This window comes from Streptomyces sp. NEAU-174 (assembly GCF_052665095.1).
This window is the reverse complement of sequence record NZ_JBQTCE010000029.1, coordinates 1-57671: the sequence shown is the minus strand read 5'-3', so window position 1 is coordinate 57671 and position 57671 is coordinate 1. Positions and strand designations below refer to the sequence as shown.

42 protein-coding genes and 3 pseudogenes (1 of these 45 running past the window's edge) are annotated in these 57671 nt (G+C 72.8%); 30 read left to right on the top strand and 15 right to left on the bottom strand.

Going from position 1 to position 57671, the window contains the following annotated elements; translation table 11 throughout:
* On the bottom strand, positions 1-843 hold the 5' portion of the coding sequence (locus ACT2CW_RS46950; RefSeq protein ID WP_445521026.1) for an aldehyde dehydrogenase family protein. The gene continues 627 nt to the left of window position 1, outside the view; the window shows 843 of its 1470 coding nt (coding positions 1-843); its start codon is at positions 841-843; its stop codon lies off the left edge, out of view.
* Positions 844-1151: 308 nt separating this feature from the next.
* On the opposite strand from ACT2CW_RS46950, the gene ACT2CW_RS46945 reads away from it, so the two are divergent.
* On the top strand, positions 1152-5078 hold the full coding sequence (locus ACT2CW_RS46945) for a hypothetical protein (protein ID WP_445521025.1): 3927 nt from the start codon (positions 1152-1154) through the stop codon (positions 5076-5078).
* A gap of 57 nt (positions 5079-5135) precedes the next feature.
* On the opposite strand, the gene ACT2CW_RS46940 is transcribed toward ACT2CW_RS46945, so the two are convergent.
* Positions 5136-7247, bottom strand: a complete 2112-nt coding sequence (locus tag ACT2CW_RS46940; RefSeq protein WP_445521024.1) for a helix-turn-helix domain-containing protein — start codon at positions 7245-7247, stop codon at positions 5136-5138.
* Positions 7248-7492: 245 nt separating this feature from the next.
* Here ACT2CW_RS46940 and ACT2CW_RS46935 point away from each other — a divergent pair, with 245 nt between their 5' ends.
* Together ACT2CW_RS46935 and ACT2CW_RS46930 are read left to right on the top strand one after the other, a co-directional pair.
* On the top strand, positions 7493-8170 hold the full coding sequence (locus ACT2CW_RS46935; protein WP_445521023.1) for a hypothetical protein: 678 nt from the start codon (positions 7493-7495) through the stop codon (positions 8168-8170).
* A 495-nt stretch (positions 8171-8665) separates the two neighbouring features.
* The gene (locus ACT2CW_RS46930; protein ID WP_164435229.1) at positions 8666-9346 is read left to right on the top strand and encodes a GOLPH3/VPS74 family protein; all 681 of its coding nucleotides are present in this window, start codon (positions 8666-8668) and stop codon (positions 9344-9346) included.
* Positions 9347-9484: 138 nt separating this feature from the next.
* Here the strand turns inward: ACT2CW_RS46930 and ACT2CW_RS46925 are convergent, their stop codons facing one another.
* Entirely contained in the window at positions 9485-9898 is a 414-nt protein-coding gene (locus ACT2CW_RS46925) for an SsgA family sporulation/cell division regulator (RefSeq protein ID WP_164435231.1), read from the bottom strand.
* 228 nt (positions 9899-10126) lie between these two features.
* Here ACT2CW_RS46925 and ACT2CW_RS46920 point away from each other — a divergent pair, with 228 nt between their 5' ends.
* Entirely contained in the window at positions 10127-11578 is a 1452-nt protein-coding gene (locus ACT2CW_RS46920) for a hypothetical protein (protein WP_445521022.1), read from the top strand.
* A gap of 1031 nt (positions 11579-12609) precedes the next feature.
* On the top strand, positions 12610-13695 hold the full coding sequence (locus ACT2CW_RS46915) for a WD40/YVTN/BNR-like repeat-containing protein (protein WP_445521021.1): 1086 nt from the start codon (positions 12610-12612) through the stop codon (positions 13693-13695).
* A gap of 105 nt (positions 13696-13800) precedes the next feature.
* On the opposite strand, the gene ACT2CW_RS46910 is transcribed toward ACT2CW_RS46915, so the two are convergent.
* On the bottom strand, positions 13801-14097 hold the full coding sequence (locus ACT2CW_RS46910) for a YciI family protein (protein WP_164435234.1): 297 nt from the start codon (positions 14095-14097) through the stop codon (positions 13801-13803).
* Positions 14098-14127: 30 nt separating this feature from the next.
* On the opposite strand from ACT2CW_RS46910, the gene ACT2CW_RS46905 reads away from it, so the two are divergent.
* Positions 14128-14850: an endonuclease V gene (locus ACT2CW_RS46905; RefSeq protein WP_445521043.1), complete on the top strand. Its 723-nt coding sequence runs from the start codon at positions 14128-14130 to the stop codon at positions 14848-14850.
* A 117-nt stretch (positions 14851-14967) separates the two neighbouring features.
* On the opposite strand, the gene ACT2CW_RS46900 is transcribed toward ACT2CW_RS46905, so the two are convergent.
* Positions 14968-15471 carry a DUF1203 domain-containing protein gene (locus ACT2CW_RS46900; RefSeq protein WP_445521020.1) on the bottom strand — a complete coding sequence of 168 codons (504 nt, stop codon included), beginning with the start codon at positions 15469-15471 and terminating at the stop codon, positions 14968-14970.
* A gap of 163 nt (positions 15472-15634) precedes the next feature.
* On the opposite strand from ACT2CW_RS46900, the gene ACT2CW_RS46895 reads away from it, so the two are divergent.
* From ACT2CW_RS46895 to ACT2CW_RS46875, 5 genes are all read left to right on the top strand, one after another.
* A complete protein-coding gene (locus tag ACT2CW_RS46895; protein ID WP_445521019.1) occupies positions 15635-16573 on the top strand; it encodes a dihydrodipicolinate synthase family protein in 939 nt (312 codons plus the stop codon).
* Entirely contained in the window at positions 16570-18027 is a 1458-nt protein-coding gene (locus ACT2CW_RS46890; RefSeq protein WP_164435238.1) for a sialate:H+ symport family MFS transporter, read from the top strand. The genes ACT2CW_RS46895 and ACT2CW_RS46890 overlap by 4 nt, the downstream gene beginning before the upstream one ends.
* A gap of 175 nt (positions 18028-18202) precedes the next feature.
* The gene (locus tag ACT2CW_RS46885; protein ID WP_445521018.1) at positions 18203-19348 is read left to right on the top strand and encodes a CaiB/BaiF CoA transferase family protein; all 1146 of its coding nucleotides are present in this window, start codon (positions 18203-18205) and stop codon (positions 19346-19348) included.
* A 74-nt stretch (positions 19349-19422) separates the two neighbouring features.
* Positions 19423-20637: an acetyl-CoA C-acetyltransferase gene (locus ACT2CW_RS46880; protein WP_164435242.1), complete on the top strand. Its 1215-nt coding sequence runs from the start codon at positions 19423-19425 to the stop codon at positions 20635-20637.
* A 299-nt stretch (positions 20638-20936) separates the two neighbouring features.
* Positions 20937-23144, top strand: a complete 2208-nt coding sequence (locus ACT2CW_RS46875) for a 3-hydroxyacyl-CoA dehydrogenase NAD-binding domain-containing protein (RefSeq protein ID WP_445521017.1) — start codon at positions 20937-20939, stop codon at positions 23142-23144.
* 305 nt (positions 23145-23449) lie between these two features.
* Here the strand turns inward: ACT2CW_RS46875 and ACT2CW_RS46870 are convergent, their stop codons facing one another.
* Positions 23450-24388, bottom strand: coding sequence for a LysR family transcriptional regulator (locus ACT2CW_RS46870; RefSeq protein ID WP_164435246.1), 939 nt, complete (start codon positions 24386-24388; stop codon positions 23450-23452).
* A gap of 99 nt (positions 24389-24487) precedes the next feature.
* Between ACT2CW_RS46870 and ACT2CW_RS46865 the strand changes: the two genes are divergently transcribed.
* A complete protein-coding gene (locus ACT2CW_RS46865) occupies positions 24488-25381 on the top strand; it encodes an alpha/beta hydrolase (RefSeq protein ID WP_445521016.1) in 894 nt (297 codons plus the stop codon).
* 77 nt (positions 25382-25458) lie between these two features.
* Here the strand turns inward: ACT2CW_RS46865 and ACT2CW_RS46860 are convergent, their stop codons facing one another.
* Complete coding sequence (locus ACT2CW_RS46860; protein ID WP_182468798.1) at positions 25459-26202, bottom strand: MerR family transcriptional regulator; 744 nt, start codon at positions 26200-26202, stop codon at positions 25459-25461.
* Positions 26203-26482: 280 nt separating this feature from the next.
* On the opposite strand from ACT2CW_RS46860, the gene ACT2CW_RS46855 reads away from it, so the two are divergent.
* From ACT2CW_RS46855 to ACT2CW_RS46830, 6 genes and pseudogenes are all read left to right on the top strand, one after another.
* On the top strand, positions 26483-30223 hold the full coding sequence (locus ACT2CW_RS46855) for a glycoside hydrolase family 2 TIM barrel-domain containing protein (protein WP_445521015.1): 3741 nt from the start codon (positions 26483-26485) through the stop codon (positions 30221-30223).
* Positions 30224-30242: 19 nt separating this feature from the next.
* Entirely contained in the window at positions 30243-31106 is an 864-nt protein-coding gene (locus ACT2CW_RS46850) for an oxygenase MpaB family protein (RefSeq protein WP_445521014.1), read from the top strand.
* Between the two features lie 204 nt (positions 31107-31310).
* On the top strand, positions 31311-31487 hold the full coding sequence (locus tag ACT2CW_RS46845) for a hypothetical protein (RefSeq protein WP_445521045.1): 177 nt from the start codon (positions 31311-31313) through the stop codon (positions 31485-31487).
* A 14-nt stretch (positions 31488-31501) separates the two neighbouring features.
* A pseudogene (locus ACT2CW_RS46840) lies at positions 31502-32285 on the top strand (DUF4097 family beta strand repeat-containing protein).
* Positions 32286-32413: 128 nt separating this feature from the next.
* Positions 32414-32911: pseudogene (locus ACT2CW_RS46835) on the top strand (ATP-binding cassette domain-containing protein); the annotation flags it as partial.
* Between the two features lie 76 nt (positions 32912-32987).
* Entirely contained in the window at positions 32988-33458 is a 471-nt protein-coding gene (locus tag ACT2CW_RS46830) for a hypothetical protein (RefSeq protein WP_445521013.1), read from the top strand.
* 79 nt (positions 33459-33537) lie between these two features.
* Here ACT2CW_RS46830 and ACT2CW_RS46825 read toward each other — a convergent pair whose 3' ends face one another.
* Positions 33538-35028: a M1 family metallopeptidase gene (locus ACT2CW_RS46825; protein WP_445521012.1), complete on the bottom strand. Its 1491-nt coding sequence runs from the start codon at positions 35026-35028 to the stop codon at positions 33538-33540.
* Positions 35029-35213: 185 nt separating this feature from the next.
* Between ACT2CW_RS46825 and ACT2CW_RS46820 the strand changes: the two genes are divergently transcribed.
* From ACT2CW_RS46820 to ACT2CW_RS46805, 4 genes are all read left to right on the top strand, one after another.
* Positions 35214-37232, top strand: a complete 2019-nt coding sequence (locus ACT2CW_RS46820) for a Xaa-Pro dipeptidyl-peptidase (RefSeq protein ID WP_445521011.1) — start codon at positions 35214-35216, stop codon at positions 37230-37232.
* A 109-nt stretch (positions 37233-37341) separates the two neighbouring features.
* Positions 37342-38664, top strand: coding sequence for a M14 family metallopeptidase (locus ACT2CW_RS46815; protein WP_445521010.1), 1323 nt, complete (start codon positions 37342-37344; stop codon positions 38662-38664).
* Positions 38665-38828: 164 nt separating this feature from the next.
* Complete coding sequence (locus ACT2CW_RS46810; RefSeq protein WP_445521009.1) at positions 38829-40637, top strand: BCCT family transporter; 1809 nt, start codon at positions 38829-38831, stop codon at positions 40635-40637.
* A gap of 204 nt (positions 40638-40841) precedes the next feature.
* Positions 40842-41885 (top strand): oxidoreductase, encoded by a 1044-nt coding sequence (locus tag ACT2CW_RS46805; protein WP_445521008.1) that lies wholly within the window; start codon positions 40842-40844, stop codon positions 41883-41885.
* Between the two features lie 292 nt (positions 41886-42177).
* Here ACT2CW_RS46805 and ACT2CW_RS46800 read toward each other — a convergent pair whose 3' ends face one another.
* The 4 genes from ACT2CW_RS46800 to ACT2CW_RS46785 all read right to left on the bottom strand — a co-directional run bounded on the left by ACT2CW_RS46800 (position 42178) and on the right by ACT2CW_RS46785 (position 47393).
* Positions 42178-44568 (bottom strand): Tex family protein, encoded by a 2391-nt coding sequence (locus ACT2CW_RS46800; protein WP_164435272.1) that lies wholly within the window; start codon positions 44566-44568, stop codon positions 42178-42180.
* Between the two features lie 141 nt (positions 44569-44709).
* Entirely contained in the window at positions 44710-44850 is a 141-nt protein-coding gene (locus ACT2CW_RS46795) for an LPFR motif small protein (protein WP_182468809.1), read from the bottom strand.
* A 717-nt stretch (positions 44851-45567) separates the two neighbouring features.
* Positions 45568-46431: an SCO6745 family protein gene (locus tag ACT2CW_RS46790; protein WP_445521007.1), complete on the bottom strand. Its 864-nt coding sequence runs from the start codon at positions 46429-46431 to the stop codon at positions 45568-45570.
* A 203-nt stretch (positions 46432-46634) separates the two neighbouring features.
* Positions 46635-47393, bottom strand: coding sequence for an enoyl-CoA hydratase/isomerase family protein (locus ACT2CW_RS46785; protein WP_445521006.1), 759 nt, complete (start codon positions 47391-47393; stop codon positions 46635-46637).
* Between the two features lie 257 nt (positions 47394-47650).
* Between ACT2CW_RS46785 and ACT2CW_RS46780 the strand changes: the two genes are divergently transcribed.
* Entirely contained in the window at positions 47651-48157 is a 507-nt protein-coding gene (locus ACT2CW_RS46780; protein WP_432049153.1) for an ATP-binding protein, read from the top strand.
* Here the strand turns inward: ACT2CW_RS46780 and idi are convergent.
* From idi to galE, 3 genes and pseudogenes are all read right to left on the bottom strand, one after another.
* The gene (gene idi / locus ACT2CW_RS46775) at positions 48132-48743 is read right to left on the bottom strand and encodes an isopentenyl-diphosphate Delta-isomerase (protein WP_037962240.1); all 612 of its coding nucleotides are present in this window, start codon (positions 48741-48743) and stop codon (positions 48132-48134) included. The genes ACT2CW_RS46780 and idi overlap by 26 nt on opposite strands.
* A 64-nt stretch (positions 48744-48807) precedes the next feature.
* Positions 48808-48912 (bottom strand): annotated as a pseudogene (locus ACT2CW_RS46770) (cation diffusion facilitator family transporter); the annotation flags it as partial.
* Between the two features lie 20 nt (positions 48913-48932).
* Positions 48933-49919 carry a UDP-glucose 4-epimerase GalE gene (galE, locus tag ACT2CW_RS46765; protein ID WP_445521005.1) on the bottom strand — a complete coding sequence of 329 codons (987 nt, stop codon included), beginning with the start codon at positions 49917-49919 and terminating at the stop codon, positions 48933-48935.
* Positions 49920-50267: 348 nt separating this feature from the next.
* Between galE and ACT2CW_RS46760 the strand changes: the two genes are divergently transcribed.
* From ACT2CW_RS46760 to ACT2CW_RS46730, 7 genes are all read left to right on the top strand, one after another.
* The gene (locus ACT2CW_RS46760) at positions 50268-52439 is read left to right on the top strand and encodes a DUF5941 domain-containing protein (protein WP_445521004.1); all 2172 of its coding nucleotides are present in this window, start codon (positions 50268-50270) and stop codon (positions 52437-52439) included.
* Positions 52436-53188, top strand: coding sequence for a phosphocholine cytidylyltransferase family protein (locus ACT2CW_RS46755; RefSeq protein WP_445521003.1), 753 nt, complete (start codon positions 52436-52438; stop codon positions 53186-53188). The genes ACT2CW_RS46760 and ACT2CW_RS46755 overlap by 4 nt, the downstream gene beginning before the upstream one ends.
* Entirely contained in the window at positions 53176-54249 is a 1074-nt protein-coding gene (locus tag ACT2CW_RS46750) for an iron-containing alcohol dehydrogenase family protein (protein ID WP_020867256.1), read from the top strand. The genes ACT2CW_RS46755 and ACT2CW_RS46750 overlap by 13 nt, the downstream gene beginning before the upstream one ends.
* Positions 54215-55006 carry a CDP-alcohol phosphatidyltransferase family protein gene (locus ACT2CW_RS46745; protein ID WP_078559614.1) on the top strand — a complete coding sequence of 264 codons (792 nt, stop codon included), beginning with the start codon at positions 54215-54217 and terminating at the stop codon, positions 55004-55006. The genes ACT2CW_RS46750 and ACT2CW_RS46745 overlap by 35 nt, the downstream gene beginning before the upstream one ends.
* Before the next feature lie 14 nt (positions 55007-55020).
* Entirely contained in the window at positions 55021-55893 is an 873-nt protein-coding gene (locus tag ACT2CW_RS46740; protein WP_164437356.1) for a glycosyltransferase family 2 protein, read from the top strand.
* A gap of 79 nt (positions 55894-55972) precedes the next feature.
* A complete protein-coding gene (locus ACT2CW_RS46735) occupies positions 55973-56908 on the top strand; it encodes an ABC transporter permease (protein ID WP_182468815.1) in 936 nt (311 codons plus the stop codon).
* Positions 56901-57671: ABC transporter ATP-binding protein (locus ACT2CW_RS46730; protein ID WP_445521002.1), on the top strand; the 771-nt coding region annotated here is incomplete at its 3' end. The genes ACT2CW_RS46735 and ACT2CW_RS46730, both read left to right, overlap by 8 nt.

Genomic DNA, 57671 nt, shown 5'->3' with positions numbered 1-57671 from the left:
CTGCCCGGAGTGCAGGAACACCGCCGTGAGCGCGTAGTCCACCGCGGTGTCGAAGTCGCAGTCGGTGAAGACGATGTTGGGGTTCTTGCCGCCCAGCTCCAGGGCCAGCTTCTTCGCCGTGGGCGCGGCGGCCGACATGATCCAGCGTCCGGTGACCACCCCGCCGGTGAAGGACACCATGTCCACGCGTTCGTCCGTGACCAGCGGCGCGCCCGCGGTGGCCCCCGAGCCGAGGATCAGATTGGCGGCGCCGCCCGGCAGCCCGGCCTCGGTCAGCAGCCGCATCAGATGGATCGCGGTGTGCGGGGTGAGCTCGCTGGGCTTGAGGACGAAGGTGTTCCCGGCCGCCAGCGCGGGCGCCACCTTCCAGGCCGTCTGGAGCAGCGGGTAGTTCCACGGCGTGATCAGCACACACACCCCGACCGGTTCGCGCACCACCCTGCTGTCGATCTCCGGGCTGCCCACCTCCACCACGCGGCCACCGCTCCCGGAGGAGGCGAGGGTGCCGAAGTAGCGGAAGCAGTTCGCGATGTCGTCGAGGTCGTACTCGCTCTCGACCAGCCGCTTCCCGGTGTCCAGGGACTCGGCGCGGGCGAGCGTCGGCTTCTCGCGCTCCAGCAGTTCGGCCACCCGCAGCAGCAGCCCGCCCCGGTCGCCGGCCGGGGTGCCGGGCCACGATCCGCGGTCGAACGCGTCCCGGGCGGCCGCCACCGCCGCGGCGGCGTCCTTCGGCCCCGCCTCGTCGACCACGGCGACCAGCGAGCCGTCCGCCGGGCAGTGGATCTCGCGGCTGTGTCCGTCGAGGGCGGTCGTCCAGTGGCCGCCGATGAACAGCTCCGGCATGGGTTCCTCCGGGCTCGGACGACAGGGCCGGTCCCGAGTGGATCCATCGACGCACCCGTCCGGCCCACACACCGAGCGTAAGCGGCGCCGGTCCGCCTCGCACGGTGGCGTGGCGAGGGCGCGGGGGCGGAGGCGGAGGCCGCGGGCGCGGGAGCGGTGGGGTGTGGGCGGGGCCCGAGGGCCCTGTCGGCCCCGGCGGCCCCGGCGGCCCCGGCAAGATCGGCGAGATCGGCCGGGCTACGGGTGTTCCGGGAAACCGTCTGCCGGCGGTACGTGTGACCGGACGTGTGGGCGGCACAATCCCTGGCATGGTCAACGCGTCCGAAGCCCCCCGCGGCCCCGAGCCTCCCCGCGCTCCCCAAGCCCACGGCGCCACCGGTGCCGATGGCGGCTCCCAAGCCCACGGCGCTCCCGGAGTCGAGGGCGGTTCCGAAGCCCTCGGCGTCCCCGGAGCTGACGGCGGCTCCCGCGCCCTCGGCGTCCCCGATTCCCGGCGCGCCCTCGCCGACGAGTTGCTCGCCGCCCTCGATCCGCTGCCCTTTCCGCGCCGGATGCGGGAGCTGGCCGGGCGGGCGCGGGCGGCGAGTGCCGAGGGGCGGCTGGGGGCGCTGATCGAGGAGTTGGAGCGGCGGGGGACGTACGAGCGGCGGCTGGCGGCCGTGGCCGCGGCGGCCGGCGGACGCACCGGCCATCTCGCGGCGCGGCTCGCCGACCCGGACCCCGTGGTGCGGCACCGCGCCCTCGACACCGCCCGCCGCGGCGGCCCGGGCGCGGTCCCGGACGCCGCGCTGGAGGCGGCCTTCGAGGACGCGCCCGCCACCGTACGGCGCGAACTGGCCCGCACCGTCGTGGCCGGGCGGCGCACCGCGCTCGCGGACCGGCTGATCGAGCCGTTCCGGGAGCGCTGGGGCGACGGCGAGGCCGCCCGGCTGCTCCCCGGATGCGACGCCGAGACCGTGGCGCGGCTGCTGCCCGGGCTGTTCCACGCCGTCCGTGGCTGGCGGCCGCTCGTCTCCCGGCACCCGGTGGCCGTCCTGGACGAGGCGGCACGTCAGCTCGCCGCGCTGCCCGCGCCGCTGCGCGCCGACTGGTGGACCCGCTACGCGCCCTGTGTCGCGCTCGCCGCGCCCGTCGAGCCGGAGCGGGTGCTGGAACTGCTGGAGGACTACGGCCAGGGCCCGCTGCCGCCCCCCGTACGGGCCCGGCTGTCCGCGCTGGTGGCTGCCGATCCGAGCGGTACGCTGCGGCTGCTGCTCGCGCCGGAGCACAGCGGCACCCGGCGGCGGCTGGACCGGGCCGTGCTGCGCCGGATCGTCCGCGCCGACCCGCCGGAGCTCGCCGAGCTCGGCCGGGCACTGCGGCACGACGCGGACCCCGAAGCCCTCGCCCGGCTGCTGGCCGCCCTGCCGCCCGCCCGCCGCTCCGCGTTCTACGACCGGGCCATGGACCGGGCCACGGACTGGGCCACCGACTGGGCCACCGGCCGGACTGCCTATGACCAGGCCACCTACGGTCAGGGTGCAGACCGGGTCACCGGCGAGGGGGCCATCGACGGCCGGGCCCTCTACGGCCAGGCCATCGACGGCCGGGCCACCTATGACCGGGCCACCGACGACCGGGCCGCCCACGACCCGGCCGTCCACGGCCGGGCCACCTTCGGCCAGCCCACCGACGACCGGGCTGCCTACGGCCGGGCCATCGACGGCCGGGCCACCGGCCACAGCCAGGCCGCCGTCGGCCAGGCAACCCATGGACGCGACTCCGACCACGCCGTGGTCGAGCCTGCCGTGGTGGACCACTCCGTGGTCGAGCCCGCCGTGCTCGAAGTCCTGCCGCGCCCCCGCCGCCAGGCCGAGGCCCGCCGGATGGCCGTCCAGGCGCGCGAGCGTGGCGCGCCCTGGACCACCGTGCTGGAGTCGGTGGCCCATCTGCCGGTCGAGGAGGCGCGCCAGGAGTTGGAGGGCGCCGTGCGCCGCTCCTCGGCCGAGGACCGCGCCCTGGCCCATCCGCTGCTGATCCGGTGCGTCGCACGCTCCGGCGACCCGGACGCCCTCACCGAGCTGCTGCGGCGGCTGGAGCGGCTGCGCAACGAGCAGGACCCGGTGCGCTCCGCGGCGCTCGGCGCACTCGCCCGCACCCACCCCGCGCTGTTCACCGACGACGCCGCCGAGCAGCTGGACCGGATCGCCGCCGACGCGATCTCCGCCCGCGACTCGTCCTCCGCCACCCGCCAGGCGCTGCGCCACCTGGCCGTGGCGCTGCTGCGCGAACACGCCGTCACCGGGCGGCGGCAGCTGCTGGGCTGGGCGCTGCGCACCCTCACCCGGCTCGCGGGCAGCGTCGGCGCCGCCGACCTGGGCCGCCTCGACCACCAGCTGCGGCGAGGCCAGGAGCAAGCGGTGTTCGAGGCGTTGCGGCCCTGGCTGGAAGCGGGCGCCGAACGGGTCGATCACGAGCTGACCTTCGCCCTCGCCCGCGCCCTCGGACGACGCGCCCACGCCCTCCCCGAGCTCCAGGAACTCCTGTGGCAGGCCATCTCGTTCGGCAGCGACGCGACGGCCCGCACCGCCATCGGGCTGTGGCTGGAACCACCGGCCGAGCGGGACGCCCGCGTGGCCGAGCTGCTCGCGCACGAGCCCTCGGCGGCCGTGCTGCCGCCCGTGCTGGCCGTACTGACCCGCCGTCGCACCGATCTGCTCGACCTCGTCCTCGGCGACACCCCGCCGTACGGGCGCTTTCTGACCCCCGGCACCCACTGGACCCCGCCCACCGGGCGGGACACCGGCCGCTGGCTGCCCCGTCAGCAGGCCGCCGCCGCCCGCGTCCTGGACCGGGCCGCCGCCGACACCTCCCTGCGGCCGGGGCAGCGGGCGGCCGCCGTCGCTGGCGCAGCGCCGATCCCCGGCCACGGCGCGGCCACCGTCCGGACCTGGACGGACACCGACGATGTGGTCCTGGCCGAGACCGCGCTCGCCGCCCTCGCCCGCACCGACCGCCCCGGCGAGGCCCTGCCCGTCCTGTTCGCCCACGCGGGCGGCGACCGGGCCCGGGTGGCGATGTACGCGGCCACGCGGGCGTCCCGGTACGTCGAGCCGTCACGGCTGGGGCGGCTGGTGCGCGGGGTGCTCGCACCGGACGGGGTCGCCACCGCCGTACCGCCCGTCCCGGCGAAGGTCACCAGCCGTAAGGAGGCCGTCCGGCTCGCCGCCACCCTGCTCCCGGTGGCCGACGCCGCCGCGCTGCTCGCCGACGCCTTCGAACTGCCCGGCCAGCACCCCGATGTGCAGGCCGCCTGTGTCGCCTTCGGCACCGGGCTGCTCGACACCCAACGCGCCTGGGAGCTGCTGACCGCCGCCGCGAGCGGCCGGCGCGAGCTGCGCCACGCCGTGCTGCGCACCCGCCCGCTGGACCTCCCCGAGGCCCACCGCGGCCGCTACGCCCAGCTCATACGCGCCGTCTGCGACACCGACGACCCCGAGGTGGCGGCGGCCGGGTACGGGGCGCTGGCCCGCTGGTCGCCGTGGGCGCCGGACGCGGCGGCCGTGCTGGTGGAGGCCGTCACCGACCTGGGCAACCGGGCGAGCTGGCGGCCCGCCGCCGACGCCCTGCTGGACCTGATGGCCGCGGCGCCCGACGGTTCGCCCGGTGACAACCCGCTGGCCTGGGCGCTCGCCGCGCTCGCCATCGCCGACGCCCGGCCCGGCGGCCCCGACGCCGAACCGGACCGGGACCGCCCCGCGCACCGCCGCATCCGGCACCTGGCCGACCGGCTCGCCACCCTGGCCCGGATGCGGCCCCGGGTGACCCGGCGCACCGCGCGGGCCGCCGGTGAACTCCTCGCCGGGTACGAGACGTTCGTCCAGGAGGCCGCCCATGTGCTGGTGAACGCCATCGACCTGGACTCCCGCCCCGGCCCGCTGGCCGCCGCCCTCGCCCGCCTCGCCCGGCTGCACACCACCCGCCCCGCGCTCGCCGTCCGTACCGCCGACGCCCTGCGCCGACGGCTGAACACCGCCACCCGGCCGGGCTCCGACGCGGCCCTGCTGCGCGCCGCGCGGGAGCTCGACGAGGACGGCGGCCACGCCTCCGGGCTGTTCGCCGCGACCCTTACGGAGGTGGGCGGGGCCCGTACGGACTGGGCGGAGCCCTGGCGGGAGCGGCTGCGCACGCTGCGCGGCCATCCGCACGCGGATGTGCGGGACGCGGCGCTGCGGCTTACGACGGCGGTGGAGTGAGGTGGCGGTGTGGTCGGGGCCCGGGGCCCCGGGGCGGGGCTTCGGGACCCCCGGGGGTCAGTCGCTCTTGTGCCAGGCGCCGTCGGCGTAGTCGTAGGCGTAGGCGGGGCGCCCCTTGACGCTGCTGGTGCGGAACGGCGAGCCGTGGTCGTCGATCCGCACCGTCCCCGAGCGGCCGCCGCTCGACCAGTCCAGCTCCAGGTACCAGCTACAGTCGCAGCCCGCCGTCCGGGCGTTGACCAATAACACCTCGGGGTCGGAGGCCGAGACGCGGTAGGGGAAGTGGACGGCGGGGATCGGCTTGCCCGCGTCATTGCCGTCCGTGGGCCGGGCCAGCGGACGGGCGGCGTCCAGATTCACCGAGAAGGCGCGCGGGGTGAGGGAGCCTCCGCAGCCGTTGTCCATGGCGAACGACGACCACGCGAGCGGGGTGCGGCGGCCCACCACCCGTACGTGCAGGGCCTGAAGGACGACGGCCGACGAGGCCCGGCCCTGCACCGTGACCTCCACATTGGTGGTCCCGCCGTGCACCGCGTCATGGGCGGCGGCCCACGTCGGGGCGTCCTGCTCGGTGGGCGGCGGGGCGACCTGGGTGGGGGGCCGGTCGATGAGATAGCGGTGGCCGCAGCCGTTCTCCCAGACGTGGGAGCGGGTGGCGAGGGTGAGCGGGAGTTGGGTGGACCCGCCGTGGTCCGTCCCCTTGGACGCGCCGGGCGCGGGGGAGCCGGAGGCGCCCCCCTTGGCCCTCCGCTCCTTGCCGTGTTCGCCCTTCCCCTCATCGCCGCGGTGCGGCGAGCCGGACTCCTTGTCGCCGTCCGTCTTCTGACGGTCCAGATGGCCCCGGGCGGTCGGCCCGGCGGGTGGGGTGGAGGTGGGCGCGGCGGAGGGAGGCACGGCCGCGGTGTCCTTACGGCCGTCCTCCCCGGGCGGCCGCACCTCGACCGCGGTGACGGCGAGCACGACAACGGCGGCGGCCCCGGCGAGCAGCGCCCATGGCCGACGCACGCGTGAGGTGGTGGCGGCGTCGGTGCTGCCCGCCGCCACGGCCCGCAAACGGGCTCGCTTGGCGGGAGTGGGGCCGGTCTCGCCTGTGGGCGTGGGTCCGGTCTCGTCGGCGGCCGTGGGTGCGGGCCCGGTCTCGGCTGTGGGCGCGCCGGGCGGTTGGGGCCGTGGGTCGTTGGTCCGGGTGCCGTCGGCCTGGTCGGTGTCCGGGGGCCACGGGCGGGGTGGTTGGACCTGCCCGGTGGCCGGGGGTTCGGCCTCGGCTGTGGGCGCGCCGGGTGGTTGGGTGCGGGTGCAGTCGGCCAAGGTGCCGTCGGCTCGGGCGGTGCCGTCGGCGCGGTCGGTGGCGTCGGCGTGCTGGTGCGGGTCGCCGTTCGGGTGTGCGGTCGCGCCGCGGTGCGCGGTGCCGTGGGCCTGTGCCGACCGGTCCGGGCCGTTGTCGTCTCCGGGGCGGCCCGGCGCGGGGTCGGCCGCGGCGGACGCGCGGCGCGCGGCCGGGTGGGCGTCGGACATCGGAGTGGCCCTCGACGCGTCGGCCGGGGCGGCGGCGTCGTGTCGCTCATCGGCTGCGGCGCCCGGCTGAGCGTCGCGCGGGCGCGCCCCGGCCTCCGGCCCGCCGCTGCTGTCTCCGGCCGGGCCAGTGACCGTGGCCGCATCCGGGTGAGGGCCGGTCACCGGGCCCGGGCCGGGCGTCGCGACGTGCCCCTGATGACGGTCGGCGGCCGGAGGCGCGGCGGGCGTCACGGTGGTCCCGGCCGCGTCCGAGGCGGCGTCGGCGCCTCGTACGTCGGCCGACTGCCGAGCCTCACCGCCGCCGGACCGGACGTCCTTCCCCCGCGCGCTGCCATCCGCGGCCGGGCCGCCGGCCGCGTCCCCGCCCCCGCGCGGAGCCGACACCGCACTCTCCCGCGCGCGGCGCTTCGCGGCGTCCGCGAGGATCCAGCGGCGGTGGAGCGCGACCAGCTCCTCCGGGGTGGCGCCGCACAGCCGCGCGAAGCGCTCGACGGGGGCGTAGTCCGCCGGGACCGCGTCGCCGTTGCAGTAGCGGTGCAGCGTGGACGTGCTGACGTGCAGTCGTGTGGCCAGCGAGCCGTAACTGCGGCCCGAGCGCTCCTTCAGCGCCCGCAGTCTCTCGGCGAAGTCCTCTACCTCTTTGGCGTTCCCCACGCCCTCCACCCCCCAATATCGTCCCCGGCGCCGCGCATCGTCCCGTGGGCGTCCCACGAGCGCGTTCCAGGGTGTTGTCATACCCCCAAGTCAGCGTACGTGCAGGCGTTCCAGCGTCCCGAATGCCCCGCCGGTCGTAGCCGCCACGGCCAGGTGGCGCACACGCTTGTCCTGCCGCCGCGACCTCCCGGTGCGACGGCGACATGCTGAAGTCCTGAGATCGGGAAGAGACGGGGAAACACCTCATGCGCAAGCCCACGCACTCATTCCGCGGCGCCGCGCTCGGCGTCGTGGCAGCGGCCGTCGTGGCCGTGGCCGGGACCGGGCCGGCCCTGGCCCATGCACCGTCGGCCCAGGCCCAGGCCCAGGCCCGGGGGGAGGTGCAGGCGGCCGTGCCCCTGCGCACCCCCGGCCACCTCGTACCGAGGGAGCTCCCGCCGCATCCGAGCTCCGACTGGTACGCGAGTGATGTCACCAAGGGCCTGCCCGAGACCCCTCCGTTCTGCGTGGAGAAGACCTTCCCGTCGGCCGGGGCGACCCACCGCACCTTCTGGACCGAGTACGACACCGGCGCCACCCAGATCGTGGTCAGGACCGGCACGGTGGACGCGGCCCGCAAGCTCGCCGCCGCGGCCGAGAAGAAGATCCGGAACTGCGCCGCCGACTGGGAGCGCCAGTACCCGGAGGGCACCGCCTCATGGCGGGACTACGGCGCCCTGACGGCCGAGGACGGCGCCCATGTCTACGGCGTCCACACCTCGTATCCGGACTCGGAGCCCGGCATCCACCTCTTCGGCGTGGGCCGCGACGGCCGGACCGTCACCGTCGTGACGTGGGGCGAGATGGGCGGCTACGACCAGGCGCCGCTGGCCGACTTCAAGCGCACCGCCACGACTGCCGTGGTCAAGCTGTACCACTCGTGAGCGGGGCCTGACGGGGGTCATACGGGGGACGGGGGACGTGCCCCGACGGGGGACGCGGGCCCGAGTGAGTCCACGGGGGTGACTGGCTCGGGCCCGACGGGGGACGGGTGGACGGGGGAGAGGCCCCGAGCGGGCCGACGGGGACGGGGGATGCGGCCCGAGGGGGCCGACGGGGGCGGGGACCGGTGGCGGCCACGCGTACACACGGGGGTACGCGTCGCCGCCACCTCCGCATGTCGCCACTTCCGCGTGTCGCCACCTCCGCGTGTTCCGGGGCCGCCGCCCCGGGGGCCACGGTGCCCGGGGAGAGGCCATGTCCCCCGGGGGATGCCAAGCCCCGGGGAGGTGACGTGTTCCGGGCAACCCGGCCTCGGCCAGGTGACGTGTTCCCAGGAGCCGCGGAGACCCCGTGGCGGAGGGTCGATCATGAGGGCGCGCGGCCGATATGGTCGAAGTACGCCGCCCCACCGGACGCCCGACCGTCGGAGGTTTCCCGTGCCGAACGGATCGCTCTCCCTAGCCGCCTCGCTCTACCTGCTCTCCTACGACCCCGAGACCGGCCAACCCGCCGGTGCTCACACCGCCCTCCTCGTCCGCGCCGCCGCCCTCACCGAACTCGTTCAGCGGGGCATGCTCACCGACGCCGACGGCAGCCCCTGCCCCGTACCCGACGCCGCCACCGGCGACCAAGCGCTCGACGGGCTGCTGGAGCTGATCGGCGAATCCCGGCCGCGCAGCTGGCAGATCTGGGTGGGCCATCAGCCGCGCCTGACCGAGCACGCGGTCCGCGACCAGATGGTGACGGCCGGATATGTCCGGGCGAAGGGGAAACGGATGCTGGGGCTGTTCCCCGCCAAGGAGTACCTGCTGGAACGGCCCGACCAGGTGACCGGGATGCGGGACGACGCGGTGCGCGTGCTGCACGGTGAGCAGCCGGCGGCCGAAGTGTCCGAACGGGACGCGGCGTTGGTCACCCTGGCGGCGGCGGGTGAGCTGAGGTCCGTGGTGACGGCCACGGACGCCAAGGTCCGCAAGCGCCGGATCCTGGAGCTGGGGGAGCGCTGCGGGGGCATGGGCCCGGTGCTCGAGAAGGTCATCGCGCAGGTGCGGACGGCGCTCGCCGCCGCGGTCGTCACGACCATGCTGGCGTCGACCACGGCCGTGACCGCCACCTGACCCCTCACCGGAAGGAGCGGGCTCATATCCCGTACGGCTCAGACGCCCGTACGGGGCAAAACGCCCGTACGGCCCAGGAGCCCGTACGGGCCCGAGCCTCCGTACCGGCCCGGCCCGGCTCGGGCTTCCGTATGGACCTCAGGCGTCTCTCAGCAGCGATGCCAGCCCCTCGTCCAGGTCGAGCTCCCCGGCCTCGCTGCCCTCGGGGACGACCGCGTACGACCGGCCGAGGAATCTGCGGAGGTCGGCGGTGTCGAACTGGACCATGGCCATGCCCTCGGGGGCATGGAACTCCAGGACCGTCCCCCGCGGTCCGCTCGGCCACATCTGCACATCCCCGCTGCCCGCGGGGCCACGCAGGCCGGCCGCGAGCAACTCGCGCCCGAACGTCCACTCCACCGCGGAGCCGTCCAGGGACGCGGAGGGCGGGAAGGAGATGCGGACGGCGAACGGGTCGTCCCGCTCGTAGCGCAGGCACGCCGGAATCGCGCGCGACTCGGGGGTCGACGCGATCAGCTGTGCCTGGACGGCTTGGTCGATGACAGTGGTCACGTCGGCTCCCTTGCGATAGGTGCGGGGCGCGTCGCCCTTACGACCGTTAAGACGTTTGGGCGATCAGGCCAGTGCACCCACTTTCGACGTGACGTGCGTCACGACTGATTTTTCGAGGGGACATAGGGCATTTAGGCTTGCCAATCCATGCAAGGTCTCGGGCGCCGTGCGGAGCTGTTACAGAAACGTCGGCCATGACGAGGCACCCACCCCAGGGGTTGTTCCACCATGACCGAAGGTCACGCGGCGCTCGACACGGCCGCCTACAGCCGAATCTACGAAGCCGAATATGCGCGTCTGTGCGGATATGCCCGAACTCTCACCGGCAACCCCTGGGTTGCGGGAGACCTGGTGGCCGAGGCGCACTACAGCGTGTGGCGTCGGATCCGCGCCGGGCATCCCCTCGGTGCCGATGCCGTCCCGGCCGAGCTGACGAGCGCCGTAAGGGCGCTGTCGGGCGGGGTGGGGAACGGGGGTCCTTCGCAGCAGGCGTCGTACCTCGAACCGCTCGTCCAGGTCCTCGACGAGCTGCCGCAGCGCTGGGTCAAGGTGCTGTGGCTCGCCGAGGTGGACGGGCTCCCGCCGGAGGAGGTGGCGTGGCGGGCCGGGGCGAGCCCGGATGACGCGGCGGCCCTGGTGGAGCGCGTACGGGAGAGCGTGCGCCAGGAGTTCCTGCGCGCCCAGCCCGGCTATCCGGCGAGCGCCGCGTGCGGTGGGCACTGGGAGGGGCTGCCCGATCATGTGCGGGGCACGGACTCCCCGCACCAGGCCGAGCGGATCGCCGTGCACATCGACGGCTGCCGGGACTGCCGGGGCCGGATGGAGCAGCTGGTCGCGGCCGACGACCGGTTGTCCGCGCTGACCGGGCCTGCGCTGCTCGCGCTGTACGACCGGGACATGGCGCGCTACCTGGCGCCGCTGGCCGCCGCCGGTGCGGTGGGGGCCGCCGGAGCGGGTGCCCTGGCGACCGGGGGCGGTGCGCATGCGGCGCCCTCGAACGGGCCGCTGGTCTCCTCCCGCCGTTCCATGCACCATCTCGTCCGCGGGCAGGTGCGCCAGGCGGGGCCGGTGGCGGTCGCGGCGGCCGCGGGCGGTGTGCTGCTGGTCGCGGGGGCGGCGGTCATGACGGGGCTGGCGCTGACGGACGGCGGCTCGGCGGCGGCGCAGCAGCCGGCGGCGACGTCGGAGCCGTCCATATCGGATACGTCCGACTCCGCTGATTCTTCCGGCTCTTCCGCTTCTTCCGGGTCGTCCACCGCGCCCGGGGCCTCGCGGCACTCGGAGGGCTCGCGGGCGGGCGTTCCGGGGGAGGCGTCCCGGGACCGGCCGTCCACCGCGAGCGTGCCCACCGGGCACTCCCCGACGGATGTGCCGTCCAGCGCCGTGTCCCCCTCGCGCAAGGCGCCGACGTCCGGTTCCTCCGAATCGCCCTCGTCGCGGCCGTCGTCGCCCTCCTCGTCCTCGTCGTCGAACGGCCCGTCGCACCGGCCGACCGACGAACCGACCGAGAAGCCGACGGACGGCGGCACGTCGGACCCGGAGGACACCCCGAGCGGGCAGCCGACGGACGAGCCCACGCAGCGGCCCACGTCCAAGCCGACCGACCCCGGCTCCGACTCCGGCTCCGGCGACTCCCGGGACTGCGTCTCGCTCGTGGTCCGGCTCTGCGTCTCCCACTAGACCGGTACCCAGCGGATCGTGACGCCTGCGGCGGGCTGTTCCCCTCCCCGCCCCTTCCCCAAACTGGGACTCCGCCCCAGCCCCCGGCCTGGGGCATCCGCCCCGGGGCTCTGCCCCAGTCCCGGGCCCGGGGTTCCGTCCCAGTCCCGGGCCCGGGGCTCGGCCCCAGACCCCGCCCCGGGGCTCTGTCCGAGACGCTGGGCCGGGGCTCTGTCCGAGACCCTGGGCGGGGGCTCGGCCCCAGTCCCGGGCCCGGGGCTCCGCCTCAGACGCTGGGCCGGGGTTCCGTCCAAGACGCTGGGCCGGGGCTCTGCCCCAGTCCCTGGGCAGGGGTTCCGCCCAAGACGCTGGACTGGGGTTCCGTCCCAGATCCGGGCGGGGGCTCGGCCCCAGTCCCGGGCCCGGGGCTCCGCCTCAGGCCTTGAGCCGGGGCTCTGCCCCAGACGCTGGGCCGGGGTTCCGTCCCAGACCCCGCCCCGGGGTTCCGTCCCAGACCCCGCCCCGGGGTTCCGTCCCAGGTCCGGGCCCGGGGCTCCGCCCCTTCCCGCAGCACCGATATGCGGCTCCGCCGCGCGGGGGAGCTTCGCCCCAGACCTCAGGGTCCAGGGGCGGAGCCCCTGTCACGCGGCGGAGCCGCAAATGCATGTTGCGGGAAGGGGCGGGAGGGAAGTCACCACCGGTCGCGGGCCAGGTGGTGTCCGACGGATCGTGGCGCCTGCGGCGGGTTGCTGCCCCCTGCCCTGTCCCGCGGCATCGATAGGCGGCTCCGCCGCGTGGCGGGGCTCCGTCCGGGGCCCCGGGGGCTGGGGCAGAGCCCCAGTTTCGGGAAGGGGCGGGGAGGGGAAAGAACCGCCGGACACCCCCCAGGGCCCGGCCTCCGCGGGAAGGCGCGCCCCGCCCCGCCGCACGCCCCGCCGCACGCCCCTCGACGCGGCGCCGTCCGCCGTCTCCCGTGGCGGCCGCATCCCCCATCCATGGACGCCGATCCCGCCCATGGGCTAGCTTCCAGCCCCATGAGGGGCATGGGGATCATGGGCATGATGAGACGTATGGTGGCGGCCGGGCTCTGCGGGGCGGCGCTCGCCGCCGTGGCGGCCGTGCCCGCCGACGCCCAACCGGCAGGCCAAGAAGACCAGTTGGGGCTGGGCTGGCGGCTCAAGGAGAGCGGCACCGACGCCCGGTTCCGCGGCCTGGCCGCGATCAGCCGCACGACGGCGTGGGTCGCGGGCACAAAGGGCACGGTGCTGCGGACGCGCGACGCCGGACGCAGTTGGGCGAATGTCTCGCCGCCCGCTGCGGAGGGGCTGGAGTTCCGCGACGTGGAGGCGTTCGACGCGCGCCACGCGGTGGTGCTGGCCATCGGCGAGGGCGAGGCGTCACGCGTCTTCCGTACGGACGACGGCGGCGCCACCTGGAGCGAAAGCTTCCGGAACACCGATCCACGCGCCTTCTACGACTGCATGACGTTCTTCGACGCCCACCATGGCATCGCGCTCAGCGACCCGGTGGACGGCCGGTACCGCATCCTGTCCACCGGCGACGGCGGCCGCACCTGGCGCGTCCTGCCGTCGGACGGGATGCCTACGGCGCAGCAGGGCGAGGCCGCGTTCGCGGCGAGCGGGCAGTGTCTGGTGGCCGCCGGGGGCCGCGATGCGTGGTTCGCCACCGGTGGCGCGGCCACCGCCCGGGTGTTCCACTCCACCGACCGCGGCCGCACCTGGACCGTGACCGATACGCCGATCCCGGCGGGCGACCCCGCGCGCGGGGTCTTCGGACTGGCCTTCCGTGACGCCCGTAAGGGCATCGCCGTCGGCGGCGACTACCGCCCCGACGAGCCGTCGCTCCGGGCGGCGGCCGTCACCGGGGACGGCGGCGCCCACTGGACCCCGTCCGCCCAGCCGCCGCCCGCGTACCGCTCGGGTGTCACCTGGCTCCCGTACAGCTCCCGCGCGGCCCTCGCGGTCGGCCCGACGGGCACCGACCTCACCCTCGACGCGGGCCGCACCTGGCACCCGGTCGACCAGGGCTCCTACGACACGGTCGACTGCACCCCGGACCTCGCCTGCTGGGCGGCGGGTGAGAAGGGCCGTATCGCACGGCTGGAGCCGACCCCGTAGGAGCCCGCGGCCCGGCGGCGCCGTCCTTACGGCCGCCGTGCGGGCCTTACGGCCAACGCGTGCGCCTTACGGTTCCACGTGCGCCTTACGGTTGCCGCGTGCGCCTTACGGCCGCCGCTGGCGATGTTCGGCCAGCGCCGGGGCCGTACGCGTGGCAAGGAACTCGGTGATGGTGTACTCGCCGACGCCCGCGACCACGAAGGGGTCGCTCGCCAGCATCTCCTCGATCTTCGCCCGGTCGTCGCCGAGCGCCAGGATGACCCCGCCGTCGCGGGGGTTCTTGGGCCCGGAGGCGAGGAAGGCGCCGTTCGCGAAGTGATCGTCCACCCAGACGAGGTGCTCGGGGAGGGCGGCCTCGACGCGGTCCGCCGAGGCGGTGTACGTGATCTCCAGTACGAACATGACGGGCAGGCTAGTAACGTGAACCGCACGATGACCAGCGCTGTCGATCCACGATATGAACTGCCCCGCGGCTGGCCCACGACCGAGGCCGAGGCCATCGCCGTCCAGGAGCGGACGCGGGCGTCCGTGGTCGTCGGGGGCGAGGTGCCCGAGCCGGGCACCGGCACCGGCGCGGTCGTCGGGGTGGACGTGGCGTACGACGACGAGCACGACCTGGTCGCGGCCGCCGCCGTCGCCCTGGACGCCCGTAGCCTCGACGTCGTCGCGGAGGCGACCGCGGTGGGCCGCGTCTCCTTCCCGTACGTCCCCGGGCTGTTGGCGTTCCGTGAGATCCCGGCCGTCCTCGACGCGCTCGGCGACCTCGACCGTCGGCTCGGCCGCCGCCCCGACCTGGTGGTGTGCGACGGCTACGGCCTTGCCCACCCCCGGCGGTTCGGGCTGGCCAGCCATCTCGGGGTGCTCACCGGGCTGCCCACCATCGGCGTCGCCAAGAACCCCTTCGGCTTCCGCCACGCCGACCCGGGGCCGCGCCGTGGCGACTGGTCGCCCCTGCTCGACGGGGACGAGGAGGTCGGCCGCGCGCTGCGCACCCGCGACGCGGTGAAGCCGCTCTTCGTCTCCGTCGGCCATCGGGTGACCATCGCGGACGCCTGCGCGTACACCCTGCACCTCGCCCGCGGCTTCCGGCAGCCCGAGACGACACGGCGCGCGGACGCGCTGTGCCGCCGGGCTCTGAAAGCCGCCACGCTCTGAACGCGGTGTGGTGAGCCCGACGTCCGAACGTGGCGGCTGTGCACGCCGTACTCCGAGCGCGGCGCCGGGCGAACCCCTGTACCCCCCGGCGTCGCCTGCCCCCGGGTGCCGGATGCCTCAGACCCGCCGCGTCTCGGCCAGGAAGCAGCCGAACTCGACGGCCCGCACATGCACCGCCGCCACCCGCGGGTCCCCGTACAGCTCGGCCAGCCCCTCCTCGATCGTCGGCTCGCCGTCGTTCAGCAGGTCATTCAGCAGCCGCCCGCCGAGGATGTTGCCCTCGGCCGTGTACGCCCGCAGCACCCGCCGCTGCCCCCGGATGCCGTCCGCGATGCCGGGGCCGGTCCAGCCGTCGCACTCCTCGGGGTGGATGAAGACCGGGCCGACCTCGCTGTACGGGCCGGGCGTGGCACCCGTCTCCCGCGCCCAGCGGCGCAGCGGGGCGTAGGAGACGAGCGCGATGGTCTCGTGCGGCCGGCTCCGGCCCAGGCAGCAGCGCAGCGGGTTGCCGCCCTCCTCGTCCTCCACCACCAGCCGCGGCGCGTTGCCCGCGTCATCGGTGATCCGCAGTTGCTTCAGCACCTCGGGCGCGATGGCCCGCATTTCATAGGTTTCGTCCATGCGGTCAAGCCTGGCCGGTGGGGTCGCGGCGCGCTGGCGGGATTCGGACGAGGCGCTGCGGCGGGAAGGTACTTGACAGGGCGATGGCGCTCCGTCAGATTCGGCCCCGAACATAGGACGTCCCACGTCCATATTGTCCCGCTATCCAGAAGGCTGGGTGTCGATGAGTCTTCCGGCTCCCCTTACCGGTGTCGTTCCGCCCCTGTGCACCCCGCTCACGCCCACGGGCGAGGTCGACACGCGTTCCCTCGCCGCGCTTGCCGAGCGGCTGATCGACGCGGGGGTGAGCGCGCTGTTCGCGCTCGGCTCCAGCGGAGAGGCCGCCTATCTGAGCGACCGTAGCCGCCGTACGGCCCTTACGGCGGTCATCGAGGCCGCGGACGGCCGGGTTCCCGTGCTCGCGGGGGCGATCGACATGACGACCGCGCGGGTGCTCGATCACGCCCGTACGGCGGCGGAGCTGGGCGCGGACGGCATCGTGGCCACCGCGCCCTTCTACACCCGCACCCACCCCCTGGAGATCGCCGACCACTTCCGGCGGCTGCGCGACGGCGTGGACAGGCCGCTGTTCGCGTATGACATCCCGGTCTCCGTCCACTCCAAGCTGACGACCTCGATCCTGCTGCCGCTGGCCGCCGACGCCACGCTGGCCGGGGTCAAGGACAGCAGCGGGGACGACGGGGCGCTCCGGCGGCTGCTGGTCGAGGTTCGCCGGCGCGGTCTCGCCGACACCTTCACCGTGCTCACCGGCTCCGAACTGGCGGTGGACGGCGCCCTGCTGGCGGGCGTCCATGGCGTCGTCCCGGGGCTGGCCAACGTCGACCCGGCCGGGTTCGTCCGGCTGTACGAGCACGCGCGCGCGGGGCGCTGGGAGCAGGCGGCCGCCGAACAGGACCGGCTGGCCGCGCTCTTCGCCATCACCGACGCCGGGGATCCGGCCCTCATGGGCGGCAGTTCCTCGGGCCTGGGCGGCTTCAAGGCCGCGCTGCGGCTGCTGGGCGTGATCGACTGCGCGGACACCGCCGCGCCCCAGGTGCCGCTGGGCGAGGCCGCCGTCAAGACCGTTCGTCAACTCCTGGAGGAGGGAGGGCTGTTGTCGTGACCGAAGCCGCCAGGGTGCCCTGGTACCGCGAGGTCTCACCCGGTCAGTGGAAGTCCCTGTTCGCCGCCTGGATCGGCTATCTGCTCGACGGTTTCGACTTTGTGCTGATCACGCTCGTCCTGACCGAGATAGCCGACGAGTTCGACCTGAGCACGGCGTCGGCGGCGAGCCTGGTCTCGGGCGCCTTCATCACCCGCTGGCTCGGCGGCGCGGTGCTGGGCGCGCTGGGCGACCGCTACGGGCGCAAGGCCGCCATGATCGTCAGCATTCTGCTCTACTCGCTGGGCACCTTCGCCTGCGGGTTCGCCTGGAACTACACCAGCCTGTTCACGGCCCGCCTGATGATTGGCATGGGCATGGCTGGCGAGTACAGCGCAAGCGCCACCTACGTCCTGGAGAGCTGGCCCGCGCGGCTGCGCAACCGCGCCTCCGGCTTCCTCATCTCGGGCTACTCGGGCGGCACCATCATCGCCTCCGAGCTCTACAAGTGGGTGGTGCCCCACTGGGGCTGGCGCTGGATGTTCTGGATCGGTGTGCTGCCGGTGCTGGTCGCCCTGTGGGTGCGGCGCGCGCTCCCGGAGGCCGGGGACTGGCACGAGGAGGTGGCGGCGGCGCGGAGGCGGCCGAACCCCTTCCGGCCGCTGTTCGCCGGACGTATCCGCGCGAGCGTCAACACGGCGCTGACCGTGGCCGCGAGCGTCGCGCTGTTCCTGGTCTTCACCCCGGCGGGCGCGGGCTGGCGCTGGCCGCTGTCGGTCCTGGCGGCGGGGTGCCTGTTCGCCTTCGCGGCCCAGCTCGGCGGACGGCGCCGCTGGCCGCTGTACGTGTCCCTGATGTGCACGGTCTTCTGCGCGTTCCTCTACAGCTGGCCGATCCAGGCGCTGCTGCCCACCTATCTGAAGGAGCAGCTCGAGTACTCCCCTTCCGAGGTCACCGATGTGATGTTCTACGCCGGGTTCGGGACCATGGCCGGCTGCTGGCTGGCGGGCTTCGTGGGCGACTGGCTCGGCACCCGGCGCGCCTACGCCGTGACCCTGCTCGCCTCGCTGGCCTTCGTCTTCCCGGTGTTCGCGGTGCAGGACTCGCTGGTCGGGCTGGGTGTGCTGCTGTTCTTCCTGCTCGCGCTGAGCCAGGGGATCTCGGGCATCCTGCCGAAGTACATCGCGGGCCACTTCCCGACCGGGAGCCGGGCGGCCTCGCTCGGCTTCGTCTACAACACCGGGGCGCTCGGCGGCGCCGTGGCGCCGGTGCTCGGCGCCCATCTGGCCGAGGGCATGTCGCTCGGACGGGCGCTGGCGGTGCTCACCTTCGGGCTGACGCTGGTGGTGATCGTGCTGGTCGGCGCCGATGTGCCGCGCCGGCTGGGCCGGCTGACCGATCCGGAGGGCGACGAGGACCATCTGGTACCCGGACAGCCGCTGTCGATGGCGGGGCCCGACCTGAAGAAGACCTGATCCGAGAGGCCCGGTCGGCGCCACACCCGGCCCGCCGCGCGCCCGCACGGCCGAACCCCCTTTCCGGTCACGGGGCTTGGTTGTCCACAGACCCAGGGGAGGGCTTGTGGAATGCGGGACGCGTTCTTAGCATCGGCGGTGTTACAGCGGTGGTGTCACACGATTGGGGGACGGCATGACGGTCGCGGAGGAAGGGGCGGCGAGCGGCCCGCTGGCCGGGGTGCGGGTGGTGGAGCTGGCCGGGATCGGGCCGGGTCCGTTCGCCGCCATGGTCCTCGCCGACCTCGGAGCCGACGTCGTGCGCGTCGACCGCCCAGGAGGCGCCGGGGGCCTGCGGATCGACCCGGACTACGACCTCGCCAACCGCAACAAGCGCTCGGTGCTGATCGACCTGAAGTCCGACGGGGGCACGGCCGTCGTGCTCGACCTCGTCGAGCGCGCCGACATCCTCGTCGAGGGCTACCGCCCGGGGGTCGCCGAGAAGCTGGGCCTCGGCCCGGACGACTGCCTGGCCCGCAATCCCAAGCTGGTCTACGGCCGGATGACCGGCTGGGGCCAGGAGGGCCCGCTCGCCCGCACCGCCGGCCATGACGTCGGCTATATCGCCGTCACCGGCGCCCTGAGCATGATCGGCGCCGCCGACGGCCCGCCCGTCGCCCCCGTCAACCTTCTGGGGGACTACGCGGGAGGCTCGCTCTACCTCGTCATCGGCCTCCTCGCCGCCCTGCACCACGCCCGTGCGGGCGGCCCCGGCCAGGTCGTGGACGCCGCGATCGTCGACGGCACCGCCCATCTGACCGCCGTCATCCACGGCATGATGGCCGCCGGCGGCTGGCGGGACCAGCGCGGCAGCAACCTCCTCGACGGCGGCTGCCCCTTCTACGGCACCTATGAGACCGCCGATGGCGGCTATATGGCGGTCGGGGCGCTTGAGCGCAAGTTCTACGCGGAGTTCATCGAGCTGCTGGGGATCGCCGACCGGGCCCCGGCCCGCGATGACTTCGACAGCTGGGCCGCGCTGCGCGCCGCCATCGCCGACCGCTTCAAGGAACGCACCCGCGAGGAGTGGACCGCCGTCTTCGGCGCCTCGGACGCCTGCGTCGCCCCCGTGCTGTCGCTGCGGGAGGCCCCGGCCCATCCGCAGCTCGCCGCCCGCTCCACCTTCGTCGACCACGGCGGGATCACCCAGCCCGCGCCCGCCCCGCGCTTCTCCGCCACCCCGGGCGCGGTGCGCCGCGCGCCCGCCCGGCCCGGGGCGGACACCGACGAGGTGGCCCGCGACTGGGGAGTCACCTCGCTCATCGAGGGAAACCCGTCTTGAGCCCCATGTCCTCCGCTTCCCGTCGGACCACCGAGCCGTCCTCGCCTCACCCCTCCCCTTGAAAGGCCGCTGACGTGAGCACCGAAGCGTATGTGTACGACGCCATCCGCACCCCGCGCGGGCGCGGGAAGGCCGACGGTGCCCTGCACGGCACCAAGCCCGTCGATCTGGTGGTGGGCCTCATCCACGAGCTGCGGCGGCGGTTCCCCGAGCTCGATCCGGCGGCGATCGACGACGTGGTCCTCGGCGTCGTCAGCCCGCTCGGCGACCAGGGCTCCGACATCGCCAAGATCGCGGCCATCGCGGCCGGGCTCCCGGACACCGTCGCGGGCGTCCAGGAGAACCGCTTCTGTGCCTCGGGCCTGGAGGCCGTCAACCTGGCGGCGGCCAAGGTCCGTTCCGGCTGGGAGGACCTCGTGCTCGCGGGCGGCGTCGAGTCGATGTCGCGCGTGAAGATGGGCTCCGACGGAGGAGCCTGGTTCGCGGACCCGATGACCAACTACGAGACCGGTTTCGTACCGCAGGGTATCGGGGCCGACCTCATCGCCACCATCGGCGGCTACAGCCGCCATGACGTGGACAGCTACGCCGCGCTCTCCCAGGAGCGGGCCGCCCGCGCCTGGAAGGAGGGGCACTTCGACCGCTCGGTGGTCCCGGTCCGCGACCGCAGCGGGCTGACCGTCCTCGACAGGGACGAGCACATCCGCCCCGGCACCACCGCCGAGACCCTGGCGGGGCTGAAGCCGTCGTTCGCCGCCATCGGCGAGGCGGGCGGCTTCGACGCGGTGGCGCTACAGAGGTACCACTGGGTCGAGGCGATCGACCACGTGCACCACGCGGGCAACTCCTCGGGGATGGTGGACGGTGCCGCCCTGGTGGCCATCGGCAGCCGCGAGGTCGGTGAGCGCTTCGGGCTGACACCGCGCGCCCGGATCGTCTCCGCCGCCGTCTCCGGCGCCGACCCCACCATCATGCTCACCGGCCCGGCTCCCGCCACCCGTAAGGCGCTCGGCAAGGCCGGGCTCACCATCGACGACATCGATCTGGTTGAGATCAACGAGGCGTTCGCGGCGGTGGTGCTGCGCTTCGTGGACGACATGGGGCTGAGCCTGGACAAGGTCAACGTCAACGGTGGCGCGATCGCCATGGGCCATCCGCTGGGCGCCACCGGAGCGATGATCCTCGGCACGGTGATCGACGAGCTGGAGCGGCGCGGCGGGCGGTTCGGGCTGGTGACGCTGTGCGTGGGAGGCGGGATGGGCATCGCGACGGTGGTCGAGCGGCTCTAGGGGGTGTCCGACGGATCCTGACGTGACGCCTGCGGCGGGCTGCCTTCCCCTCCCCGCCCCTTCCCTCGACCGGGGCTCTGCCCCGGGCCCCGGGTCCAGGGGCGGAGCCCAGCCATACGGCTCCGCCGCATGGTCCGCCGGACGCCGCGTAGATCCGCCGGACGCTGCGTAGATCCGCTGGACACCGCGTAGAACGGCCGGACACCGCGTAGAGCCGGGCCGCTCTCGAGACACCGCCGTTGCCCCTTCCTTCCCGCCCCTCCCCACGCCCCCACGCCCCTTCGCCCTGGAGACCTCAGATGACCCACCCCACCACCGCCTCGACCATCCGCTGGGAGCAGGACGACGAAGGCGTCGTCACCCTGGTGCTCGACGACCCCGATCAGTCCGCCAACACCATGAACGCCGCGTTCATCGACTCCCTCGACGCGATCGCCGACCGCGTCGAGGCCGAGCGGGACGCCATTCGCGGCATCATCGTCACCTCCGCCAAGAAGACCTTCTTCGCCGGTGGCGACCTCAATGACCTCATCCAGGTCGGGCCCGGCCAGGCCCAGGAGCTCTACGAGAAGAACCTCCGCGTCAAGCGCGCGCTGCGCCGGATCGAGACCCTCGGCAAGCCCGTGGTGGCCGCGATCAACGGCGCGGCGCTCGGCGGCGGGCTGGAGATCGCCCTCGCCTGCCACCACCGCATCGCCCTCGACGCCCCGGGGGCCCGCATCGGCTTCCCCGAGGTCACCCTGGGCCTGCTCCCCGGCAGCGGGGGCGTCGCCCGTACCGTACGGCTGCTCGGCATCACCGACGCGCTGCTCAAGTGGCTGCTCCAGGGCACGCGATACAGCCCCCTGCGCGCCCAGGAGGCGGGGCTGGTGCATGACGTGGTGACCACCCGCGAGGAGCTGCTGACCCGGGCGCGCGCCTTCATCGCCGCCCACCCCGAGTCGGCGCAGCCGTGGGACGACAAGGACTACCGGATTCCGGGCGGTACCCCGGCGCATCCGAAGTTCGCCGTCAATCTGCCTGCCTTCCCCGCCAATCTGCGGAAGCAGCTGAACGGCGCCCCCTACCCGGCGCAGCGCAACATCCTGGCCGCCGCCGTCGAGGGGTCCCAGGTGGACTTCGAGACCGCGCAGACCATCGAGGCCCGGTACTTCACCGAGCTGGCCGTCGGCCAGACCGCCAAGAACATGATTCAGGCGTTCTTCTTCGAACTACAGGCGGTCAACTCCGGTGCCAACCGGCCGCAGGGGATCGAGCCCAGCCAGGTCCGCAAGGTCGCGGTGCTGGGCGCCGGGATGATGGGCGCGGGCATCGCGTTCGCGTGCGCCAAGGCGGGCATCGAGGTCGTCCTCAAGGACGTGTCCGTGGAGGCCGCCGCCAAGGGCAAGGCGTACTCCGAGGGACTGCTGGCCAAGGCGCTCGCCAAGGGCCGCACCACCGAGGCCGAGCGGGACCAGCTGCTGGCCCGGATCACCCCGACCGCCGATCCGCGCGACCTCGAGGGCTGTGACGCGGTCATCGAGGCGGTCTTCGAGGACCCGGCGCTCAAGCACAAGGTGTTCCAGGAGATCGAGGGCGTGGTCGCCCCGGACGCCCTGCTCTGCTCGAACACCTCCACCCTCCCGATCACCCTGCTCGCGGAAGGCGTGCAGCGCGCCGACGACTTCATCGGGCTGCACTTCTTCTCGCCCGTCGACAAGATGCCGCTGGTCGAGATCATCAAGGGCGAGCGCACCGGCGACAAGGCGCTGGCCCGCGCCTTCGATCTGGTGCGGCAGATCAGCAAGACCCCGATCGTGGTCAATGACTCCCGGGGCTTCTTCACCTCCCGCGTCATCGGCCACTTCCTCAACGAGGGCGTGGCGATGGTGGGGGAGGGCATCGACCCGGCCTCCGTGGAGCAGGCCGCCGCCCAGGCCGGATACCCGGCCAAGGTGCTCTCCCTGATGGACGAGCTGACCCTCACCCTGCCGCGCAAGATCCGCGAGGAGACGCGCCGGGCTACCGAGGAGGCGGGCGGCGAGTGGCGCCCGCATCCGGCCGACGCGGTCATCGACCGCATGGTGGAGGAGTTCGGGCGCCCCGGCCGCAGCGGCGGCGCGGGCTTCTACGACTACGACGCGACGACCGGCAAGCGCACCGGGCTGTGGCCGGGTCTGCGCGAGCACTTCGCACCGGGCGGGCCCGGAGACGCCGTGCGCGAGGGCACCCGCATCCCCTTCGAGGACATGAAGGAGCGGATGCTCTTCTGCGAGGCCATCGACACGGTGCGGCTGCTGGAGGAGGGCGTGCTGACCTCCGTCGCCGACGCCAACATCGGCTCCATCCTCGGCATCGGCTTCCCCGGCTGGACGGGCGGGGTGCTCCAGTACATCAACGGATACGAGGGCGGCGTGGCCGGTTTCGTGGCCCGTGCCCGGCAGCTGGAAGCGGCGTACGGCGAGCGGTTCGCCCCGCCCGCGCTGCTGCTGGAGAAGGCGGAGCGCGGGGAGCGCTTCACGGACTAGGGGCGTTCGGCGGGGACACGCGGCTCCGCCGGGTGGCAGCGGATCGGCCCCTGGACCCCGCTTTCCAGCCCCTCCAGGGGGCACCTCCCAGCGGTAGCTGGGGGAGCTTGAGGAGCCGGGTCCGGGGCGGAGCCCAGCCTTCCAGCCCCTCCAGGGGGGACCTCCCAGCGGTAGCTGGGGGAGCTTGAGGAGCCGGGTCCGGGGCGGAGCCCCGGCGGGGGTGCGAGGGGGCGCAGCCCCATCGTTTCGGGAAGGGGCGGGGAGGGGAGCAGCCCGCCGCAGGCGCCAGCCGGTCCGGCCGCCCGTCAGCGCGCACCCAGACGTCGTTCCAGCCGCTCAGCCACCCCCGGACACCGCTCCCTCGTGATGTCCAGGAACGCCGCCAGCACGGGCGAACGGTCCTGCGCGCGAAACGACATCACCAGCTCCGGCAGCTCCACCCGCGGACTCACCTCGCACACCCGGACGCCCGGCCGCGCCGCCACCCGCAGACACGCCGGGCCCAGCCCCACCCCCACCCCGCACGAGGCCAACCCGACGATGGTGTGCGCGTCCCATGCCTCGGTGACCCCACCGGCCCGCGCCGGCACGTCGGGGCCCTCGCCCAGCAGCCCGGCCAGCCAGGCGGCGACCGTCGGCTCCTCCTCCGCGGGGGCGACGATCAGATGCTGCCCCTTGAGCTGTTCGAGGCTCACCTTGGCCTGCCCGGCGAAGGGGTGGGCGGCCCCGACGACCGCCACCAGATGGTCCCGGCCGACCGTGACCGACACCAGATCCTCGGCACCGGCGCCCCGGGGCGCCCCGCGCCCGATGGCGAGGTCCAGCTCGCCCGCGAGCAGCGCCGCCGTGGACCGGCGGGTGGACATCTCCTGAAGCCCCAGCCGCACCTCGGGGCGGTCGCGGATGAACGTGCCCAGCACGGACGGCAGAAGCTCCAGCAGCGCCGAGCCGATGAAGCCGAGCCGCAGCCGCCCCGTCTCGCCCCGGGCGGCCCGGCCCGTATCCGACACGGCGGCCGACATCTCGGCCAGCGCCCGGCGCGCCCTGGCCAGGAACGCCTCGCCCGCGGCGGTCGGGAACACCCCGCGCGCCGTACGGTCGAAGAGCCGCGCGCCCAGCTCCCGCTCCAGCGCCGCGATCTGCTGGGACAGCGGGGGCTGGGCGATGCCGAGGGCGGCCGCCGCCCGTCCGAAGTGCTGATGCTCGGCCACCGCCAGGGCGTAGCGCAGATGACGTGACTCCATCGGACCGAGGATAGCCGAGGCGATATTCAGGAGATATCGGCGACGGGGTTGTCAGCTATGAGGGTGGATAACGCCTGGCCGGGCCGGTGGACTGTGCTCATGAGTGCCACGAGCCCCAGAACCCCTCGCACCGATTCCCACCCCGGCCCGGTTCCGTCCGGCACCGTGTTCGTGCTGGTCCACGGCGCCTGGCACGCCTCCTGGCAGTGGGCGTCCACCCAGCGCGCCCTGGCCCGGCTCGGCGCGGCGAGCCTCGCCGTCGATCTGCCGGGACACGGCTTCGAGGCCCCGCTGCCCTCGGGCCTCCTCCTCCCCGGCCAGCCGGGTCTGGCGACCGAGAAGTCGGCGCTGGCCGGGGTGACCCTGGAGGAGTGCGCGGAGGCCGTCGTCACCGCGCTGCGATCGGTCCGCCGGTATCCGAAGGTCGCCCTGGTCTCGCACAGCGCCGGTGGCGCCCCCGCGTCCCTGGCCGCGGAGCGGGCGCCCGAGCTGGTCGACGAGCTGATCCATCTGTCGTCCTTCGTACCCGCCGGGCGCCCGCGCTTCGCCGACTATCTGACGTCCCCCGAGCAGACCGCGACCGCGCGGGGGCAGGGGCTGATGCTGGGCGACCCGGAGGCCATCGGCGCGTTCCGGATCAATCCGCGCTCCGCCGATCCGGCGTATGTGGAGGAGCTGCGGCTGGCCTTCTACGACGACGTCCCCGCCGAGTCCTTCGCCCGCTGGTACCAGGCCCTGAGCCCGGATCTGCCCTTCGCGGTGCCGACCACCCCGATCACCCTGACCCGGGAGCGGTGGGGCCGGATCCCGCGCACCTTCATCCGGTGCGCCGAGGACTGGGCGTGCACCCCCGCGATGCAGGACCTGATGATCGCGGAGGCCGACGCGGCCATGCCGGACCGGCCCTTCACCGTGCGGCCGCTGCCGGGCAGCCACTCGCCGTTCGCCGCCCGCCCCGAGGAGCTCGCCACCGCGCTCACCGGCGCCCGCTGACCGGCCGGTTCCCCCATCGGCACCCGCTGACCGGCGGGTTCCCCCGGGGCCGGCCGCCGCGCCGCCCCCGGGCCCGCTCAGTCCGCGTCCTGCCCGTACCAGGCGCGTAGCTCCTGCTTCATCGACCGCTGGAACGCGATCACCAGCGCCTCCACCACCAGCGGCTGCATATGGGCCGACAGCGACTTCTTCGCCTGCATCCGCTCCGGTCCGCTCCCGGACTCATGATCGCGCTCGGGCCCCCACACCTCGTCCCGGAACAGCCGGCTGAGCTCGCGCGCAGCGGAGCGGGTGTGCTCCAGGACGACAGCGTGGGCCGTGCGTATCGTCTCCAGCTCGATCGGCACCTCCAGCAGCCGCAGCCCCAGATGGAGCGCCTTGGGGTCGATCCGGAACCGCTCCGGGTCGTCGGTGCGCTCCAGCGCGTCCAGTGCGGCCAGCCGGTCGATGTCCTCCTCGGTGAGCTCCCGCCCGGCCCGCCGGTCCAGCTGCTCGCGGGTCGCCTCCTCGGGGGCGTCCGGGCCCCAGGTGGCGACCAGGGCGCGGTGGATCGCCAGATCGTTCTCGCTCAGATCCGGTGGCAATTGGCTCAGATAGCGCTCGATGGCGGACAGGGTCATGCCGTGGCGCTGCAACTGTTCGATCAGTGCGAGCCGGGAGAGATGCTCGGCACCGTAGTGGCCGACCCGGCGCGGGCCGATCGCGGGCGGCGGAAGCAGCCCGCGGGTGCTGTAGAAGCGCACGGTGCGCACGGTCACCCCGGCGCGGGCCGCCAGCTCGTCGACGGTGAGGGTGGGTTCCTCGGTGCCGGGGGTGGTCATCGGTCGTGCCTCGCTTCCGCGTCGTCCTGCGTCCTGCTCCGCTGTGCTGCTGCCCGATCGGGTTCATCAGTATTGCTGTCGCATCATCGCTGTGAAACCTCCCACCGCCACACGGTGAACACCGGGATCGGTAGGACCTGTTGACGCTCTCTTTACCGATGAATAGCGTGCGACGCCGTTCAGCTGTGTTGGTTTTCTTCCGAATCTGTGAGGTGGGGTCGGATTGAGCTCGGACCGCGGCAGGTATCGAATACGGCGATTGATCGGGGCGGTGCTGGCCATGACCACCGCCGTCGGGCTCGGTCTCACGGCCGCGGACACGGCCGTCGGGAGGTCGCCGGACGCGGGCAAGTTCCCCGCCGATGTGCACACCTACCTCGAGGACCCGGAGCGCACCGGTGAGGGCCAGGAGCCCCCGCACACCCGGCTGCGGCCGGACGGGCCCGACCGCGCGCGGTGGGAGCGCAGCCTGGACGGATCCTGGCGGTTCGCCCTGGCCGACCGGCCGGAGGACGCGCCGGGCGGCTTCTGGAAGGACGGCTACGACGCCTCGGCGTGGCAGCGGGTCCAGGTCCCGCACACCTGGCAGACCGACGACCTCGACCATCCGGTGTTCCGGAACGTACAGAGCGAGATGTCGCCCGACGACCCGCCCAAGGTGCCCCGTGACACCAACCCGACCGGGGCGTACATCAGGGACATCACGGTGCCCCGGGACTGGGACGGGCGGCGGCAGGTGATCCGCTTCGACGGGGTCACCTCCGGCTGGTTCCTGTGGATCAACGGCCACTACGTCGGCTACGACCAGGGCGGCTATGTGCCCGCCGAGTTCGATGTGACCGACTATCTGCGGCCCGGTGCCACCAACCGGATCGCCGTCCAGGCGCACCGCTGGAGCGCGGGGTCGTATCTGGAGGACTACGACCAGTGGCGCTACGCGGGCATCTTCCGCTCGGTGTCGCTGTACTCCACGCCGACGACCCGGATGGAGGACGCGTACGTCACCACCGACCTCGACGCCTCCTACCGGGATGCCACCCTGCGTACCGAAGTGGACATCGCGCGCACCGGAAGCGACAAGAGCGGCCCCCATCAGGTCACCGGTGTGCTCTACGACCCCGAGGGACGTGAGGTGCGGCGGCTGACCGCCGAGGAGAAGGCCGGGAAGGCGGAGCTGACGGGGCAGATCACCAACCCCGCCAAGTGGTCCGACGAGACGCCGAACCTCTATGCGCTGGTGCTCACCCTGCGCGATCCGGAGGGCAAGGCGATCCAGACCGTGCGCCAGAGCGTCGGATTCCGTGAGGTCGAGGTCAAGAACAAGCAGCTCACCCTCAACGGCAAGCGGATCCTGATCCGCGGCGTCAACCGCGCCGAGACCGACCCGGCCACCGGACGCCATGCCACCCGTGCCCGGATGGAGCAGGACATCCGGCTGATGAAGCGGCTGAACGTCAACGCGATCCGCACCTCGCACTACCCCTCGGACCCGTACCTCTATGAGCTCGCCGACCGCGAGGGCATCCTGATCGACGACGAGATGGAGGTCGAGACCCACAGCCACGAGAACTGCCCGGACGACTGCCTAGCCGAGCGCCCCGAATGGCAGAAGGCGTTCCTCGAGCGCCACCAGGGCATGGTGGAGCGCGACAAGAACCACCCCAGCGTGATCATGTGGGACACCGGGAACGAGGCCGGGCTGGGCAAGGCGCACTACGCGATGGCGGAGTGGACCCGGGCGAACGAGCCCACCCGCCCGCTCTACCACCAGTCCAACAGCCCCGACGGCGACGCCCCCTACGCGGACATCGCCGGACCCCGCTATCCCACCCCGGCCTCCCTCGAAGCCAAGGCCAAGACCTTCACCAAGCCCATCGTGATGGGCGAGTACGCCCACGCCATGGGCAACAGCCTGGGCAACTTCCGGGAGTTCTGGGAGGTGATGCGCGCCTACCCCAGCGCCCAGGGCGGGTTCATCTGGGACTGGGCCGAGCAGAACATCCGCCGTCCGCTGATCACCACCCCCGACTCCTCCGGCCATGACATCGCCGCCTCCCTGTCCGGCAAGCCCAAGGTGGTCGACGGCTACGGAGGCAAGGGCAAGGCGCTGTATCTGTCCGGTCTTGACGACTTCGTCGAGACCTACCGCGATCCGAAGCTCGACCTCACCGGCACCGCCGTCACCCTCGACGCCCGCGTCAAACCGGCCGAGCCCTGGACCGGGGACTTCACCATCGTCAGCAAGGGCGATCAGTACGTCCTGCGGATGAAGGACGAGGACACCCTCGAATTCACCATCACCAGCGGCGGCAAGCCCCGCACCGTCACGGCCCCCGTCCCCGACGGCTGGACCGGCGCCTGGCACCGGGTCACCGGCACCTACGACGGCGGCGCGCTGCGCCTCTATGCCGACGGTAAGGAGCTCGCCAGGACCGAGTGGAGCGGGCAAATCGACTACACCGGCTTCGACCTCGGCGTCGGCCGGAACAACGACGCCATGGAGGACGGCTGGACCGGCCGGACCGCCAAGGGCACCATCGACCAGGTACGGGTCTATGACACGGCACTCGGCGCGGAGCGGCTCGCCGCCGGCCAGGACCCCGAGCGCGACGCCCTGATCGCGCTGAACTTCGACGACTTCACCCGTAAGGGCAGCTATCTCTCCTATGGGCTCTATGAATCCGGTGTGGACGGCCTGATCACCGCCGACCGCGACCCGGAGCCGGAGACCGCCCAGCTGGCCTGGGCGCAGGCCCCGATCCGCATCACCGACCCGGGCGGCGAGGGTGCCCGCGCCGGCAAGGTGAAGGTCACCAATGAGCGCGCCTTCACCGGCACCGACGACCTCCGGCTGCGCTGGACGGTGACCGAGGGCGCGCGGACCGTCGCGAGCGGCACCCGCGCCCTGGACATCGGACCCGGTGAGAGCGCCGTGGTCCAGCTCCCGGCCCCGCCCGCCAACCCCGGTGGCCATGAGCGCCATCTGACCGTACGGGCCGTCACCGCGCACTCCACCGACTGGGCGAAGGCCGGGCATGTGGTCTCCTTCGGCCAGTTCGCGGTCGGCGGCGACAAGGTGCCCGAGCCGGCCCCCGCCCCGGCCGCGGAAGGCCCCGCCAAGGCCGCCGAGAGCGCGGAGGCCGTACAGGTCGGCGGCGAGGGCTTCCGCTACACCTTCGGCAAGAAGGAGGGCACCCTCACCTCGATGCGCGTGGCGGGCCGCGAACTGCTCCGCTCCGGCCCCGAACTGGACGCCTGGCGCGCCCCGATCAGCAACGAGCGCTCCGACTGGGGCACCGCCGAGGGCAAGCGCTGGCGCTCCCTGGGTCTTGACCGGCTGCGCACCACCGTCGACGGGGTCGAGGTGACCCCCGGCGACGACGGCACGGTCACCGTCACCGTCCGCTCCACGGCCGCCGCGCCCGATGTGACCGGCGCGTCCTTCGGACAGACCGTGGCCTACCGGGTGGACGGCGCGGGCCAGGTCCGGATCCGGCACCAGGTCGAGGCGCGCGGCGACTTCCGCACCCTGTCCTATCTGCCCAGGATCGGCCTCAAGCTGAAGGTGCCCGAGCGGTACGGAACGTTCCGCTGGTACGGGCGCGGACCGGTGGAGAACCTCAACGACCGTAAGGACGGCACCCCCATGGGCGTCTGGTCCTCCTCGGTCGAGGACCAGTACGTGGAGTATCTGAAGCCCCAGGACCACGGCAACCACGACGATGTGCGCTGGGCGTCCCTCACCGACCGCGGCGGCGCCGGACTGCTGGTCTCCGGCGATCTGGAGGCGGGTGCCAGCGCGTACGACGAACTCGACCGCGCCGCCTACCCGCACTTCCTCAAGCGCAACGACGGCTGGAACACCCTGCACGCCGACCACGCGGTCACCGGCGTGGGCGACACCCCCAACCCGGTGCGCGACCAGTACCGGGTGAAGGCCGACGGCGCTTACGACTACACGCTCACCCTGCGCCCGCTCGACGGCGGCGCGAGCGCGCACACTGGGACAGGAGGGAAGTAGCCGCACCACCGATGGACCCATGAGCACGCAGAGCCCCCGCCACACCGCCGAAGGCCACGATCCGCCCCCTGTGGGCGGCATCCTGTGGGCCGTGGCGGGGGAGCTGCGCAGTGTGCTCGCCCTGCCGGCCGCGATGACCATGCAGGTGGCGCATCCGGCCGTCGGGGCGGGCGTGGACCAGCACTCCGTCTTCCGCACCGACCCCTGGGGGCGCGGGGAGCGTTCGCTGCGGTCGGTGCAGCTGTGGGTGTACGGCGGCGCGCGGGCCGAGGCGGAGGGCCACCGGCTGCGCAGGCTCCACGCGTCCATACAGGGCGTGGACGCGCACGGCCGCCCCTACCGGGCGCTGGACCCGCCCGTCTACGCGTGGGTGCACGCCACCGGCTATCCGGTCTATCTGCGCGCCCAGCGCTATCTGGGCACCCGCCCCTTCACCGCGGCCGAGGAGCGGCAGCTGTACGGGGAATGGCTGCGGATCGGGCGGGTGCTGGGCATCGACGAGCGCGAGATGCCGGGATCCGTCGAGGAGTTCTGGCCCTACTACCGCGCGATGGTGCGGGAACGGCTGGAGCCGACCGTCGTCGCGCGTGAACTGGCCGAGCCCGACGCGGCCGTGCCTCCGCCGGACGCGCCGCCGCTCCGTCTGCTGTGGCCGCTGCTGCGCCCGCTGTTCACCCGCTTCCGCGCGTTCCTCACCGTCGGGCTGATGCCGCCGGACGCGCGGGAGGCGATCGGGCTCGAGTGGACGCGCGGTCAGGAGCGGCGGCTGCGGTGGTTCGGGAGGGCCGCGCGGGTGGTGGTTCCGCTGCTGCCCGAGCGGCTGCGCTATCTGCCCATCGCGCGCGAGGCCCGGCGCCGCGCCCGCGCCGCCGGACGGCCGTGAGCGATGGCTTTCCGTGGCGTGGCACGTGGTGTGGCGCATGGCGTGCCGCTCGGTGTGGCGCAGGTGTGGCACATGGCTTGGTGCCGCGCGATAGGGACATGACCAGGGGTGATGTCAGGCACCGGAGCCATGATGGCGCCATCGCTGGCACGCGTGGTGCCATAAAGTCTCGATGTGGCGCCAGAAATGTGCCATGATGATGCCATGGACGAGGTGACCCGTGAGCTCGCGCCCGGCTCGGTCGATGTGCGGCTGCGCGGGCTCGACCCCGAGTTCGTGGTGACACCTCCGCCGCTCGCGGTGGCGTACGAGGAAGCCGAGGAGCCGGAGGAACTGCCGGGTGGTGCCGCCCTGGCGTCGCCCATACCGCCGTCTCCGTGACCCTGGAATTCGACATGGGCGCCGCCCGGCTCACCGCCGGAAAGCGCCTGAACACGGTCGTCGAGGTCCGGCCGCACGACCCCGCCGATGAGGCCGACATCCGGGCCGCAGAACAGACCAAGGTCAGCTGCTCGGGCGGCACCCTGCTGGTCAAGGGGCCCAAGAAGCGCGGCCTGTTCGGCAAGCCCGGCTCGATCGAGGTGACCATCGAGCTCCCGGCGCTCGGACCTCCAGGCCACCTCCCCGCTGGCGGACTTCCTCTGCGAGGGCCGTCTGGGGGACTGCCGGGTCAAGACCTCGCTCGGCGACATCCAGGTCGACGAGGCGGCGACCGCCCACATCAGGACCTCGCACGGCGATGTCCGCCTGGCCCGCGCCACGGGAGAGGCCGATGTCGTCGGCTCCGGCCGGGTCGAGATAGGCACGGTCGCGGGCGTGGCCACGGTCAAGAACGGCAACGGGGACACCGTCGTCGGCGAGGTCGTCGGCGAACTGCGGGCCACCTCCTCCAACGGGCTCATCTCCGTCGGCGTCGCCCATGCGGGAGTGGACGCCAAGTCGGCCAACGGCAGCATCCGGATCGACGAGGCGGTGCGCGGGCAGATCGGGCTCCAGGCCGCCACGGGCGATGTCGAAGTCGGCGTCCGCGAGTCCACCGCCGCCTGGCTCGACGTCCACACCCGGTTCGGCACCGTGCACACCTCCCTCGGGCCGGCCGAAGGCCCCGAAGCTTCCGAGGAGACGGTCGAGATCCGCGCCCGCACCGCGTTCGGCGACATCGTGATCCGCCGCGCCTGACGACCCTTCCGCACCCCGATCACGCACAGCCCGAGACAGCCCATGCATGACAGCCCCCCATGACAGCCCATGACAGCCCATGGAAGAGACAGGACCGCCATGACCGCGTCTTCCACCTCCACCCTTTGGCCGTGGACAATCTGCTGACCGCCGAGGAGAACCTGCTCCTCATGGCGGATCTGCACCATCTGGACCGCCGGGAGGGGCGGCGGCGCGCCGCCGAACTGCTGCGCCGCTTCGATCTCACCGAGGCCGCCCGCAAGCCCGTCGTCACCTTCTCGGGCGGTATGCGCCGCAAGCTCGACCTGGCGATGACCCTGGTCGGCGATCCGCGCATCATCTTCCTCGACGAGCCCACCACCGGACTCGACGCGGCCACCGACCTCTTCGGCGTCGCCGCACCCGACCGCGAGGCGCTCGCCCTCCAGGTCCCCAGCGACGGCGGCGTCCCCACTCTGCGGGCCGTCCTCGCCGTCCTGGACGACGCGGCGATAGAACCCGAGGGGCTGACCGTGCACATCCCCGATCTCGACGACGTCTTCCTCACCCTCACCGGCCACTCCGGCTCCGGCCACTCAGGCTCCGGCGAGCGCGCCGGCACCGCCGCGAAGGAGAGCATCCGATGACCGCCCTGTCCTACGAGCCCGCGACTCGCTGACGATGCTGCGCCGCAATCTGAAGCACGCACAGCGCTATCCCTCCATGACCGCCTCCGTCGTGGCGATGCCCGTGCTGATACTGCTGCTGTTCAACTACGCCTTCGGCGGGGCCCTCGGCGCCAGAATCGGCGGGATGTCCGGCGGCATCACCGGCGGTGGGGGAAGTGGTGATCGATATATCGACTATGTCGCGCCCGGCATCATCCTGATGGCCGCGACCTCCGGGTCCCTGGTCACCGCGGTGGGCATCTGCGTCGATATGACCGAGGGCATCGTCCGGCCGGATGCCACCCCCGTGGAATGGCTCGCGGTCGTCGGTCTGCTCGCCCTGGTCACGCTGGCGCTCACCTGGGTCTCGGCGGCGATCGGCCTGATGGCCAAGACCCCCGAGTCCGCGAGCAACATACCCCTGCCCCTACAGTTCCTCCCCTTCATGGGCAGCGCCATCGTTCCCACGACGGCCGGTGGCTACCTCTGGGCGCGGACGGCCTATCAGCGCTCCGCAAGGCGGTAGGCCGTACAGGACGGCGCCGCCGCGTCGCGGAGGCGCCAGGCCCCGGCCGGGGTGGGGGACCGGCCGGGGCCCGGGTGGCTCAGCGTCCGTGGGCGCTGTGGGTGTCCTGGATCCGCTGCCACGACTTCGGCCGCACCGGCGCCTTGGCCGGGCTCACCTCCGCCGCCCGTGCCTGCGCCGCGGCCGGCTTCGACGGGGTGAACAGCCAGGTGTCGAAGAGCGAGGCCAGCGGCTTGCCCGACACCTTCTCCGCATAGGCCACGAAGTCCTTGACGGAGGCGTTCCCGTACCGGTGCTCCGCCGTCCAGCCCTTCAGGATCGCGAAGAAGTCCTTGTCGCCGATGTGGTTCCGCAGCGCCTGGAGGGCCAGCGCGCCCCGGTCGTACACCGCGTCATGGAACTGGTTCTCCGCCCCGGGGTTGCCCGGCTCGACCTTCCAGAAGGGGTCGTCGGCCGGGTAGGAGGCGTAGGTGTAGTCCGCCAGCTCCTGCGCGGTGCCCTCGCCCTCCTTCTCCGACCACAGCCACTGTGCGTAGCTGGCGAAGCCCTCGTTGATCCAGATGTCACGCCAGTCCTTCAGCGAGACGCTGTCGCCGAACCACTGATGGGCCAGCTCATGCACGATCAACGAGGGGTTGGCGCCCTTGGCGAACCCCTTCGGGCTGTAGAACGGCCGGGTCTGGGTCTCCAGCGCGTAGCCCGTGGGCACATTGGGCACATAGCCGCCCAGCGCGTCGAAGGGGTACGGGCCGAAGACCGTGGACTCCCAGTCGACGATCTCCGCCGACCGCTCCACGCTCGCCCGCGCCGCCCCCGCGTTGTCCCCGAGGTCCTTGCTGTAGGCGTTGATCACCGGCAGACCGTTGGCGGTGGTGTCCGTCGTGATGTCGAACTTGCCGACCGCCAGCGTGGCCAGATACGTGGCCTGCGGCTTGTTGGAGCGCCAGTTGTAGCGGGTCCAGCCCAGCTGGGAGCTGCTGGACTGGAGGGTGCCGTTGCTGATCGCCTGCGTTCCGTCCGGCACTGCCACCGACACGTCGTAGGTGGCCTTGTCCAGCGGGTGGTCATTGCTCGGGAACCACCACCACGCCGACTCCGGCTCATTGGCCGCGATCCCGCCGTCCGGGGTGCGCAGCCAGGAGGTGAAACCGTTCGCCACGACCTTCGAGGGCGTACCGCTGTAGCGCACGACCACGGTGAAGGGGCGGCCGGAGGTCAGCGGCGCGGCCGGGGTGATCTCCAGCTCATGGTCTCCGGTCGCCTTGAAGGCGGCCTTCTTCCCGCCCACCAGCACCTCGCTCACATCGAGCGCGAAGTCCAGGTTGAACCGGGACAGATCCTGCCGGGCGTCGGCCACGATCGTCGCCGTGCCCTCCAGCCGGTCCGTCTTCGGCTGGTACTTCAGCCGCAGGTCGTAATGGGAGACGTCATACCCGCCGTTGCCGTACGAGGGGTAGTAGGAGTCCCCGATGCCGGGGGCGCCCGGCGTGGCATCGGCCGCCGACGCCGGGATCGCCAGCAGCAGGCAGGCCGCGGCCGCGCCCGGGACGAGGAGTCTGTGGTGACGCACGAGTCCTCCAACTCGTAGGGGAGAACGATCACTCGTGACCCTATGTACTCCTCACACGCACCTCACGTCCATCACGCCGTCCGACATCCAATCGACATCCGGACGCAATGCGCATCGACTCGGACACGCTCACGACACGTATCGCCCTCTTCTGTACAGGAGTTGACTCGCGCTACCGTCCGCCCGTGCTGCTACAGACGCGGAGATCCCGCATCCCCTGGACCACACTCGTGCTGTCGGCGGTCACCGCGCTGGTCGCCGCCGTCGTATCGCTGCTGCCACCGCTCGGCGCCCCGGCCGCCCACGCCGCCTCCGCCGCGCAGAGCAGATCGGACGGCAAAGCAAAAAACCCATCAGAAAGCAGACCTTTCTACTCCTACGAGAACGCCATCCGCGAATCCGTATGGGTGGACACCACGATCGACGGCGACGCGGACGGACGGACCGACCGGGTCGCCGTCGACATCGTGCGGCCGCGCGAACCCGCCGCTCAGGGCCGCCGCGTCCCCGTCATCATGGACGCCAGTCCGTACTACTCCTGCTGCGGGCGCGGCAACGAGAGCCAGACCAAGACCTATGACGCGGCCGGGAATCCGGTCCGGTTCCCGCTCTTCTACGACAACTACTTCGTACCGCGCGGTTACGCCACCGTCCTGGTCGACCTCGCCGGAACCAACCGCTCCGACGGCTGTGTGGACATCGGCGGCCGCTCCGACATCCTCTCCGCCAAGGCCGTGGTCGACTGGCTGAACGGCCGCGGGACCGCGTACCGCACCCGCACCGGCGGGGAGCGGACCACGGCGAGCTGGACCAACGGCGCCACCGGCATGATCGGCAAGAGCTACGACGGCACCATCGCCAACGGGGTCGCCGCCACCGGCGTCAAGGGGCTCAAGACCATCGTGCCCATCGGCGCCATCTCCTCCTGGTACGACTACTACTTCGCCAAGGGCGCCGCGCTCTTCGACTCCGGCCCCGACGGGCTCTCGGACGCCGTCGAGAGCGATGACGCCCACGCCCGCTGCGCCGCCGTACAGAAACGTCTCGTCGAGGGCGCCCCGCGCAACGGCGACTGGACCGGGCTGTGGACCGACCGCGATTACGTACCGGACGCGGACAAGGTGCGGGCCAGCGTCTTCGCCGTCCACGGGGCGCAGGACCTCAACGTCCGCACCAAGCACCTCGGCCAGTGGTGGAACGCCCTCGCCGACGCGGGCGTCGAGCGCAAGATCTGGCTCTCGCAGACCGGACATGTCGACCCGTTCGACTTCCGGCGCGGGGAGTGGGTGCGCACCCTGCACCGCTGGTTCGACCACTACCTCCTCGGTATCGACAACGGCATCGAGCGCGAGCCGATGGCCGATGTCGAGCGCGCCCCCGACCAGTGGTCCACCGACCGGGTCTGGCCCCCCTCAGGCACCCGGCAGACCACCCTGCGCCCGCGCGGCGGCGCCACGGCGGGAGTGGGCGTGCTCGGCACGGAGCAGGCCGGGCCCGGCGCCACGGAGACCTTCACCGACGACCCCGCGCTGAGCGAGGCCGACTGGTCCGCGGCGATCGACACCTCGACGCCCGGCAAGGCGGGCTTCACCACCGGTCCGCTCGAGAAGGACCTGCGGCTGTCCGGCTCCGGCACGGTCACCGTCACGGCCACGCCCTCCACCACCAGCGCCCATCTCTCCGCGGTTCTGGTCGACCTCGGCCCGGCCACCATCCGCGACTACACGGCGGCGGGCGAGGGGATCACCACCCTGGACCGGCGCACCTGCTGGGGGAGCAGCACGCAGGGCGACAGCGCCTGCTTCAAGGAGACCGCCGCCGACAAGGAGGACGTGGACTACACGGTCTTCAGCCGGGGCTGGGCCGACCTCGGTCACTTCGCGGACGACGGCAAGGGCCGCCCGCTGACCCCGGGCAAGGCGTACACCATCACCCTCGACCTCGCGGCGACCGACCATGTGGTCCCGGCGGGTCACCGCCTCGGCCTGATCGTCGCCGGTACGGACGCGGGCCTCGTCGAACCGCCGTCCACCACCCCGCGGCTGACCGTGGACCTGCCCCGCACCTCGGCCCGTCTGCCGCTGGTCGGCGGTGCCCCGAAGGCCGCGGCAGCCCCCTCGCGCACGGCTGCCGCACCGCCGCTGAAGGGCGTACGGGCCCCGCACCACCGGACCCCGCTCCCGTCCATGTCCACCCACGGCTGAACCCGTGCCGGTGGGTCCCCGCCGCCGCGCGGGGGCCCACCGGCGGCGGGCCCGGCAGGACGCCGTCACCGATATCGCCCCCGTATCCCCTCACCCCAGGAGGTCCTTCGTGTTCTCGCGGTCACCCCTCATCCGCAGCGCCGCTTGCGGTGCGATCGGTGCGCTGCTGACCGGGTCGTTCCTCAGCGCGCCCGCGCGGGCCGAACAGCGCCCGCCGCGTACGGGGTTCGAGATCAGCCATGGCGCACGGTGGACCAGCCAGGCCGAGGAGACGGACTTCCTGACGGCCGTCGACAAGGCCGCCCCGCGCGTCGCCGTCGACCGGATCGGCGCCACCGCGCAGGGGCGCCCGCTCCGGCTGGTGCGGATCGGCGCACCGGCCGCGCCCGCCGATCCGGCCCGGGCGGCGCGCGGCAACATCCTGCTGCTGATCTGCTCCCAGCACGGCGACGAGCCCTCCGGCCGCGAGGCGTGTCTGTCCACCATCCGCGACCTCGCCTACGCCAAGGACAACCGGACGCGGCGCTTCCTGGAGCGCACCCAGGTGCTCGTGGTCCCGACCGCCAACCCCGACGGCCGTGCCGCCGACACCCGCGGCAACTCCGACGGTGTGGACATCAACCGCGACCACATCGCGCTCTCCACCGCCGAGTCCCGCGCGATGGCGGGCGTCATCCGCGACTGGCGCCCGGACACCGTCTACGACCTGCACGAGTACGGGGCGACCGCCCCGTACTACGTGAAGGACCTGCTGGCGCTGTGGCCGCGCAACCTCAACACCGAAGGCCCGGTGCACCGCGAGGCACGGACCCTGTCGGACGCCTATGTGCGCCCGAGCGTCGAGGCCGCGGGCCACACCACGGGCGTCTACGGCATCTGGACCGACCCCGAGACCGGCGAGCCGGTCAAGCAGGTGGCGGGCGACGGCCAGGAGCGGATCCTGCGCAACACCGCGGGCGTCAAGCACTCCATCGGGCTGCTGGCCGAGACCCGGGTCGACCCGCTCACCGACGCCGAGAAGGCCGACCCCGCCCTCAACAACCGCCGCCGGGTGGGCTCCCATCTGGCGGCCCTGAACGGCACCTTCGACTTCATCGCCCAGCGGCGCGCCAGGATCGAGGCGGCCACGACGGCGGCGCGGCTGGCCGGCTACGCGGACCGGGGCCCGGTCTACCTCGGCGGCGCCGACAACGAACCGCCGGAGAAGGACAGGGTCCTCGAGGATCCGCCGTGCGGCTACCGGCTGGACGCCGAGAGCTACGGCGCGGTGCGGGACGAGCTGGCCCTGCACGGGGTGACGGCGCGGCCCGTCAAGCGCGATGGAAGCGCCTTCGTACCGCTGCGCCAGTCGGCCCGCGCGCTGGTGCCGCTGCTGCTGGACGGCCGCGCCGCGTACCACCTCACCGAGGGGCAGCCGGTGGACGCGTGCTGACCCGACGTGCGGGGGCGCCGACCTGACGCCCTGACGCCCTGACGGCGCCGACCTGACGCCCTGACGGCGCACGAAAACACCGGCCCCGCGGCCGGTGGCATGCATCCTGGAGTCCTGGGTAGCCGGAAATCCGTCAGACAAACCCTCAGTGAAAGGTCTCTTGCGTGCCGCAGACAGGTACAACCACGGGGGACGTCAGCGGCGATCCTCCGGTGACCGTGGATCTCCCCGGCTCCGACCACGCCGGGCCCCATCGGCCTCCCCGGACGGACCGCGTGGTCTTCGGCGTCTCCGCCGCGCTCACGCTGGCCTTCGTCGTCTGGGGGTCCGTGGCCACCGACACCCTGGAGAGCGTCTCGAACAGCATGCTCTCCGGGCTGATCCACAACGGTGGATGGGCCTTCGTCCTGGCCGCGTCGGGATTCGTGATATTCGCCCTCTGGCTGGCCATGAGCCGCTACGGCAAGATCACCCTCGGAGAGGAGGGCGAGGAACCCGAATTCCGCACCGTCTCATGGGTCGCGATGATGTTCAGCGCGGGCATGGGCATCGGTTTGATGTTCTACGGCGTGAGCGAGCCGCTGTCGCACTTCATGACCCCACCGCCCGGGACCGACCCCGGCACCGCGGCCGAGAAGATGCAGACCGCGATGTCCACCACGCTCTTCCACTGGACGCTGCACCCCTGGGCCATCTACGCGGTCGTCGGCCTGGCCATCGCGTACAGCACCTTCCGCCGCGGCCGCCGGCAGACCATCAGCGCGGTCTTCACGCCCCTGATCGGCTCCAAGAACGCCAACGGCTGGGGCGGCCGGGTCATCGACATCCTGGCCATCTTCGCCACCCTCTTCGGCTCCGCCGCCTCGCTCGGCCTCGGCGCGTTGCAGATCGGCAGCGGTATCGAGGTGCTGGGCTGGAAGAGTGACGTGGGCACCGGGCTGCTGGTCGCCGTCATCGCGATCCTCACCGTGGCCTTCATCGCGTCCGCCGTCTCGGGTGTCGCCAAGGGCATCCAGTGGCTGTCCAACATCAATATGGTGCTGGCGCTCTTCCTCGCGGTCTTCGTCTTCGTGGCGGGCCCGACCATCATCATCCTCGATCTGCTGCCGACCTCGATCGGCTCGTACATCGGCGATCTGCCGCAGCTGGTGGGCCGCACCGAGGCCACCGGTGGCAAGTCGGTCGCGGACTGGCTGAGCAGCTGGACGGTCTTCTACTGGGCCTGGTGGATCTCCTGGACGCCGTTCGTGGGCATGTTCATCGCCCGGATCAGCCGCGGCCGCACCATCCGGCAGTTCGTGGGTGGTGTGATCCTGGTCCCGAGCACCGTGAGCCTGATCTGGTTCGCCATCTTCGGCGGTTCGTCGATGAAGCTTCAGGCCGCGGGGCGGCTGGGGAAGGAATCCACCCCCGAGGGGCAGCTGTTCGGGGTGCTGGAGCAGTACCCGATCGCCGGTGTGATGAGCGTGCTGGTGATGATCCTCGTCGGCATCTTCTTCGTCTCCGGCGCGGACGCCGCGTCCATCGTGATGGGCACGCTCTCGCAGAAGGGCGCCTTCGAGCCGACCCGCTTCGTGGTGGTCTTCTGGGGCGTGGTCACGGGCGCGGTGGCGGCCGTCATGCTGCTGATAGGCGGCGGTGGGGGAGACGCCCTCACCGGGTTGCAGAACCTGACGATCCTGGTGGCGGCCCCCTTCACCCTGGTGATGGTGGGGCTGTGCTGGGCCCTGCTGAAGGATCTGCGCCGCGATCCGCTGATCGTCCGGGGTGAGAAGGGCGAGGAGGCCGTCGAGATGGCGGTCATCGCCGGCCATGAGAAGTACGCGGGCGAGTTCGAGATCCGCATCGGCCCGGCGACCCCGTCCGACACCGACTCCCCGTCGGATGCCGCTTCCCCGGCCGATTCCCCGGCGGAGAACCAGGACGGCGCGGCCGGGCCGGACGATCAGACCGCCGCGGCCAAGACCCGCTAAGCGCTCCGCGGGAAGTGCCGCGACATGCCGTCGTGCGTCTGCGGCCGCATCGTGGCTGGTCGCGCCCACGCGGCGGAGCCGCACATCGACACAGCCACGCGCCCCTTCGGGGCGCGGCCATGACCCGCCGCCCGGACCCACCGGTCCGGGCGGCGCACCGCCGGTTACCCCCTGATACCACCCCGAAGCGGGAATACTTGGGGCATGACCTCCGAGTACGTGACCTTCGGGCTGGCCCCGGCGATGCGCGCGGGCGGTGTGCTGGCCGACGGCGCGTACCAAACCCACCGCGACTTCCTGGACTTCGTGGTGGACGGCAGGCCCCTGCTGGCGCGCCTCGCCGACCTCGACGCGGTCTCACCGCTCGCCGCCGACATCGGGCCCTCCGCCCTCGCCGAACAGGTGCGGAGGCTGCTGCTGGAGACGGAGCCGGCGCCGGAGGGGAGCCGGTTCGTCCTCTACGGCTGTCCGGAGTGCGAGGGTCCGGAATGCGGGGCCGTCACCGCCGTCATCGAGCGGGACGGCCCCGACGTCGTCTGGCGTGACTTCGTCCGGCAGACCGGCGGGACCCCCGACATCGAGCGCGACGGCTACCACGGCCTCGGCCCTTACCGCTTCCACGGCGAGCAGTACCGCACCGCGCTGAAGGGGCTGCTGACCGCCGACGGCGCGCTCGCGCCCGGGATCCCGGACGGCCCCAGGGCGCTGCTGATCGGGCCGCGCGCCGCCGTCCTCGCCAAGCTGGCCGCCGCGCTGCGCCGCATCGGCATCGGCGCCGAGATCACCCTGGACGCGGCGGGCGCCCACGCGGATGAGCTGCGCAAGTACGGTGCGGTGGTCTTCGGCCGGACGGTGGGTCAGGACGAGCGTGACGCGGTCCGGGACGCCTTCGCGGCGGCGCGCTCCGACGCGGTGTGTGTCACCGCGCTCGCCCCGATCGTCCCCCTGCTCGTCGCCCAGGTCGTACAGGCCCTGGACCGCACCCCCCACGACCGCCGCCGCCTCCTCGGGCTGACGGCGGTGGCGGGCGGGGCCGAGGCGGTGGTCGAGGTCGCGGCCACGTGCCGGGTGGCGCTCGCGGCCCACCGCCTGGACCGGCTGTCCCGGCCCCGTGCGCGCGAACTCTTCGACGCCGTCCTGGACCCGGGCACCCACCACATTCCCCTGGACCCCCGCGCGCTGCGCGGTCGCTCCTATCTGGTGGCCCGCACCAACGAGGCCGTCCGGGTCACATCCGTGGAACGGTAACGGCGGCCGCCGGCCCGCCCCCCGCGCGGCCTCGCCGTCATGGCGGGGCGGAACGGGGGCGGACCGTTCTCAGCGGGCTGGGGGGTGTCCGACGGATCTTGAGGCCCGCGGCGGGCTGTTCCCCTCCCCGCCCCTTCCCACAACTGGGGCTCCGCCCCAGACCCCGCTCCTCAAGCTTCCCCAGCTACCGCTGGGAGGTGCCCCCTGGAGGGGCTGGAAGGCGGGGCTCCGCCCCAGACCCGCCGGGGTCCAGGGGCGGAGCCCCTGCCACGCGGCGGAGCCGCATATCCCCCTACCGCTTCTTCGGGTCCAGCAGGCCCGCCCTCCGCAGGGCGTCGGCCATCGCGCCGTTCACCGGGGCCGCGTCGCGACCGCCGCCGCCACGCTGGCCGCCACGGCTGCCGCCCTGGCGCTGCTGGGGCGCTCCGCGACGGCCCCCGCCGCGCTGGCCGCGGCCCTCGTCCGAGCGGCTGCGGTCACGGTCACGGCCACCGCCGGACGGGGCGCCCGCCTCGTCGTCGAGCCGCAGCGTCAGCGAGATCCGCTTGCGCGGGATGTCGACGTCCAGGACCTTCACCCGGACGATGTCACCGGGCTTGACCACGTCCCGCGGGTCCTTGACGAACGTCTTGGACATCGCGGAGACATGCACCAGACCGTCCTGGTGCACACCGACGTCCACGAACGCGCCGAACGCCGCCACATTCGTGACCACGCCCTCCAGGATCATCCCGGCCGACAGGTCGCCGATCTTCTCGACGCCCTCCTTGAAGGTCGCCGTCTTGAAGGCGGGACGCGGGTCGCGGCCCGGCTTCTCCAGCTCCTTGAGGATGTCGGTGACGGTCGGCAGACCGAAGGCGTCGTCCACGAACTCGTCCGGCCGCAGACCGCGCAGCACCGAGGTGTTGCCGATGAGGGTGGTCACGTCGCCGCCCGCCGTGGCGGCCATCCGCCGCACCACCGGATACGCCTCGGGGTGCACGCTCGACCCGTCCAGCGGGTCGTCGCCGCCGCGGATGCGCAGGAAGCCCGCACACTGCTCATACGCCTTGGGGCCGAGCCGGGCCACGTCCTTGAGCGCCTTACGGTTGCGGAACGGGCCGTTGGTGTCGCGGTGGGAGACGATGTTCTCCGCGAGGCCGGTGCCGATGCCCGAGACCCGGCTGAGCAGCGGGGCGGAGGCCGTGTTGACGTCCACCCCGACACCGTTCACACAGTCCTCGACGACCGCGTCGAGCGAGCGGGAGAGCTTCACCTCGGACAGGTCGTGCTGGTACTGGCCGACGCCGATCGACTTGGGATCGATCTTGACCAGCTCGGCCAGCGGGTCCTGGAGCCGCCGCGCGATGGAGACGGCGCCGCGCAGCGAGACATCGAGCTCCGGAAGCTCCTGCGAGGCGAAGGCGGAGGCCGAGTACACGGAGGCGCCGGCCTCCGAGACCATCACCTTGGTGAGCTTCAGCTCGGGGTGCTTGCCGCACAGGTCGCCCGCCAGCTTGTCGGTCTCGCGGGACGCCGTGCCGTTGCCGATCGCGATGAGCTCCACCTTGTGCTCACGCGCCAGCGCGGCCAGCTTGGCGAGGGCCTCGTCCCACTGGTTGCGGGGGACGTGCGGGTAGATCGTGTCGGTGGCCGCCACCTTGCCGGTCGCGTCGACCACGGCCACCTTCACGCCCGTGCGGAAGCCGGGGTCGAGGCCCATCGTGGCGCGCGTCCCGGCCGGGGCGGCGAGCAGCAGATCGCGGAGGTTGGCGGCGAAGACCCGGACGGCCTCGTCCTCGGCGGCCTGGCGCAGCCGCAGCCGCAGATCGATGCCGAGGTGGACCAGGACGCGGGTGCGCCAGGCCCAGCGCACCGTGTCGGCCAGCCACTTGTCGGCGGGGCGGCCGCGGTCCGCGATGCCGAAGCGGTGGGCGATGGAGCGCTCGTAGGAGGTGGGGCCGGTCTCCTCGGAGGGCTCCTCCGGCTCCAGGGTGAGGTCGAGGACCTCCTCCTTCTCACCGCGGAACATCGCCAGCACCCGGTGCGAGGGGAGCTCGGTGAACGGCTCGGCGAAGTCGAAGTAGTCGGCGAACTTGGCGCCCGCCTCCTCCTTGCCCTCGCGCACCTTGGTGGCCACCCGGCCGCGCTCCCACATGCGCTCACGCAGCTCGCCGATGAGGTCCGCGTCCTCGCTGAACCGCTCGGTGAGGATGGCCCGCGCGCCCTCCAGCGCGGCGGCGGCGTCCGCCACGCCCTTCTCGGCGTCCACGAAGGCCGCCGCGGCGGCCGTGGGCTCCACCGTCGGGTCGCCCAGCAGCCCTTCGGCGAGCGGCTCGAGCCCGGCCTCGCGGGCGATCTGCGCCTTCGTGCGCCGCTTGGGCTTGTAGGGGAGGTAGATGTCCTCCAGCCGGGCCTTGGAGTCCGCGGCGAGGATCTGCGCCTCCAGGGCCTCGTCCAGCTTGCCCTGGGAGCGGATCGAGTCGAGGATCGCGGTGCGCCGCTCCTCCAGCTCCCGCAAATAGCGCAGCCGCTCCTCCAGGGAGCGCAGCTGCGCGTCGTCGAGCATCTCCGTCGCTTCCTTGCGGTAGCGCGCGATGAACGGCACGGTAGAGCCGCCGTCGAGCAGCTCGACGGCGGCTTTGACCTGCCGTTCCCGTACGCCGAGTTCCTCGGCGATCCTGCCTTCGATGGACGTCGTCACGATCACGCTCCGCTTTCGGTCTGCACTGCTCCTGCATTGTGGCAGGTGGCACTGACAGAGCGGTCGCGGCCGACGCTTTCGGCGGGCCGGGGAGGCCCGGGTACGGGTCCGGCGGACACCGGTATCAGCCGGAAACGGTCATCACACCCGCCTGCGACGCGGTCCGCTCGCCGCGTCGGAGACACCGCCGAAAAGGCGGGCCACAGCGCGGAAGGGAAGCGTCACCACGGTCGCGATGGCGCCGCCGATGGCACGGAGCACGTCGGCGATGGCACGGAACACGGGATACCTCCTGTCGGTCGGTGGCGGCTCGGCGGCGGCCGCCGGGCACCGTTCGCTACGCGGCGCACGGGCTGTTGCCGGCGTACGCGGCGCGCGGTGTGGGCGCCCGGTTGTCAGACGGCCGATCGCGCACGACAAGCGGGTATCCCGATGTGCCCCTGCCAAACGCGACCCCCGGCGGGGCCGCTGACCGGGGCCCTGCACCGGCCCGACGGGGCCCTCGCCGGGCCCCGTCGGGCCCTTGCGCCGGGCCCCCGCCGATGCCGGGCCGCCGCCCTGTGGGTGCGCCGGGACCGCGGTGGCCGCTCAGCCGGGGGCGCCGCTGGGCCGGAGCCGCCGCGGGGCGCGCCATACCCGTGGGGCCAACCGGAGGTGAAGGTGCGTCGCACCCGCGGCCCGGCCGTCCCACGGCGGGCATCGGCGGCGGCCCCGGGACGCGTGGACCTACGAGGTGCCCGGCGGACCACGCGGCGGAGCCGCATATCGATGCTTTCCCCTGCCCGCCCCTTCCCGCCGTATCGATCTGCGGCTCCGCCGCGTGGCAGGGGCTTCGCCCCTGGACCCCGGGGTCTGGGGCGGAGCCCCAGTTTCGGGAAGGGGCGGGGAGGGGAGCAGCCCGCCGCAGGCGGCAAGCTCCGTCGGACACTCTCCGGGGCCGCGGCCCCGGGGCGGGCGATCCAGGGGCGCGGTCCCGACAGGCGGGCCCGGGGCCGTGGGTCAGTTCTTGCCGCGGAGGTCGGCCGGGAAGGCGCCGTTTTCGCGGGCGGTTGTGGAGAAGGCGGTGGCGAGCTCGGTGAGCCGGGCCACGCCCTCGGCGCCGAGGTGCTCGTACGGTGCCGCGTCCAGGCGGTCGGTCTCGGCCTCCAGGTCCCGGCGCAGCCGCTCACCGGCCTCCGTCAGCTCGTTGTCGGCGGTGAGCAGGCCGCGGTCGCGCAGCCGTTGGCGGCCCGCCTCCCACTCCTCGGCGCTGTAGCCGCGCGTGCGCAGGATCCACTTGGTGGACATGCCCTGACCGGTCGCGGTGTGGGAGGCCAGCGCCTCGACCGCGTCCAGCCCGGCGCCGACCAGGGTCATCAGATGGGCGTCACCGCGGTGTTCGCGCAGCAGCGTGGCGGCGTGCCACAGCGCCAGGTGCGGGGCGTCCGGGACGGGCAGATCGGCGTGGGCGGCGTACAGCGGGCGCGCCAGGCGCGAGCACGCCTCCGTGGCGCGCAGGGCCAGCTCCGCGGCCTCGGCCAGCTCCTTGGAGGCGATGACCTCCTCGCCCAGCACCCGGCGCAGCACCGAGTCGGCGGCCCGCAGCCGGGCCTCCAGCGCGACCTCGGGGGAGACCACGTCCCACGCGGCCGGGATGTGGCGGGCGACCAGGTCGTGGCTGAAGTTGAAGAAGGTCGCGGTGACGGTGCCCGCGCCCACCCGTCCCAGGGGCGCCGCGCGGCCGACGAAGTAAGCGGCCGCGCCGTCCTTCAGCCCCAGCTCGGCGAGTTCCTCGCCGAAGTCGGGGGAGAAGTAGATGGCGGAGTGGAGGGGGTTGATGACGCTGTAACAGCGCCGGGCGGCAAGCTCGGGAAGTGTGGTCATGGGCGCACGCTACCGACTGGTAGTCACCCCCGGTAGCCCGGGTCTCACCAGTCCCCGTCGGCCCCGCCGGATCCGGCCACTCCCCGGGCCGCCGTGACGTCCTTACGGACCCCATCGACCCCTCCGGTCCGGCCACACCCCGGCCGCCGTGACGCCCTTACGGATCCCATGAAACCGCCCGGCCCGGCCGCGTCCCGCCGCGGTCATTCGGTCGGCGGGGTCCAGCGGAACCGCGGTGGGCGGCGCTCGAAGAAGGCCGCGATGCCCTCGGCGGCCTCCTTGCTGTTCCCCGCCTGCTCCTGCCAGTACGCGACCCTGTCCGGCGCGACGGGCCCGGCCGCGAACTCCTTGGCCGCGGCCTGGGTGAGCTGCGACCGGGAGACCAGCACCCGCGTGAACTCCGCCACCCGTTTGTCGAGCCCGCCCGCCGGCAGCACCTCGTCCACCAGACCGGTGCGCAGCGCCCGCTCGGTGTCGATCAGCTCGCCCGAGAAGAGCAGGAACTTGGCGGTGGCCGGTCCCACCAGCCCGACCAGCCGACGGGTCGAGCCGGGGGCGTAGACGATCCCCAGCTTGGCCGGGGTGATCCCGAACTGGGCGCCCTCCTCGGCGAACCGCAGATCGCAGGCGGCCGCGAGCTGACAGCCGCCGCCCACGCAGTAGCCGCGCACCGCGGCCAGGGTCGGCTTGGGGAAGGCGGCCAGCGCCTCCTCGGCGGGCAGCGCGAGCCCGGTGGTCTCCTCGTACGTGGCGCTCAGCGAGCCGATGTCGGCGCCCGCGCAGAAGGTGTCGCCATCGCCGGTGAGCACCAGCGCCCGTACGGCGGGGTCGGCGGCGAGCCGGGCCAGCAGCGGGGGCAGCGCCCGCCACATTCCGGGGGTCATGGCGTTGCGCTTGGCGGGGTGGCGGATGACGACGGTCGCTATGCCGTCGGCGACCTCGTGCTCCAGGGAGGGCTCCATGTGGCGGATCGTATCCGGACCGCTCGTGCCCGGGCCCGGCCGTTCGAGCCGGTCACGGCTGAGTCAAGGCTCGGAATCCACGGAGTCAATGCATGGAATCCACGCGAGCAGGAACAGTCGAGCGCGTGACCCTGGCATACGCCAACGATCAAAAACGCTCGATAAGCGTCAAGTTGTGCGTAGTCCATCGGTCAGTACCAGAGCTTCCCAACACTCGATACGAGAGGTCGGGCCGCGGCGAGGGGTGGGTATCGGACATGGAGATCGTCGGGAGAGTCCCCTCCGAAGCGGGACACGCCCCGCCCGCGCCGCCGTCCCCGGTCGGCTACGAGGGGACCTGGCGGTTCACCGCACCGGCCCTGGACTCCTCCGTGCCACAGGCCCGGCACGCGGTGCGCGAGCTGCTGGCCCATCAGCGGGTGCCGGTGAACGACGAACTGGTGGAGAGTCTGCTGCTCATCGCCTCCGAGCTGGTCACCAACGCGGTACGGCACGCCGCGCTGCTCTCCCCCGAGATCGCCGTCGAGGTCTCCCTGAGCCGGGACTGGGTCCGGATCGCCGTCGAGGACAACCATCCCTACCGGCCCGTGGCGCTGATGGCGGACCAGGGCGGGACCGGTGGGCGGGGACTGCTGCTGGTGACGGCGATCACGGAGGAGGCGGGCGGGGTCTACGACGTGGACCACACGGCGAGCGGCGGCAAGGTGGTCTGGGCCGCCCTTCCGCTGCCCGGCGCGGCTACCAGCCTGCCGCCGTCCCGGTGAGCTCACGGACCGTCGGGCGGGCCGCGTCCAGCACGGTCATGAACCACGCCGAGAACGGCCCCTCGTCGCGCAGCTTCGCCAGCTCGTCGGGGGTGACGAAGGCGATCTCGCCGATCTCCTCGGGGTCCGGGCGCGGGGTCGTCCGTACCAGCCCCGCGAAGAGGTGGTTGTACTCCTGCTCCACCAGGCCGGAGGCGGGGTCCGGGTGGTTGTAGCGGACCGTGCCCGCCTCCCGCAGCAGCGCGGGCGCCGTGCCCAGCTCCTCGGCGGTGCGCCGGGCGGCGGCCACGAACGGCGGCTCACCGGGGTACGGGTGGCCGCAGCAGGTGTTGGACCAGACCCCGGGGGAGTGGTACTTGCCCAGCGCGCGGCGCTGGAGCAGCAGCCGCCCCTCGTCGTCGAAGAGGAAGACGGAGAACGCCCGGTGCAGCTTGCCGGGCGCGAGATGTGCGGAGAGCTTCTCCGCGGTGCCGATCGTCGTACCGTCCTCGTCGACCAGTTCGAGCATGATCGGCTCTGCGGAACCGCTCGACGCGGCGGTCTCGGCGGTCTCGGCGGAGCCGCCGTTGGCAGGTGTGATCGGCATGACCATCCTCAAAGTTCCGACTCGTGAACGTCCAAGTCTGCCGCACATGTGCCCCACGTCCGTGTCAGTGGCACAGCTTGGCTTCGTGATCAGCATGCCCACCCGGTTCCAGCTGGAACGTGCGGTGTCCGACGTCGACGTGCTCCCCCAGACGTCCCTGGATGGCGTGTGCGCCGGGGCGGGGCCAGGTCAGCCGCGCCGGGCCTCGGGGTGGTGCAGGCACCAGCCCTCCCAGGCCGACTCCACCATCGCGCGCACATCGTGCCGGGCACTCCAGCCCAGCTCCTTGGCGATCAGTTCGGTGGATCCGACGACCCGGGCCGGATCGCCCGCCCGGCGGGGCTCCACCACGGGGGTGAGGTCCGGGCGGCCGGTGATCTCGCCGATCAGATCGGACATCTCCCGCACCGAGACGCCCCGGCCGGTGCCGATGTTCACGGTGAGGTCGCCCGGCTCCGGCTGCGCCGCCAGCCGGCGGGCCACGGCCAGATGGGCGGAGGCCAGATCCTCGACATGGATGTAGTCGCGGATGCACGTGCCGTCGGGGGTGTCGTAGTCATCACCGAAGATCCGCGGCGGCTCTCCCTCGGTGATCCGCTCGAACATCATCGGGATGATGTTGAACACTCCGGTGTCGGCCAGCTCGGGGCGCGTGGCACCCGCCACATTGAAGTAGCGCAGACAGGCCGTGGAGAGGGAGTGGGCCGCGCCCGCCGCCCTGACCAGCCATTCTCCGGCCAGCTTGGTCTCTCCGTACGGATTGATCGGCAGGCGCGGGGTGTCCTCGGTGACGAGTTCCACATCGGGCATGCCGTAGACGGCGGCGGAGGAGGAGAAGAGGAAGCGGCTGACACCGGCCGCGACTGCCGCCTCCAGCAGCACCGTGAGCCCGTGCACATTCTCCCGGTAGTAGCGGAGCGGCTGCTCCACGGACTCCCCGACCTGCTTCTTCGCCGCGAGATGCACCACACCGGTGACCTCCAGCTCGGCGAAGGTGCGGTCCAGCAGCTCACGGTCCAGGGTGGAGCCGCGCACCAGCGGTACGTCCTCGGGCAGCCGCGCCCGGACGCCGCTGGTCAGGTCGTCGAGCACGGCCACGGGCTCGCCCGCCTCGGCCATGGCCCGCACGACATGCGACCCGATATATCCGGCACCACCTGTGATCAGCCATGTCATGCCCCGCACCCTATCCATGGCGGGGCGATCGCCGTTTGTGGAGGACAGCCGCCATCCACCATGATGATCGGCGGCGCGCGGAAGTGGTCGTTCCCCCGATCGTGTGGTGAATGTGCGGTGAACGGCGGCTTCCATCGATCCGATAGCCTCTGCCGGACGTGCCGCCGACCCCACGGGGCCAGGGCGTGCGATGCCCACGGCCCGGAGGGCTCCCGGGCCAGTGCCATCAGCGGCGCGGCCACCATGTCAGCTGCCAAGGAGTGAGTTCGTCTGTCGACCGCGATTCTCACCGGTGCGCCGGTCGCCGGCTCGTCCCTCGAGGACGACCTGCGGTCGCTGGGCTTCGCCGTGCGTACGGCGGCCGACGCCGCCGGGGTCACGGCGGAGCTCGCCGCCGTCCCGGCGCATGAGCGGGTGGCCCTCGTGGACCCCCGCTTCGTCGGCCATGTCCATACCCTGCGGCTGGCCCTCACCGACCCCCGCTTCCCCGCCGCCGCGGTGCGCGGTGCGCTCACCGTCCAGGCCGAGGCCCGTACGGCCCTGGTCCGCGCCGTGACGGCTGCCGCCACCACGGCGCGGCCCGCCGGGACCGAAGACGGGGCGCCCACCGCCACCCCGGCCCAGGCGCTCGGGCCCGCCGAGAGCCTGGAGCGCGTGGCAGCGGTGCCCGCCACCGTGCCCGACCGGGCGGGGGAGGCGCAGCCGCCCGTCGGCTCGGCCCCGGGCCCCGGCGCGGACGCCCCGCTGCGCGCGCCCGACGCGGCACACGCGTCGGACGAGTACGCCGGAAGCCGGAGCCGGACGCGGCCGTCCGGACCCGCCACGGCCCTCGGCGCCGCCGACTCGCCCACCACCGCCGGTGCTGCCGGGCGGGCGACCTGCACCGATGCCGCCGGGACGGCCGCGCCGGACCGCGCCGCCGACACAGGCGTGCGTGCGGGCGGCGCGGCACACACCGCCGACAGCTCCGCCACGCGGTCCCCCTCCGTGGCCCCCGCCGAGGTGGCGGCCATGGGCGGCGCCGCCGAGGCCCGCTCCCGGGTGGACGACCTCGCCGACGCCCTCGACGCCGAAGGCGTCCCCCTGCACCGGCCCGAGCTGGGGGTGCTCGTGGCCGCCGTGCCCGTGGACGCCGCCGCGCGGGCCGCGGCGCGGGATGCCGTGGACGCGGTGGACGACGAGCGGGTGCGGCTGCGGTCGGCCGTGAAGTCGCGGGACGGGTTCTTCACGACCTTCTGCATCAGCCCGTACTCCCGCTACATCGCCCGCTGGTGCGCCCGGCGCGGGCTGACCCCCAATCAGGTCACCACCGCCTCCCTCCTCACCGCGCTCATCGCCGCCGCCTGCGCCGCCACCGGCACCCGGCCCGGGTTCGTTTCGGCCGGTGTGCTGCTGATCGCCTCGTTCGTGCTCGACTGCACCGACGGGCAGTTGGCCCGCTACTCGCTCCAGTACTCCACGCTCGGCGCCTGGCTGGACGCCACGTTCGACCGCGCCAAGGAGTACGCCTACTACGCGGGCCTCGCGCTCGGCGCCGCCCGCGCCGACGGCGGCGGTGACGACGTATGGGCGCTCGCGCTCGGCGCGATGGTGCTCCAGACCTGCCGCCATGTCGTGGACTTCGCCTTCAACGAGGCCAATCACGACGCCACCGGCAACACCAGCCCCACCGCCGCCCTCTCCGGCCGCCTCGACAGCGTCGGCTGGACGGTCTGGCTGCGCCGCATGATCGTGCTGCCGATCGGCGAGCGCTGGGCGATGATCGCCGTGCTGACGGCCCTCACCACGCCGCGTATCACCTTCTACGCACTGCTCATCGGCTGTGCGCTGGCCGCCTGCTACACCACCGCCGGCCGGGTGCTGCGCTCGCTGACCCGCCGGGCCGAGCGCACGGACCGGGCCGCCCGCGCCCTCGCCGAGCTGACCGACTCCGGCTCGCCGGCCGAGCTGGTCGCCAAGGCCGTCCGCCGGGGGAGGAGTTCGTACCTCGCCCCGCTCGCGGCCGCCCTCGGCACGGCGGCCGTCCTGGCCGGCACCGCGGCCGCCGGTTTCGGCTCCTGGGTGCCCGTCGGCTGCGCCGTGCTCTACGCGGTCCTCGCGGGCGTCGCCGTCGCCGCGCCCCTCCAGGGCCCCCTCGACTGGCTGGTGCCGCCGCTCTTCCGCGCGGCCGAATACGGCACCATCCTGATCCTGGCGGCTTGCTCGGAGGTGAACGGCGCGTTGCCCGCGGCTTTCGGGCTCGTTGCGGCGGTCGCCTACCATCACTACGACACGGTGTACCGCATCCGTGGCGGCACGGGAGCGCCCCCGCACCGGCTGGTGCGGGCGATCGGCGGGCACGAGGGGCGGACGGTGGTGGTCACGGCCGCCGCTGCCCTGCTGCACCAGAACCAAGGTTTCACCATCGCGTTGACCGCTTTGGCGGCGGTCCTCGCGCTGACGGTGCTCATCGAGAGCATCCGCTTCTGGGTGTCCTCAGGAGCACCCGCTGTACACGACGAATCAGGAGAACCCGCATGATCGGCCTCGTGCTCGCGGCCGGCGCCGGACGGCGTCTGCGTCCCTACACCGACACGCTTCCCAAGGCCCTGGTGCCCGTAGGACCCGAGGGGAAGGAAGGTGAGACCACCGTCCTCGACCTGACCCTCGGCAACTTCGCGGAGGTCGGTCTGACCGAGGTCGCCATCGTCGTCGGCTACCGCAAGGAGGCCGTGTACGAGCGCAAGGAGGCCCTGGAGCGGCGTTACGGCGTCAAGCTCACGCTGATCGACAACGACAAGGCCGAGGAGTGGAACAACGCCTACTCCCTCTGGTGCGCCCGTGACGCGATCCAGCACTCCGTGATCCTCGCCAACGGCGACACCGTGCACCCGGTCTCGGTCGAGAAGACCCTGCTGGCCGCGCGCGGCAACGGCCAGAAGATCATCCTCGCCCTGGACACGGTCAAGCAGCTCGCCGACGAGGAGATGAAGGTCGTCGCCGACCCCGACAAGGGCGTCCAGAAGATCACCAAGCTGATGGACCCGGCCGAGGCGACCGGTGAGTACATCGGCGTCACCCTCATCGAGGGCGAGGCCGCCGCGGAGCTCGCGGACGCGCTGAAGACCACCTTCGAGCGCGACCCCGACCTCTACTACGAGGACGGCTACCAGGAGCTGGTCAACCGCGGCTTCAAGGTCGACGTGGCCCCCATCGGCGACATCAAGTGGGTCGAGATCGACAACCACGACGATCTGGCGAAGGGCCGTGAAATCGCGTGCCAGTACTGACGAGGCTCATCCCCTCGCCGCTCGTCGTCGACATCCGCGCGGGCGCCCTGGACGATCTCGCGGGGGTCCTCGCCGACCAGCGGATCTCCTCCTCCGGCAAGCTGGCCATCGCCATCAGCGGCGGCTCCGGCGCCCTGCTGCGCGAGCGGCTGGCGCCGGCGCTGCCGGGCGCGAGCTGGTACGAGGTCGACGGCGGCACCCTGGACGACGCGATCAAGCTCGCCGACCGGATGAAGTCGGGGCACTACGACGCGGTCGTGGGGCTGGGCGGCGGAAAGATCATCGACTGTGCGAAGTTCGCCGCGGCGCGCATCGGCCTTCCGCTGGTCGCCGTCGCCACCAACCTCTCGCACGACGGTCTGTGCTCCCCGGTCGCGACCCTCGACAACGACGCGGGCCGCGGCTCGTACGGGGTGCCCAACCCGATCGCCGTGGTCATCGACCTCGATGTGATCCGGGAGGCGCCGGTCCGCTTCGTCCGCTCCGGTATCGGCGACGCCCTGTCCAACATCTCCGCGGTCGCGGACTGGGAGCTGTCCAACCGGGAGACCGGCGAGCAGATCGACGGCCTCGCGGCCGCGATGGCGCGCCAGGCCGGTGAGGCCGTGCTGCGCCACCCCGGCGGGGTCGGCGACGACGGCTTCCTCCAGGTGCTGGCCGAGGGACTGGTGCTCACCGGCATCTCGATGTCGGTCGCGGGGGACTCCCGCCCGGCCTCCGGTGCCTGCCACGAGATCAACCACGCCTTCGACCTCCTCTTCCCCAAGCGCGCCGCCAGCCACGGCGAGCAGTGCGGCCTGGCCGCCGCCTTCGCGATGCGTCTGCGCGGGGCGCACGAGGAGTCGGAGCACATGGCCGAGGTGCTGCACCGGCACGGGCTGCCCGTGCTGCCCGAGGAGATCGGCTTCACCGTGGACGAGTTCGTCCAGGTCGTGGAGTTCGCTCCGAAGACGCGCCCCGGCCGCTACACGATCCTCGAGCACCTCGACCTCTCATCCGACGCGATCAGGGACGCATACGCCGACTATGCCAAAGCAGTCAGTCAAGCCATCAGTGGCTGAACTCCGCCCGGTCGTCCACCCCGCCGGGGTGAAGGACCGGCGGAGCGGTGAGCACTGGGCCGGGCGCCTCTACATGCGCGAGATCTCGCTGCGCATCGACCGGCACCTGGTGAACACGCGGGTCACGCCCAACCAGCTGACGTATCTGATGACCGTCTTCGGCGCCCTCGCGGCCCCGGCCCTGCTGGTGCCGGGGATCGCGGGCGCCGTGCTCGGGGTGCTGATGGTGCAGCTCTACCTGCTGCTGGACTGCGTCGACGGCGAGATAGCCCGCTGGAAGAAGCAGTTCTCGCTGGGCGGCGTCTATCTGGACCGGGTCGGCGCCTATCTGTGCGACGCCGCGGTGCTCGTCGGCTTCGGTCTGCGCGCCGCCGACCTGTGGGGCTCCGGGCGGATCGACTGGCTGTGGGCGTTCCTCGGCACCCTCGCCGCGCTCGGTGCCATCCTGATCAAGGCCGAGACCGACCTGGTCGGGGTCGCCCGGCACCAGGGCGGTCTGCCGCCGGTCAAGGAGGCGGCCGCCGAGCCGCGCTCGTCCGGTGTGGCGCTGGCCCGCAGGGCGGCCGCGGCGCTGAAGTTCCACCGGCTGGTCCTCGGGGTCGAGGCGTCGCTGCTCATCCTCGTGGTGGCGGTCGTGGACCAGGTGCGCGGCGATCTGTTCTTCACCCGGCTGGGCGTTGCCGTACTGGCCGGTATCGCCCTGCTGCAAACCCTGCTCCACCTCGTGTCCATCCTCGCGTCGAGCAGGCTCAAGTGAGCACGAGCGACACGATGAGGCTCGGAGCGGTCGTCCTGACGATGGGCAATCGCCCCGAGGAGCTGCGCGCGCTCCTCGACTCGGTCGCCAAGCAGGACGGCGACCCGGTCGAGGTGGTCGTCGTGGGCAACGGCTCGCCGCTGCCCCCGCTCCCCGAGGGCGTACGGACCATCGAGCTGCCCGAGAACGTGGGCATTCCGGCGGGCCGCAACGTGGGCATCGAGGCGTTCGGACCCGGTGGGTCGGACGTCGATGTGCTGCTGTTCCTCGACGACGACGGGCTGCTGCCGGGCACCGACACCGCCGAGCTGTGCCGCCAGGCGTTCGCCGCCGACCCGGAGCTGGGCATCATCTCGTTCCGCATCGCCGACCCCGAGACCGGCGTCACCCAGCGTCGCCATGTGCCCCGGCTGCGCGCCTCCGACCCCCTGCGGTCCTCCCGGGTGACCACCTTCCTGGGCGGTGCCAACGCGGTCCGTACCACGGTGTTCCAGCAGGTCGGAGGGTTGCCGGACGACTTCTTCTACGCGCATGAGGAGACCGATCTGGCCTGGCGGGCGCTGGACGCCGGATGGATGATCGATTACCGGTCGGACATGGTGCTGCACCATCCGACCACCGCCCCGAGCAGGCACGCGGTCTACCACCGCATGGTGGCGCGTAACCGGGTCTGGCTGGCCCGGCGTAACCTTCCTGCGCCGCTCGTCCCCGTCTATCTGGGCGTCTGGCTGCTGCTCACGCTGGCCAGGCGTCCTTCGAAAACCGCACTTCGGGCCTGGTTCGGGGGGTTCCGGGAAGGCTGGAAGACACCATGTGGTCCACGCCACCCCATGAAGTGGCGTACGGTATGGCGCCTGACCCGACTGGGCCGACCTCCTGTCATCTGACAAGCTCGTATCGAAGAGCATCGGGCGCGACCCGGGGCGCGGCCCCGCTCAGCGCACCCTGAAGACGAAAGTGTCAACTGTGAGCGAGACTACGCACGACGGTGCGGTAGCCGTGAGTGGCCCGCCATCAGCCGACGAGGGACTGTCCCCGGCCGAGCTGGCGCGGAAGTACGAGCTGTCGGTGAGCGGCGCCCGGGTGGGCCTCGGCGAGTACATCCGCCAGATGTGGGGCCGGCGCCACTTCATCGTCGCCTTCTCGTCGGCCAAGCTCACCGCCCAGTACAGCCAGGCCAAGTTGGGTCAGGTGTGGCAGGTGGCGACCCCGCTGCTCAACGCGGCGGTGTACTTCTTCATCTTCGGCATGCTGCTGAAGAGCAGCCGCGGTATGGCGAACGACATGTACATTCCGTTCCTGGTGACGGGTGTGTTCGTCTTCACCTTCACCCAGGCGTCCGCCATGGCGGGCGTTCGGGCGATCTCCGGGAACCTCGGGCTGGTGCGGGCCCTGCACTTCCCGCGCGCCTCGCTCCCCATCTCGTTCGCGCTCCAGCAGCTCCAGCAGTTGCTCTTCTCGATGATCGTGCTGGTCGTCGTGCTCCTGGGCTTCGGTCACTTCCCGTCCTTCGCCTGGCTGCTGATCGTTCCCACGCTGGCGCTCCAGTTCGTCTTCAACACCGGGCTTTCGCTGATCATGGCCCGGCTGGGGGCCAAGACTCCGGACCTGGCTCAGCTGCTGCCCTTCATCCTCCGTACCTGGATGTACGCGTCCGGCGTGATGTTCCCGCTGGCCCGTACGCTCGAACACGCGGGGGCGAGTAAGTGGATCTCGGACGCCATGCTCGGGAATCCGGCGGCGGTGTACATGGACCTGATGCGGTACGCCCTGATCGACGACTACACCGGGGCCAACCTGCCGCCGCATGTGTGGGCGCTGGCCGTGGGCTGGGCGGTGCTCTTCGGTGTCGGGGGATTCGTGTACTTCTGGAAGGCAGAGGAGCAGTACGGCCGTGGCTGAGCAGACCCTCGACAAAGGTGCCCAGGCGGAGCGGGCCGAGCAGGCCGCTCGGGCGGCTTCCGCGCCGGCGCGGGTGCCCACCGTCATCGCCGACGACGTCCATATCGTCTACCGGGTCAACGGCGGCCCGAAGGGGAAGGGCAGTGCCACCGCCGCCCTCAGTCGTCTGCTGGGGCGGAAGAGCGCGCCGGGTATGCGTGAGGTGCACGCGGTGCGCGGGGTCACCTTCGTGGCGTACAAGGGTGAGTCGATCGGTCTGATCGGGTCCAATGGGTCGGGGAAGTCGACGCTGCTGAAGGCGGTGGCGGGGCTGCTGCCCACCGAGCGCGGCAAGGTCTACACCCATGGCCAGCCGTCGCTGCTGGGGGTGAACGCGGCTCTGATGAACGACCTGACCGGTGAGCGGAACGTGATCCTGGGCGGTCTGGCGATGGGGATGTCGCGTGAGCAGGTCCGGGAGCGCTACCAGGGCATCGTGGACTTCTCCGGCATCAATGAGAAGGGTGACTTCATCACCCTGCCGATGCGGACGTACTCCTCGGGCATGGCGGCCCGGCTGCGGTTCTCCATCGCCGCGGCCAAGGACCACGATGTGCTGATGATCGACGAGGCGCTGGCCACCGGTGACAGGAAGTTCCAAAAGCGTTCCGAGGCCCGGATCCGGGAGCTCCGTCAGGAAGCCGGCACGGTCTTCCTCGTCAGCCACAACAACAAGTCCATCCGGGACACCTGTGACCGGGTGCTGTGGCTGGAGAAGGGCGAG

What these genes read in the sequence shown, in the direction of transcription:
- ACT2CW_RS46945 (WP_445521025.1), top strand. Translation starts at nt 1,152, where the DNA reads ATGGTCAACGCGTCCGAAGCCCCCCGCGGCCCCGAGCCTCCCCGCGCT.
- ACT2CW_RS46935 (WP_445521023.1), top strand. Translation starts at nt 7,493, where the DNA reads ATGCGCAAGCCCACGCACTCATTCCGCGGCGCCGCGCTCGGCGTCGTG.
- ACT2CW_RS46920 (WP_445521022.1), top strand. Translation starts at nt 10,127, where the DNA reads ATGACCGAAGGTCACGCGGCGCTCGACACGGCCGCCTACAGCCGAATC.
- ACT2CW_RS46915 (WP_445521021.1), top strand. Translation starts at nt 12,610, where the DNA reads ATGGGCATGATGAGACGTATGGTGGCGGCCGGGCTCTGCGGGGCGGCG.
- ACT2CW_RS46910 (WP_164435234.1), bottom strand. Translation starts at nt 14,097, where the DNA reads ATGTTCGTACTGGAGATCACGTACACCGCCTCGGCGGACCGCGTCGAG.
- ACT2CW_RS46905 (WP_445521043.1), top strand. Translation starts at nt 14,128, where the DNA reads ATGACCAGCGCTGTCGATCCACGATATGAACTGCCCCGCGGCTGGCCC.
- ACT2CW_RS46900 (WP_445521020.1), bottom strand. Translation starts at nt 15,471, where the DNA reads ATGGACGAAACCTATGAAATGCGGGCCATCGCGCCCGAGGTGCTGAAG.
- ACT2CW_RS46895 (WP_445521019.1), top strand. Translation starts at nt 15,635, where the DNA reads ATGAGTCTTCCGGCTCCCCTTACCGGTGTCGTTCCGCCCCTGTGCACC.
- ACT2CW_RS46885 (WP_445521018.1), top strand. Translation starts at nt 18,203, where the DNA reads ATGACGGTCGCGGAGGAAGGGGCGGCGAGCGGCCCGCTGGCCGGGGTG.
- ACT2CW_RS46875 (WP_445521017.1), top strand. Translation starts at nt 20,937, where the DNA reads ATGACCCACCCCACCACCGCCTCGACCATCCGCTGGGAGCAGGACGAC.
- ACT2CW_RS46870 (WP_164435246.1), bottom strand. Translation starts at nt 24,388, where the DNA reads ATGGAGTCACGTCATCTGCGCTACGCCCTGGCGGTGGCCGAGCATCAG.
- ACT2CW_RS46865 (WP_445521016.1), top strand. Translation starts at nt 24,488, where the DNA reads ATGAGTGCCACGAGCCCCAGAACCCCTCGCACCGATTCCCACCCCGGC.
- ACT2CW_RS46860 (WP_182468798.1), bottom strand. Translation starts at nt 26,202, where the DNA reads ATGACCACCCCCGGCACCGAGGAACCCACCCTCACCGTCGACGAGCTG.
- ACT2CW_RS46855 (WP_445521015.1), top strand. Translation starts at nt 26,483, where the DNA reads ATGACCACCGCCGTCGGGCTCGGTCTCACGGCCGCGGACACGGCCGTC.
- ACT2CW_RS46850 (WP_445521014.1), top strand. Translation starts at nt 30,243, where the DNA reads ATGAGCACGCAGAGCCCCCGCCACACCGCCGAAGGCCACGATCCGCCC.
- ACT2CW_RS46845 (WP_445521045.1), top strand. Translation starts at nt 31,311, where the DNA reads ATGGACGAGGTGACCCGTGAGCTCGCGCCCGGCTCGGTCGATGTGCGG.
- ACT2CW_RS46830 (WP_445521013.1), top strand. Translation starts at nt 32,988, where the DNA reads ATGACCGCCTCCGTCGTGGCGATGCCCGTGCTGATACTGCTGCTGTTC.
- ACT2CW_RS46805 (WP_445521008.1), top strand. Translation starts at nt 40,842, where the DNA reads ATGACCTCCGAGTACGTGACCTTCGGGCTGGCCCCGGCGATGCGCGCG.
- ACT2CW_RS46790 (WP_445521007.1), bottom strand. Translation starts at nt 46,431, where the DNA reads ATGACCACACTTCCCGAGCTTGCCGCCCGGCGCTGTTACAGCGTCATC.
- ACT2CW_RS46785 (WP_445521006.1), bottom strand. Translation starts at nt 47,393, where the DNA reads ATGGAGCCCTCCCTGGAGCACGAGGTCGCCGACGGCATAGCGACCGTC.
- ACT2CW_RS46780 (WP_432049153.1), top strand. Translation starts at nt 47,651, where the DNA reads ATGGAGATCGTCGGGAGAGTCCCCTCCGAAGCGGGACACGCCCCGCCC.
- idi (WP_037962240.1), bottom strand. Translation starts at nt 48,743, where the DNA reads ATGCCGATCACACCTGCCAACGGCGGCTCCGCCGAGACCGCCGAGACC.
- galE (WP_445521005.1), bottom strand. Translation starts at nt 49,919, where the DNA reads ATGACATGGCTGATCACAGGTGGTGCCGGATATATCGGGTCGCATGTC.
- ACT2CW_RS46755 (WP_445521003.1), top strand. Translation starts at nt 52,436, where the DNA reads ATGATCGGCCTCGTGCTCGCGGCCGGCGCCGGACGGCGTCTGCGTCCC.
- ACT2CW_RS46745 (WP_078559614.1), top strand. Translation starts at nt 54,215, where the DNA reads ATGCCAAAGCAGTCAGTCAAGCCATCAGTGGCTGAACTCCGCCCGGTC.
- ACT2CW_RS46740 (WP_164437356.1), top strand. Translation starts at nt 55,021, where the DNA reads ATGAGGCTCGGAGCGGTCGTCCTGACGATGGGCAATCGCCCCGAGGAG.